The sequence below is a fragment of the Phenylobacterium sp. genome, assembly GCF_030679875.1.
Classification (GTDB): domain Bacteria; phylum Pseudomonadota; class Alphaproteobacteria; order Caulobacterales; family Caulobacteraceae; genus Phenylobacterium.
In genome coordinates this window covers 1-54,555 of record NZ_JAUXSP010000029.1, presented here as the reverse complement: position 1 = coordinate 54,555, position 54,555 = coordinate 1, and the positions used below count along the sequence as shown (strand labels likewise).

Sequence of the window (54,555 nt, the reverse complement as noted above, 5' to 3'; positions counted from 1 at the left end):
TGGCTGAGGCGCCGCCGACCAGCAGCAGCATCTTTGGCCGGACGAGGGAAATGGCCCGCTCCACGAAGGGCGCGCACAGGGCCTGCTCGGACAGCGAGGGGGTGCGATTGCCCGGGGGCCGCCAGAAGACCGTGTTGGTGATGAAGACCCGGTCGGAGAGGCCGGCGGCGGCCAGCATCCGGTCCAGCAACTGGCCGGCGCGGCCCACAAAGGGCTCGCCGCGCGCATCTTCGTCGCCGCCTGGTCCCTCGCCGATAATCATGACCGGGGCGTCCGATGGGCCTCGGCTGAACACCGATCGCGTGGCCGCGCCCTCGAACCGCAGAGGGCAACCTTCGAAACCGGCGATGGCTTCGGCCAGGCTGGTCAGATCCTGCGCCGCGGCGGCCAGCCGCCGGGCCTCGGCCAGGGCGTCGGAGGCAGGTTCACCCGCCGCTGGTGCCGTGCGGAGCGGGGCTGCGACATGTTCCACCCGCCGTGGCGGGGGGCTCAACCCGGCGGCGATACGGTCGGTCGCCTCGTCCTGATAGAGGCAGTCCACGCCGGCGTCGGCCCAGAAGGCCAGCAGGCTATGGGCCAGGATTTCGGGGGCGGGCGGGGTGGACTGGTCCATACTGGTGGGTCGAAATCCTTGAGTTTCGCGGGGTTTGTCCTTGACCGCGTAGGGGCGACCTTCCGATAAGACGGCCAAAGGATCAACGCTGTCGGCGAGGGTGCGGGCCCCTGACCGTCGGATAATGGAGTTCAGAGGGGATCATGAGCGAAGACGTCGAACGCGAAGCCATGGAATACGACGTCGTCATCGTGGGCGCCGGGCCTGCTGGCCTGTCGGCGGCGATTCGTCTGAAGCAGCTCGCCGCCGAGGCCGGCGCCGAGATCAGCGTTGCGGTTCTGGAAAAGGGCTCCGAGGTCGGCGCCCATATCCTGTCTGGCGCGGTCATCGATCCCATCGCTCTGAATGAGCTGATCCCCGACTGGAAAGACCAGGGCGCGCCCCTGGAGACGCCGGTCAAGAAGGACAAGTTCATCTATCTCGGTCCCCAGGGCGAGCTGGACATCACCTGGCTGCCCATGCCGAAGTTCATGCTGAACCATGGCAACTACATCGCCTCCCTGGCGAATGTCGCCCGTTGGCTGGGCCAGCAGGCCGAGGCGCTCGGCGTGGAAATCTATCCCGGCATGGCGGCTTCTGAGGTGCTGTTCGACGAGAACGGCGCGGTCAAGGGCGTGGTCGCCGGCGTCTTCGGCATCGACAAGGACGGGAACAAGGGCCCCGACTATCAGCCTGGCGTCGAGCTGCTGGCCAAATACACCTTCATCGGCGAGGGCGTCCGCGGGTCGCTCGCCAAGCAGCTGATCGATAAGTTCGGTCTGGCCGAGAACAGCGAACCCCAGAAGTTCGGCATTGGCCTGAAGGAGCTGTGGCAGGTTCCCGACGACAAGTTCCAGCCGGGCCTGGTGCAGCACACCCTGGGTTGGCCGCTGGACAACAAGACCGGCGGCGGCAGCTTCATGTACCACTTCGGGGACAACTACGTGGCCATCGGCTTCGTGGTGCACCTGAACTACAAGAACCCCTGGATGTCGCCGTTCGACGAGTTCCAGCGCTTCAAGCAGCATTCGGCCGTGCGCCCGCATCTCGAAGGTGGCAAGCGCATCGCCTATGGCGCCCGCGCCATCACCGAGGGCGGCCTACAGTCGGTGCCCAAGCTGTTCTTCCCGGGCGGCGTCCTGGTCGGCTGCTCGGCGGGCTTTGTGAACGTGCCCCGGATCAAGGGCAGCCATAACGCCATGAAGACCGGCATGCTCGCCGCTGAAGCCGCCTTCGCCGCCATCCAGGGTGGCCGTCAGGGCGACGAACTGGCCGAGTACGAGGCCGCCTACAAGGCCTCCTGGGTCTATAAGGAACTCAAGATCGTCCGCAACGCCAAGCCGATCATCTCCAAGTACGGCACCGCGCTCGGCACCCTGCTGAGCGGTATGGACATGACGATCAGCAACCTGACCGGCGGCTTCTCGGTGTTTGGCACCATGAAGCACGGCAAGACCGACGCGGAGTCCACCGGCCTGGCCAAGGACTACCAGCCGATCGTCTATCCGAAGCCCGACAACGAGATCAGCTTCGACAAGCTGTCCTCGGTCTTCCTGTCAGCCACCAATCACGACGAGAACCAGCCGGCTCACCTGCGGCTCAAGGACCCGTCGATCCCGATTTCGGTGAACCTGCCCAGGTTCGGCGAACCGGCCCGCCTCTATTGCCCCGCTGGGGTCTATGAGGTGCTGTATGATGAGGCTGGTGAGAACCCGAAGTTCCAGATCAACTTCCAGAACTGCGTCCACTGCAAGACCTGCGACATCAAGGATCCGTCGCAGAATATCGTCTGGACGACGCCTCAGGGCGGGGACGGGCCGAACTATCCCAATATGTGAGTCGCCGTCGCGCTTGCGGCGGGGGCCGGAAAAGGAAACCCTGCGGGGATGCGCCTTCGTTCTCTGACCGTGACGGTCCCTGTTCTGCTCCTGGCGGCCTGCGCCAGTCCCTCGGCGCCCGCCGGAGGACTGGAGGCCCGCTCGCCCTATGGCCTGTTCCTGGCCGGTCAGGCTGCTCTGAATGACGGTGAAAGCCGGCAGGCCGCCGACTATTTCGAGCGGGCCACCCTCAGTCGCGACACCCCCAATCTGATCTCCGAGCGCGCCTTCACGGCCGCTGTGCTGAGCGGTGAGATCGAGAAGGCCGCAGCCATCGCGCCGGTCGGGGAGGAGGCGTCCGAGGGCGCAAAGCGCCTTGGGCGGCTGGTTCTGGCGGTGGACGCCCTGGCCTCCGGCAAGGGGGAGGCGGCCTACGAGCTTCTGACCTCCGAAGAGATCGGCTTTCCCCATCGCACGGCGGCGGCCCTACTGACGCCCTGGGCCGCGGCCCAGGCGGGCGACATGGACCTGGCCACCCGGCGTCCTGATGTTCCCGGCGACAAGCTGGTGGAATATTTCGGCATGCTGGGTCAGGCCTACCAGTACGAGCGGGTCCGTCGCTACGATGAGGCGGAGACCGACTTCAAGGCGCTTACTGACGCCCCAGACGCCCCGCCGATGCTGGTCCTGGCGCATGGGGAGTTCCTCGAACGCCGCGGACGCCGGCCCGAAGCCGTGGCGCTCTACGAAAGGGCGCTCGCCACCTACCGGCGCGACACCGCCCTTGGCCTGGCGCGCGACCGTGCGCTGGCGCGCCGGAGCCCGCCATCGGCCCCGACGGTCCGTCAGGGCGCTGCTCAGGCCATACTGACGCCGGCCGCCGCCATGCTGGCCGCCCGCCAGACTCAGTTCGCCCTGGCCTATGTGCGCCTCGCCCTGCGGCTGGACCCCGAGCGGATGGACGCCTGGATGATGGTTGGCGACCTCATGGGCGCAGCCGGTGACGTGCAGGCCGCCCGCGCCGCCTATGACCGCGTGCCGACGGGACACCCCGACTACGTCACCGCCCAGAGCAAGCTGGCCTGGAGCCTGCAAGGCGCAGGTGAGGGCGAGGCCGCCCTGGAGACCGCCCGCAAGGCCGCAGTCGACGGTGATCCCATCGGCCTGCTGACCCTGGCTGACCTGTTGCGAAGCAACGAGCGCTATGATGAGGCGATCGTTCCGCTCAACCAGCTGGTGGAAGCCAGTCCGGAGCCTGACTGGCGGCTGCTGTTCGCCAGAGGCGCGGCGTTTGAGCGGATGGGAGACTGGCCCCGCGCCGAGGCCGACCTGATGGCCGCCCTGGCGCTGAACCCGGAAGAACCGGACATCCTCAACTACCTGGCCTATGGCTGGATCGACCGCGGCGAGCGTCTGGACGAGGCCCTGGCCATGGTCCAGACCGCCGTCGACGCCAACCCGCGTTCCGGGGCGATGATCGACAGTCTGGGCTGGGGCTATTACCGGCTTGGCCAGTACGACAAGGCCGTCGAGGTGCTGGAGGAGGCCGTTGGCCTGGAAGCCGGCGACCCCGAGATCAACAACCATCTCGGCGACGCCTACTGGCAGGTGGGCCGGCGCGACGAAGCCGTCTTCCAGTGGCGGCGGGTTCTGACCCTGGAGCCTGACACCCGGATTCGCGCCGACGCCGAGGCCAAGCTGGCTTCCGGGCTCGGCCCCGGCGCGACCCGGGCGGCGGCGCAGGCGGCCGCTGAGACCGCGCCCAGTCCCGTCGTTCGCTAGGTCCGCGCCATGTTCGGCCAGGCTTTCGCGCCCGCCAAGGTGAACCTGTTCCTGCACGTCGGGGCGCCGGGGGCGGACGGCTATCACCCGCTCTGCTCCCTGATGGTCTTCGCCGATGTGGGTGACCAGGTCTCACTGGCTCCGGCCGAAGCCCTGGATTTCACCCTGACGGGCCCGTTCGCCCGCGATCTGGCCGGAAGTGGCGACAATCTCGTCCAGCGGGCGGCCCAGGCGCTGTTGCATGAGGTGCGCGGCCCAAGGTCGCCGGTCATGCTGGTGCTGGACAAGCAGTTGCCGGTCGCCGCCGGCCTGGGCGGGGGGTCCAGCGACGCCGGCGCAGCGCTGCGGCTCCTGCGGGCGGCCTGGGCGCCCGGCTTGTCTGATGAGGTTTTGCAAGGACTTGCCGCAGAGCTGGGCGCCGATGGCGCGGCTTGCCTTTGGGGCGCCCCCGTCATGGCTGAGGGCCGGGGAGAGCGGCTCAGTCCGTCGCCTGGCCTACCCGTCATGCCGGCAGTGCTCGTCAATCCGCGGGTCGCCGCGTCCACCGGCGCTGTCTACAGCCGGTTCGACGCCCTGGGCGTCTTCGGTGACGTAACCGCGCCGCCCCTGCCGGATCTCTTTGAGTCCGTCGAGGAGGTGGCCGGCTGGCTCAGCCTCATGCGCAATGACCTTGAGGCGGCCGCTGTCGAGCTCGCCCCGGCGATCGGGGACGTTTTGAGCGCCCTGCGCGGCGAGCCTGAGACTCTGTTCGCGCAGATGTCTGGCTCAGGCGCCACCTGCTTCGCCCTCTGCGCCAGCGACATCGAGGCCGAGCAACTGGCCGAGGGCCTTGGGCGGCTGCGCCCGGACTGGTGGGTGCGCCGGTGCCGCCTGGGCGGCCCCTGGCCAGAGACCGCCTGAGACCCTGACCGCCTGAGACCCGTGCATTCGTGCAAGCCTGTCGCGGTCGGCGTCGTCACGCCAGACAGCGCAAACGAAAACGGGGGCCCCGAAGGACCCCCGTTCCGTGATCAGCCTTGAGAGCTGGATCAGCTGTGGACGGATTCCCCGTGTTGCGAGAGGTCCAGTCCTTCGACCTCTTCCTCCTCGGAAACCCGCAGTCCGACGGTGAACTTGCAGATCATGAGAATGACAAAGCTGGCGATGCCCGACCAGGCCACCGTGCCCAGCACGCCGATGAACTGCGTGCCCGCATTGGCCGCGGCGGCGGTTTCTTCGCCAGCGATGACCGCATCGGCGAGGACGCCGGTGAGGATGGCGCCGACGATGCCGGCGATGCCGTGCACGCCGAAGACGTCCAGGCTGTCGTCGTACTTCAGCAGCTTCTTAAGCCAGACCGCGCCCACATAGGCCGCAGCGCCGCCGACGAGGCCGATGATCAAGGCGCCCTGCGGGCTGACGAAGCCAGCCGCGGGGGTGATCGCGACCAGGCCGGCGATGGCGCCGGACGCCATGCCGAGCATGCCGGGCTTCTTGCGCTCGACCCACTCGATGACCAGCCAGGACAGGATCGCGCCAGCGGCGGCGACTTGGGTGTTCAGCATGGCCACGGCGGCAAGGCCGTTGGCGGCCAAGGCGGAACCGGCGTTAAAGCCGAACCAGCCCACCCACAGCATGGCGGCGCCGATCATGGTCAGCACCAGGTTGTGCGGCGCCATGTTGTCGACGCCGTAGCCTTTACGCTTGCCCAGAACGATCGCGCAGACCAGACCGGCGACGCCAGCATTGATGTGCACCACGGTGCCGCCAGCGAAGTCGAGGACGCCCTCGTCGCTCAGGAAGCCGCCGCCCCAGATCCAATGGCAGACCGGCGCATAGACGACCAGCGACCACAGGACCATGAACATCAGCATGGCCGAGAACTTCATGCGCTCGGCGAAAGCGCCGGTGATGAGGGCCGGTGTGATGATGAAGAAGGTCATCTGGAACACCACGAAGAGGTATTCCGGAATGGTCCCTGACACGCCGTCATAGGCCACGCCCGCCAGGAACGCGTTGCTGAGGCCGCCGACGAAGGGCTGCAGCGCGGGGTTGCTGTTCTCGGAGAAGGCCAGTGAATAGCCGACGACCATCCAGAGAACGCTCATCACCGCGGTGATAGCGAAGCTCTGGGCGACAGTGGCGATCACGTTCTTCTTGCGGACCATGCCGCCGTAGAACAGGGCGAGACCCGGAATGGTCATCATCAGGACGAGCGCAGTGGAGGTCAGCATCCAGGCCGTGTCGCCGGCGTCGATGGTGGCGACCTCTTCCTCGACGGCGGCCTCTTCAACCGGCGCGGCTTCAGCGATCGGCGCGGCTTCTTCCGCCGGCGCCTCCATCATGGCTTCGGCCGGTGGTGGCGCCTCTTGGGCCCAGGCCGAGGCGACAGGCGCCCCGACAATTGCGGCGGCGAGCATTAGCCCTGCCAGCCCCTTGAATTTCAACGACATCATTTGGCTATCCCCTTGTCCCGTTCAGTTGCGCCCTTAAAGGGCGGCGGCCCCGGTCTCACCGGTGCGGATACGCACCGCGTCCTCGACGTTGACGACGAAGATCTTCCCGTCGCCGATCTTGCCGGTGGCCGCTGCGGCCTTGATGGCCTCCACGGCCTTGGCGGCGGCGGCGTCATCGACGACCGCCTCCAGCTTGACCTTGGGCACGAAGTTCACCTGGTACTCCGCCCCCCGGTAGATCTCTGTCTGCCCCTTTTGCCGGCCGTAGCCTTTGACTTCAGAGACCGTCAGGCCTTCAACGCCGGCCGAAACGAGCGCTTCGCGCACGTCGTCCAACTTGAAGGGTTTGACGATCGCAATGATCAGTTTCATCCGCTCGCTACCGCACGGGCTTTTACGCCGCGCGTCCCCTTATTGGTTCGAGCCGTCACCAAGCCCCATGGCCCCATTCCGACGGTGTCGGTCGACGGCGACTGTGACGCTATCGGCGGCGAGGGGAGGGGGGGCGGCCGGGGTCGTCGCCGGTTAAGGAAAGCCTTTCAGTGCCGAAAGGATGGGCGCCAGTGGGGGGCGATTGCCCGCAAACTGAGCATCACCGACGGCTGAGGGCGTCGGTTCTGAGCGCCCGAACCGGAAGACCCAGCGTGATCACGAACCCGTGAACGTCGGCAACCGATGGGCCCCCCGCTGCTTAGTTCTCCCGACCGTGACGCCTGCATTGGCTCGCGCCCCACAATCGAGAGGATGACCATGCGTCTGACACGCCTAGTGACCGCAACCGCTATCGCCGCCCTCATGGCCGGCGCCGCGCATGCCCAGGTGGCTGATCCGGCGCCGTCCACGCCCACGGCGGGCCTGCCTTCCGCTCAGGCAGGCGCCGACGCCCGCGCGGGCGCTCAGGTCGCGCCGGCCGGCGATATTGTTGAGACGGTCGAGGCTGCTGGACAGTTCACCACCCTGGTCGCCGCCTTGGAGGCGACCAATCTGGTTCAGCTCCTGAAGACGACGCCGAATCTCACAATCTTCGCGCCCACCGACGCCGCCTTTGCGGCCTTGCCGGCGGGGGAACTCGACCGCTTGATGGCTGACGAAAACCGCGCCGAATTGCAGAAGCTGCTGACCTACCACGTGGTCAATGCGCGCCTGGACGCCAGCAAGATCGAGGGCGCCCAAGGGCCCGTGCCGACCGTCGCCGGTGAGAATCTGCAGGTTAACGACGTGGGTGAGGTCTGGACCGTCGGTCAGGCCCGGGTCACCCAGTCGGACATCAACGCCGACAATGGTGTGATCCATGTGGTGGATAAGGTGCTCATGCCGGGCGACGCCACAGTGGCCGCTGCGGGGGCGGATGCTTCAGCCTCTATACCGTCGCCAGACGCCACAACCCCTGCCGCCCCGGCGACAGGCGCCAGTGTGACCGGAGAGTCCGACGCCCCGACGGGGATCGCTGCGGACACTGCGGCCACCGCGTCCGATGTGCAGATGCAACCCATTCCGGACACCCCGGAAAACCGCGCCGCCTATGGCGCACCCCTCTCGAGCGCCGGCAAGCGCACCGCCGCCGAGAGCAACTGAACCCAAGGCAGGGCGCTGGGGGGACCTGCGGTATGATCAAAACCCAAGGAATCCAGCAATGAACCTCAAGCTTGTTCTTTCCACCTCCGCCGCCGCCCTTCTGATGGCGTCCGCGGTCCAGGCCCAGACTGTCCAGGGCGGTGTGACCGGGGATCTGTCAGGTCAGGCTGCGGGGGCGCTCAGCGGCCCTGCCGACCACACCCGCTCCAGCACGGGACTTCCGTCCGTGGACTCTACCCGGCCCACCGGCGCTGACGCCGGCCGCACCATGACCGGCGGTCAGATGTCGGGCTCGGTCCAATCCGAGGGCGAAGCGGTGAACGCGCCCGGGGCCATGTCGGGCTCCATGCGTGGCTCGGCCCAGGCTGGCGCCACCATGCACAGTGACGGCATGAGCGGCCATGCTGGCGGGAGCGCCACGGCCCACCAGGGCCAGATGGATGGCGAGGCCCGGTCAGCCGGCTCCATGGGGGCCATGGCTTCCAGCACTGCGGGCGGCCAGGTGACGACCAATGGTCCGATCCCCGACACCGAGGAGAACCGGGCCAAGTACGGCGGCCCGCAGTCCCGCGCGGGCAAGGCGAGCGACCCCGGCGGCAACTGATCTTCGTCGCGCGCTTGATGCACAGGTCGGCGGGCCCTATGGTCCGCCGACTTTTTTTGCGCCTGCAAATCAGCCCAGATGTCCTCAGAAAAACCGCTCTCGTTTCAGGGCCTGATCCTGAAACTCCATGACTATTGGAGCCGCCAGGGTTGTGTGATCCTGCAGCCGCACGACGTCGAGGTGGGGGCAGGCACCCTCCACCCGGCGACGGTCCTGCGTGCGCTTGGTCCAAAACCGTGGCGGGCGGCCTATGTGCAGCCCTCCCGCCGCCCGGCGGATGGCCGGTATGGGGAGAACCCCAACCGCCTGCAGCACTATTACCAGTACCAGGTGATCCTGAAGCCGAACCCCGACGATCTGCAGGATCTCTATCTCGGCAGCCTGGAGGCCATTGGCCTCGACACCCGCCTGCACGACATCCGTTTCGTCGAGGACGACTGGGAGAACCCCACCGTGGGCGCCTGGGGCCTGGGCTGGGAGGTCTGGTGCGATGGTATGGAGGTGACCCAGTACACCTACTTCCAGCAGGTAGGGGGCGTGGACGTCTGGCCCGTGGCCGGCGAACTCACCTACGGGTTGGAGCGGCTGGCCATGTATCTGCAGGGCGTCGACCATTTCACGGATCTGGCCTTCAACGATCCGGACGGGCCGGCGCCCATGACCTATGGCGAGGTGTTCCTGGAGAATGAGCGCCAGCAGTCGACGGCCAATTTCGACGGCTATGACGTGGCCACCCTGAAGCGCCAGTTCGAGGACATGGAGACGCAGGTCCCGCGCCTGCTGGCGATGAAGGGCCCGCAAGGCCAGGCCATCGTCCTGCCGGCCTATGACCATGTGCTCAAGGCCAGCCACCTGTTCAACCTGATGGACGCCCGCGGCGCCATCGCGGTGGCCGAGCGCCAGAGCTATATCGGCCGCATCCGCGACCTGACCAAGATGTGCGCCGAGGCCTGGGTGGCCAATGAAGGGGGCAACGCTTAACCCATGCCTCAACTGCTTCTCGAGCTCTTCTCCGAAGAGATCCCTGCGCGCATGCAGGTCCAGGCCGCCCGCGACCTGGAGCGCATGGCGCGCGAGCGCCTGGCCGAGCAGGGCTTCCTGCCGGAGGCGATGACCACGTTCGCTGGCCCGCGCCGCCTGACCCTGGTGATAGAGGGGCTGCCGGAAGCCCAGGCCGACCGAACTGAAGAGCGTAAGGGCCCCCGCGTCGGCTCGCCGGAAAAGGCCATGGAGGGTTTCCTGCGCTCCACCGGCCTGACCCTGGACCAGCTCGTCGATCAGGATGGGGTCTGGTTTGCAAAGATCGAGCGCAAGGGCCGTCCGACGGCTGCGATCATCGCCGAGATGGTCGAGGCCATCGTGCGGAACTTCCCCTGGCCGAAGTCCATGACCTGGGGGCGCGGCACGCTGCGCTGGGTCAGGCCGCTGAAGCGGATCGTCTGTCTGTTCGACGGCGCGGTCGTGCCCTTCACCATCGACGGGATCGAAAGCGGCGATATCACCGAGGGCCATCGCTTCATGGGGACGGCCAAGCCCTTCAGTGTGAAGGACTTCGACACCTACCGCGACAGGCTGGCGGCTCATTTCGTTGTCCTGGAGGCCGAGGAGCGCAAGGCGCGAATCTCAGACGCCGCCCGCACCCTGTGTTTCGCCCGCAATCTGGAGCTGGTGGAGGATGAGGGGCTGCTGAATGAGGTCGCCGGTCTCGCCGAATGGCCGACGCCGGTGCTGGGCGACATGAACCCCGACTTCCTCGACCTGCCGCCCGAGGTGATCCGCACATCGATGCGGACGCACCAGAAGTACTTCGCCGTGCGAGATCCAACGACGGGGCGGCTGGCCCCGCACTTCATCACCGTGGCCAACATCCAGGCCGCCGATGGTGGCGCCGCCATCGCGGCGGGCAACGCCAAGGTGCTCTCGGCGCGGCTCGCCGACGCCCGCTTCTTCTGGGACGAGGACCGCAAGCTGCGGTTGGAGGACCGGCTGGAGAAGCTGAAGGGCGTCACCTTCCACGCCAAGCTCGGCGCCATGTCTGACCGGGTGGGCCGCATTACCGACCTGGCCCGCCGCCTTGCGCCGCTGGTCGGCGCTGATCCGGACGCCGCGGTCCAGGCCGCACGGCTGGCCAAGGCTGATCTCGTCACCGGCATGGTCGGGGAGTTCCCTGAGCTGCAGGGCCTGATGGGCGGCTACTACGCCCGGGCCGAGGGCCTGCCGGCGGACGTCGCCGAGGCCATCGGCGACCACTACAAGCCGCAAGGTCCGGGTGACGCCCTGCCGACGGGGCCCGTCGGCTCCACCCTGGCCCTGGCCGACAAGCTCGACAGCCTGATCGGCTTCTTCGGCATCGATGAGAAGCCTACTGGCTCCCGCGACCCCTATGCCCTGCGTCGTTCGGCCCTTGGGGTGATCCGCATCGTGCTGGAGGGCGGGATACGTCTGCCCCTGCGCGAACTGGTCGGGGACGAGCTGGTGGCCTTCTTCGCCGACCGCCTGAAGGTCCTGCTGCGCGATCAGGGCAGGCGCCACGACCTGGTGGACGCGGTCTTCGCCCTGGGCGACGACGATCTGGTGCGGATCGTCGCCCGGGTCGAGGCCCTGGACGGCTTCCTGACCACCGAGGACGGGTCCAATCTGCTGGCCGGCTATAAGCGGGCGACCAACATTCTGAAGGCCGAGGAAAAGAAGGGCGTCATGCCCACGGGTCCTGCGGTCGCCATGCCAGCCGCGCCAGCCGCAGAGCTGGCCCTCGTCCAGGTCCTGGCTGGGGCGGAGCCGGCTGTGACCAAGGCCCTGGCCGCCGAAGACTTCGTGGCCGCCATGCAGGCCCTGTCTGGTCTGCGCGGCCCTGTGGACGCCTTTTTCGAACAAGTGCTGGTGAATGCTGAAGACGCTGCAGAACGGGACAACCGCCTGCGGCTTCTGAACCAGGTCCGCGACGCCATGGGGCGCGTGGCGGATTTCGGCCAAGTGACGGGATGAGTGGGACGATGACGAGCCTGACCAAGACGCGCTGGGTCTATGCCTTCGGTGGCGGCGCGGCCGACGGGGACTCTTCGATGAAGAACCTGCTGGGGGGCAAGGGCGCCAACCTGGCTGAGATGTCTTCCCTCGGCCTGCCGGTGCCGCCAGGTTTCACCATCACCACCGAGTGCTGCACGCATTACTACGCCAATGAGCAGCGCTATCCCGACGACATGAAGGCCCAGGTCACCGAGGCCCTGGGCCGGGTCGAGGAGCTGACCGGCAAGCGGTTTGGGGATGCGTCCAACCCCCTCCTGGTCTCCGTGCGCTCAGGCGCCCGCGCCTCCATGCCCGGCATGATGGACACGGTGCTGAACCTGGGTCTCAACGACCAGACGGTGGCGGGATTGGCCAAGCTGTCTGGGGACCGGCGGTTCGCCTTCGATTCCTATCGCCGCTTCATTCAGATGTACTCGAACGTGGTGCTCGACCTGGATCACCACATGTTCGAGGAAATCCTCGACGAGCATAAGGAGCGCCTCGACGTCACGGTCGACACCGCCCTGTCCGCCGAGGACTGGGAAAAGGTGGTCGCCGACTACAAGAAGGCTGTCGCCGCCGAACTGGGCGCGGAGTTCCCACAGGATCCGCAGGAACAGCTCTGGGGCGCGGTCGGCGCCGTTTTCGCCAGCTGGATGAACGACCGGGCCAAGTTCTATCGTCGCATGCACGACATCCCCGAGAGCTGGGGCACGGCGGTGAACATCCAGTCGATGGTGTTCGGCAATATGGGCGAGACCTCGGCCACCGGCGTGGCCTTCACCCGCAATCCTTCCACCGGCGAAGCCCGCCTCTATGGCGAGTTCCTGATCAACGCCCAGGGCGAGGACGTGGTGGCCGGCATCCGCACGCCCCAGGCCCTGACCAAGATCGCCCGCGAAGAGATGGGGGACAAGCAGCCCTCCATGGAGGAAGCCCTCCCGGAGGTGTTCGAGCAGTTCAAGGCGGCGGTGAACCGGCTGGAGACTCACTACCGCGACATGCAGGACATCGAGTTCACGGTCGAACAGGGCCGGCTCTACATGCTGCAGACGCGCAACGGCAAACGCACAGCCAAGGCGGCCCTGAAGATCGCCGTCGATCTGGCCGCCCAGGGGGTGATCACCCAGCAGGAGGCGGTCATGCGGGTCGATCCCTCATCCCTGGACCAATTGCTGCATCCGACCATCGATCCGAGCAGCGAGCGGGACGTCATCGCCCGGGGCCTGCCGGCATCGCCCGGCGCGGCCACGGGAAAGGTCGTCTTCGACGCCGACGAGGCCGAGCGTCTGGCCGCCATCCATGAGGCGGTGATCCTGGTCCGGGACGAGACCAGCCCCGAGGACATTCACGGCATGCACGCGGCCAAGGCGATCCTGACCGCCCGCGGCGGCATGACCAGCCATGCCGCGGTGGTCGCCCGTGGCATGGGGCGGCCCTGCGTCTCCGGCGCCGGCGAAGTGCAGATCCATTCCAAGCTGGCCGAGTTCCGGGTGCGCGGAAGGACCTTCAAGGCTGGCGACATCATCACCGTCGACGGCTCCACCGGCGAAGTGCTGGCCGGGGCGGTCAAGATGATCGAGCCCGAGCTCACCGGTGACTTCGCCACCCTGATGGTCTGGGCTGACGCCCTGCGTCGTCTGAAGGTCCGGGCCAACGCCGAGACCCCGCTCGACGCCCGCACCGCGCGGCAGTTCGGGGCCGAGGGCATCGGCCTGTGCCGCACCGAGCACATGTTCTTCGAAGAGGACCGCATCGCCGCCGTGCGCGAGATGATCCTGGCGTCCGACGAAAAGGGACGCCGCACGGCTCTCGCCAAGATCCTGCCGATGCAGCGGGCCGACTTCGTCGAGCTGTTCACCATCATGGAGGGGTTGCCGGTCACCATCCGCCTGCTTGACCCCCCGCTGCACGAGTTCCTGCCCCACACCGAGGAGGACTTGAAGGCGCTCGCCCAGACGGCTGGCCTTGAACTGGCGGTCCTGGAGCGGCGGGTGAAGGAGCTGCACGAGACCAACCCGATGCTGGGTCATCGCGGCTGCCGCCTCGGCGTCTCCTATCCGGAAATCTACGAGATGCAGGTTCGGGCGATCTTCGAGGCCGCCTGTGAGATCGCCGAGACCGGCAAGACCCCGCCATGTCCCGAGATCATGCATCCCCTGGTCGCCAAGGGCGAGGAGATGAAGTTCCTCCGCCTGCTGACCGATCGGGTGGCCAAGCAGGTGCTGGCCGAGCGCAAGCTCGACTTCCCCTATCTGGTGGGCACGATGGTTGAGCTGCCGCGCGCGGCCATCCGGGCGGCCGACCTGGCCGAGAACGCCGAGTTCTTCTCCTTCGGCACCAACGATCTGACTCAGACGACCTTCGGCATCAGTCGTGATGACTCCGGCCGTTTCCTGGCCGCCTATATGGACAAGGGCATCTTCGAAAAAGACCCCTTCGTCAGCCTCGACCAGGAGGGCGTGGGCGACTTGATCCGCATCGCCACCGAGCGCGGTCGCGCCCAGCGACCCGAGATCAAGCTCGGCATCTGCGGCGAGCATGGGGGCGATCCGGCCTCCATCGACTTCTGCGAACGGGTCGGCCTCGACTATGTGAGCTGCTCGCCCTACCGGGTGCCGATCGCCCGCCTGGCGGCCGCCCAGTCGGCCATCGGCGAACGCGAGAAGGACCGCTAGAACGTCAAAAGGCCCCGCCGGATATCAGCCGGCGGGGCCTTTCTCAATCCAACTGCAGCGACGGGGTCAGCGTTTGCGAACGAAGACAGTCCCGGCCGAATAGCCTGCGCCGAATGAGCAGATCAGACCCATCTCGCCCGCCTCGAAGCCGTCATTGGCCTTGTGGAAGGCGATGATCGAGCCGGCCGACGAGGTGTTGGCGTACTCGTCCAGGATGATCACATTCTCCTGCGGTGTCGGGTCGCGGCCCAGCACCTTGCGACCGATCATGTCGTTCATGTTGATATTGGCCTGGTGCAGCCACAGGCGCTTCAGAGTGGTGGCGTCGAGCCCGAGGTCGCCAGCGTGTTCGACGATCATCTCGGAGACCATCGGCACCACCTCGCGGAACACCTTGCGGCCTTCCTGGACGAACAGCTTGTCGCGGGACTCGACGCCCTCGGGCGCGGCGCGGTTCAAAAAGCCGAAATTGTTGCGGATATTGTTGGAGAAGACCGTCTTCAACCGCGTGCCGACGATGTCCCAGCCCTGGCCGGGCGCGGCATCATCCTGAGCCTCGACAATCACGGCGGTGGCCACATCGCCGAAGATGAAGTGGCTGTCGCGATCACAGAAATTCAGGTGGCCGGAGGTGATCTCCGGATTGACCATCAGCACGGCCTTGGCCGACCCCGTGGCGATATAGTCAGCCGCCGTCTTGATGCCGAAGGTGGCCGACGAACAGGCCACATTCATGTCGAAGGCGAACCCCTCGATGCCCAGAGCCTGCTGCACCTCGATGGCCATGGCCGGATAGGCCCGCTGCATGTTGGAGGCCGCACAGATCACCGCTCCGATCTCGCTGGCGGGCTTGCCCCAGGTTTCCAGGGCCTGACGGGCGGCGGCGACGGCGATCTCGGCCAGGACTGAGATCTCTTCATTGGACCGCTCGGGGATCACCGGGCGCATCACATCGGGATCGATCAGTCCGGACTTGTCGATCACATAGCGAGACTTGATGCCTGAGGCCTTCTCGATGAAGGGCTCTGAGGATGGGGTCAGGGCTTCGACCTCGCCCGCGGCGATCGCCTCGGCGTTGCGGGCGTTGAAGCGCTCCACATAGGCGTTGAAGGTCGCCACCAGCTCCGCATTGGTCAGCGTATGGGGTGGGGTGTAGAGGCCGGTGGCGGCGATGACAGCGTGACGCAAGTTGCTTCTCCGATGGCAGCCTCTTCCGGGCTTGCGGCCACTAGATAGCACAGCGCCGGAAAATTGCAGGGGGAGGGGGGTGTGATGAGAAAGCCACATGATGTGGCTGCCCTGCAATCGTCAGCCTGCGAACAAGAAGCCGCCCTGTTTGGCGGCGAACAAGGCCCGGTTCGAGGACACACGTCCTCAAGTCGGAGTACCAACTATGAAGTCTCTCATTACCGCCGCCGCCGCTGTCGCCGTGCTCGCCGCCGTCCCGGCCGCCGTGCAGGCTCAGCCCATCGGCTCGGAAGTCTATGGCTCGGTGGGCTACGCCCAAAGCCGCTCTGACGGCCTCGACCTCGGCGCCATCCAGGGCCGCGCGGGCGTCAAGATCAACGAGTACTTTGGGGTAGAAGGCGAGCTGGCTCTTGGCGTCAAGGACGACAGCTTCCGCGTCGGCGGCGCTGATGTCGACGTCGAGCTTGAGCACAGCGCAGCGATCTACGGCGTCGGCTTCCTGCCGATCAATCCGAACGCCGATCTCTTCGCCCGGGTGGGCTATGGCACCACCGAAGTGAAGGCCTCGGCCGGCGGCGTTTCGGCCAAGGCCGATGGCGAAAGCTGGAACTTCGGGGTTGGCGGCCGCTACTTCATGGATGCGCAGAACGGTGTCCGCGTCGACTACACCCGCCAGGAATTCCAGGACGATGGCGGTGCGGCTGATGTCTGGTCGCTCGGCTACGTCCGGAAGTTCTAAGCCACTCAAAGCCCCTCCAGGGATCTGAGGCGACGGCGCGTCCCGAGAGGGGCGCGCCGTTTTGCTTGACCGCGCCTTCTCCCCGGGGGACCGTGGCTGGGGGGAGGAAAGCGCTGTGGACAAGGCGTTCCTGATACAATTCACCGGCTCCATGGCCGCCGTTGCGGTGCTCGTGGGCTTGGCCGCCTGGGCGCGGATCGGCCGGCCCTCACCGGGGCTCGATGAAGCCCGCGCCCGTGACCTGCTGGCCGAGGACTTTCCAGACTGGCGGGTCGATCAACTCTGGATCGCCCGGGAGGGCCGCGGCGCCCTGGCCAGGTCCGGCGCCTGCGCCCTGGTGCTGATCCAGGTCGGCGATGGCTATGCGGCGCGCCGTCTGTCCTGGTGCCAGGCGTCCTCGGCCATGTTCCGCAATGGATTGCTCGACATCCGCCTGGACGAGATGGCGGCCCCGCGCGCAGTGCTGGCCTTCGACAACTGGCCGCCCAAGGACCTGGCCGCCTGATGGACGATATCGATCCGGTCGGTCTGGCCGTCCCGTTCTTCATCCTCGCGATCGTGCTGGAGTTGCTCCTGGGGCGACTGGGCTGGGTGCGGGCCCGCTACGAGCCCAAGGACACCTTCACCTCCCTGGCCATGGGACTGGGCAGCTCGGTGGCGGGTCTGGCCACGGCGGGGGCCATTTTCGCGGCAAGCCTGTGGGTCTATCAGCACCGCCTGTTCGACATTCCCATGACCGCGGTCTGGGCCTGGGTGCTGATCTTCCTGCTGGAGGACAAGACCTACTACTGGTTCCACCGGCTGTCCCATGAGCGGCGGTTCTGGTGGGCCAGCCACATCAATCATCACACCTCGCAGCACTACAATCTCTCCACCGCCCTGCGTCAGACCTGGACCGGTGGGGTGGCGGGAACCTGGCTGCTGTGGCTGCCCCTGTCGCTGATCGGGTTTCCGCCAGCCATGGTGGCGATCCAGAAGGGGGTCAGCCTCGTCTACCAGTTCTGGATCCATACCGAGGCGATCGGGAAGATGCCGCGATGGTTCGAGGCGGTGTTCAACACCCCATCCCATCACCGGGTCCATCATGCGAGAAATCCTCGCTATCTCGACCGCAACTATGCGGGAATCCTGATCATCTGGGACCGCATGTTCGGAACCTTCCAGGTTGAGCTGGAGACTGAGCCTTGCCGCTATGGGGTCGTGAAGAACCTGGCGACCTTCAACCCGCTGCGGGTCGCCTTTCATGAATGGACCGCCATGGGGCGCGATCTGCTCAAGGCGAGATCCCTGAGGGACTTCGCCCTCTATGTCATCGGCCCCCCTGGCTGGAGCCATGACGGCTCCCGGGAGACCTCTCGGCAGATTCGCGCCCGCTGGGCGGCCGCCCAGGGCAAGGAGTCCGTCAGTCCCGAAGCAAAGGCAGAGACAGCCCCGACACCGGCCGCGCATTCAAACTCTCCCGCCTGAAGCGGAACAGTTCGGCCGGACGCCCCCCGGTGTCGGCGTCGATGCGGCCCAGTCCCTCGACCAGCCCGCTGCGCTCCAGGGCGCGGCGGAAGTTCTGTTTATGCAGCGGGGCGCCTGCGATCGCCTCCACCGCCCGTTGCAGGGCCAGCAGGGTGAAGGCTTCGGGCATCAGTTCGAAGACGACTGGACGGTACTTGATCTTGCCCCGCAGGCGGCTCAGCGCGGTGGCGAGTATCCTTCGGTGGTCCGAGATCATCGGCGCCCCCAGGGCGGCGCGAAGGGCTTCTGACCGCTCGCCTGAGGTCTCACCCCGGTCCCGGGCGGCTTCCGGGGTCAGGCCGGCCCCATAGAGCAGTTCATAGCGTTCGAGGACGCGCTCCTCGTTCCAGGGCGCGCCATCCAGGGCGAAGGCTAGGCGGGCCCGAGCCAGACGGAGGTCCCGTTGCGCCGGCGGCGCACGATCCGACCAGCGCCGCAAGGCGTCCTCGATCAGCACGGCGGCGGCGGGGCGGCCCTGCCGCCAGTCCTCCCACGGAAAGAACCTGGTCCATGGCGCCCAACTGGTGTCCGGCGCCTCGGTGTCCACGGCCTGGGGCGTGAGGGCCAGATAGCCCACCGAAATCACGCGGCTTGGGGGTGCGCCCGGGGCGCTTTCCGCGCCGGCCCCCATGTCGGCCAGGGGGGCGTCTCGGCCCCGGTCACCGAAGGTGTAGAGCTGCTCCACATAGCCCAGGTCAAACCGGGTCTGAGCCGTCACGAAGGCCCGCAGGGCCAACTCGAACGTCCGATGGCCGTCCGGATCAAAGGGACCAAAGGGGAGGCCGGCGGGCTCAGCGGCCAGGTCGCCGGTCAAGCCGCGAGGGCGCACGGTCAGGACCATGGCCTCCGCGTCGCGCACGGCCACCACCACCGCCGACAGGCCGATGACGACAGGGGGCGGGGCGGGGCCGCGGGCCATCAGTGTCGGGCTGCGAAATCGAAGGGCGCGCCCAGGCTGACATATCCATTGCCGCCGATGGCGGCGACCGCGTCCACCATGCGCCCGCCACGGCCCAGCATGTCATCGGCCAGGGCGACGATCCGTCGATTCGGATAGGCGTGCGGGGCGAGGCTGCGCAGGGTCCAGGCGATCTCCGCCTCGTCCGTCTCTGGGCTGCGGGCGCAGGCCAGGGTGAAGGCGCTGGCCGTCGAGCGGCTAACGCCGGCCCAGCAATGCACCACCATGGGCGCGCTCTCATCCCACGAGTGGGCGAAGTCCAACAGCCGGGTGACCAGGTCCGCCTGCGGCGCGGTCATGCCCTCCATGGGATGGGCGATGTCATTTACGCCCAGCTGCAGATGCCGGTCGGGGGCTATGCCCGCTGGCGTCGGGATGAGGGTCGTGGGATCGAGCAGGGTGACCACGTGCGAGGGGCGTCGGGCGGAAATCACCCCGGGCAGGTCGGCCAGGCCGCAGACGATCATCGTCATGTCTGGCTACTCCGTATTGAAGGCTGCGTCGGCCGGGGCGAATCCCGCAGCCTCCGACAGCACATGATAGCGCTGAATATAACGTGCCTGGGCGACGGAGGGGGGCTGTGGCTCAATGTGCAGGTCGTAGCCCGCCGGCGGCGCGCCAAAAAGCTCCACGGCCTCATCGGCGGCGAAGCCCGCCAGCTGGGTGGCCTCAAAATAGGCGCAGGCATGATCGGCCCGCTTGATCAGGGTCTTGACCGAGGCCGGCGACTTGGCCGGAAGCCCGAAGCGGACATGGATCGCGCTCTCCAACCTCGCCTCGAACAGCTTGTAGTCGAGGCCAAGGGCCGACTTGAACGGTGAGATCATGTCTCCGATCACATATTCGGCCGCGTCGTGCAGCAGGGCGGCGAGACGCCAGCGGGGCTCGATATCGGGCTGTAGGTGGGCGACAATCTCCTCCACCACGATGGAGTGCTGGGCGACGGAAAACGCGTGCTCGCCCACGGTCTGTCCGTTCCAGCGCGCCACTCGGGCGAGCCCATGGGCGATATCCTCCACCTCGATGTCCATGGGGGAGGGATCCAGCAGGTCCAGTCGTCGCCCAGACAGCATCCTCTGCCAGGCCCGAGGTTCACGAGGGGTTCGACGCAGCCCTTTCCTCATCACGGCGTTCCTTTCACTGTGCCATGGTCAAGGCGTTCGACCACGGTGAGATTGGCAAAGATCAATGCACGGTTCGAACGGCGCACGCATCATCGGGACCTGAGGAAAAAGGGAAGCAAATGACCTGGGCGAAAATCATGGCGCCGCTGTCTGGCGGCGAGAGCGACCAAGTTGCGCTGGAGGCCGGCGCACTTGTGGCCCAGGCCTTTGGCGCCGAACTGGCCGGCGTCTACACGCCAGCCGATGTCGCTGATGTGATGCCCTGGATGGGCGAGGGCTTTATGGGAGGCGTCCAGGCGACCGCCCTGGAATCCCTCAAGGAGGCTGCGGCCGTCGGCGAGAAGAAGGCGCGCGCCGCCGTCGCCGCGCTGGCCTACGACGCCAAGAGCTTCCTGGCGCTCCAGACGCCGGTATGGGCCAACCTGTCGGCCGAGTGCCGACTGTCGGACGTCGTGATCTTCTCGGACGAACCGGGCCGTGGACGGGGGCCCCTGGCCGAGGCCTTTCAGGAGGTGCTGGCCGACGAGCAGCGACCGGTCATCATCGCCAGGCCCGGCCTCAAGGTGGGCGGTGTCGTGGCCGTGGCCTGGGACGGCGGCAAGGAGGCGTCCCGGGCGGCTCGCCAGTCCGTGCCGCTGTTGCAGAAGGCCAGCAAGGTCGTGATCCTGACAGCGCCCCGGGCGACGACACGGGCCCTCGACCCGGCGCGGCTTCAATCCTACTTCGCCGCCCGCGGCGTCACCGCGGAGTTTGAGATGCTGCCCGACTCCGGCGAGGCGGCCCCCATGTTGCTCTACGCCGCCCAGAAGGCTGGGGCCGATATCCTGGTGGCCGGAGCCTTCGGCCATCCGCGTCTCCAGGAGTTCATCTTCGGCGGCACAACGCGTTCACTGCTGGCGGCGGATTCTCCGTCCCTGTTCCTGTCACACTAAGTACGAGGTCGTTCATGACCCTTTCGCGCATTGTCATGCGGCTCGCCCGCAATCCGGGCACCGAGTTCGCCGGGGGAGACGACCATCGCGGCTACGCCCTGACGGCGCCGCTGACGGCCGATGGCTTTCTCGATGAGGCGGCCTATGCCGAGCAAAAGGCCGAATGTGTTGTCCGCCGCTTCGCCCCCGACGAGCCGGCGGCCGACGGTCGTCTGGCCCGCAAGGGGAGGCACTGGTTCTTCGACTATGACTCCACTGACACCGACGATGACGAGCCGGTGCATCGGCTGGGCGAGCATCGCTTCGCCATCGGTGAATACGTCACCATCACTGACGAGGACGGTCGCCCGCTCACCTATAAGGTGATGGAAGTCGTCGCGGCCTGAGGCGTCGGCGGGGTCGTTCAGACCCCGCCGTTCTCGCGCACCAGTTTCTGGATGTCCTCGAGGATCTCCGCATCTTCATCATTGGTGGCGGACGAAACGATGGCGACGACCAGCGGACCTGATTTTGGGCCGCCAGCTTCCAGACCGACATAGGTGGTTCCGCTCGGCTGTCGACCGCCGGCCAGGATGTAGGTGGCGCGGATACCCCGCCGCTCCCGAGAGAGGGATTCTCCGCGAAGACGCACCTCGCGGTATATCCTGACGGTCGCCCCATCGTCTGAGGCGTCGATATTGAGGGGGCCGATCTTGACCTGCGCGGTGTCCTCCGCCGCGTCGATCTTCAGGCCTGGCAGCGCAATGCTGACCGACTCGCTCTGAGCATTGACCCGTCCTCCGGGGAGGCTGACCTGAACATTGTCGCTGTCGCCCGAAGCGTCGGCCTCGGCCTCGGCGATCGCCCTGGCCGCCAGTTTCGCCGCCTCGGTCGTTTCGGCAGAACCGGTGGCGCCATCTGAGACCGGGACCGCAGCGGCGGCCGGAGGGGACAGGTCGCCAAGCTCGGCTTCCAGCTTGGCCAGCATGGCGCGGGGATCGCCATCCACGGCGACCAGTCGCAGCTCGACATCGGCCCCGTCCCGGGTCCTGTAGCGACAGGACTGGCCGTCATCAGCCTGGCTCAGCCGGGTCAACTGGCCCCTGGACTCGGGACAGTCGAGCCGTCCTTTCATCGCCGCGGATTCAAGCGGCTGGGCGCAGCCGGTCAGGGTGACAAGCGCGCTGGCCGCGCCAGCCAAAAGTAACATCTTCATCCGGAAGCTCCCGTACGCCTTCAAGTTGACGGTGTACGGGAGCGACCGGGAGGTCGAGTGAAATCGCGGTAAGCTTGAGCTACTGGCCGGGGCGCGAGCCGCCGGCGCCTTCACGCCGCGCCAGGAAGGCCAGACGTTCGAACAGGTGGACGTCCTGCTCGTTCTTCAGCAGGGCCCCGTGCAGCGGCGGGATCAACTTGGTGGGGTCGCGTTCCTTCAGCGCCTCGGCGTCGATGTCCTCGACCATCAGCAGCTTCAGCCAGTCGAGAAGCTCCGAGGTCGACGGCTTCTTCTTCAGGCCCGGCACCTTGCGCATGTCGTAGAAGATGCGCAGGGCCTCGGCGACGAGCTTCTGCTTTATCCCGGGATAGTGGACTTCGATGATCTGGTTCATCGTGTCGGCGTCGGGGAAGCGGATGTAGTGGAAGAAGCAGCGGCGCAGAAAGGCGTCGGGCAGTTCCTTCTCGTTGTTGGAGGTGATGATCACGATCGGGCGGATCGCCGCCTTGATCGTCTCATTGGTCTCATAGACGTAGAATTCCATCCGATCGAGCTCCTGCAGGAGGTCGTTGGGGAATTCGATGTCGGCCTTGTCGATCTCGTCGATCAGCAGGACGGGGCGCTTGGGGGCGTCGAACGCCTCCCAGAGCTTGCCCTTCTTGATGTAGTTCTTGACGTCCTTGACCCGCTCGTCGCCCAGCTGGCTGTCGCGCAGGCGGGTGACGGCGTCATACTCGTAGAGCCCCTGGTGGGCCTTGGTGGTCGATTTGATGTGCCAAGTGATCAGCTCGGCGTCGAGCGCCTTGGCGATCTCATAGGCCAGCACGGTCTTGCCGGTGCCGGGTTCACCCTTGATCAGCAAGGGACGTTCCAGCGCGACGGCCGCGTTGACGGCGACCTTCAGATCCTCGGTGGCGACGTAATCGTCTGTGCCTTCGAAACGCTCGGCCATATGAGCTCCCAATATGTGCGGGTCCAAGGACGCCCGCATTCGAACAAATGTTTCAACTGACGCCAACCTAAAGGGCGGCGCGGGACATTCAAGCGGCTTGAGCGATCCTGAGCGGTGAGAACCTATCTGCGCGCCTGATGGCCGACCTCAGGGCTCGATCTGCCGTCTCAGGCGCGGGCCGCCGGGTCGGCGCAGGGCGCTGGCCATGTCTGCGAGCATCGGTCCCCATTCCCCGAGGGCCGGGGCTTTGAAAACCTGCATCTGCGGATACCAGGGGTAGTGGTCGCTCCCCAGGCGTGGCCAGGCGCCCGGCGCCGAGGCGACCCAGGCGTTGGCCCCACAGGCGCCGGCGAGATTCACCGTGGCGTTGGGAAAGCCGATCACAAGATCGAGGGCGCAGGTCAGGGCCGCGATGTCGTCCAGGTCCTGCTTCAGGTCGATCCCGGGCGGGGTCCAGATGTCGACGCCCATCTCCTTCCGGGCCTGTTCCAGCTCTTCGGCGCAGTCGCCGTACTGGAGGTTGATGAAGCTCACCCCAGGAACAGCCAGGACCTCCCGCCAGGCCTCAAAGGCGGAGAAATAACGCCGCCGCGCGCCGTTCATGAGGCCGCTCTTCCAGAGCAGCCCGACCCTGAGCCCGGCGGGCGCCTGGTCCAGCACCTCACGCCAATGGGCGACGCGCTCGGACGTCGGCGTCAGATAGCCGGCCTGGGCTGGAAAGGCCTCGACGGAGGGGCGGAAGCGACGCAGGAGCGAGCCGAGCGGGGCCCAGAGCTCCGGCGGAGCATCCTCAGACAGAAAGGGCGCCACGCGGACAGTGCGGCCGTCGACGGCGTAGGTCGCGTGCGCGCCCACCTCGGCCCGGGGGAAGCTGCGCTGGAACAGGGGGACCAGTCGCGCCTCCACGGCCAGAATCAGGCGCCCCCGAGGGCCCAGCGCGTCGATCACATCGGGGATCAGGTTGGCGAACATCACCTCATCCCCCAGGCCCTGCTCTCCAAAGACAAGCAGCGAGCGTCCGGCCAGATCAGTCTCCGGGCTCCAGGACGACCCAGGGGCCTGGAACTGGGTGGAGTCTGCGAACTGCGGGTCTAGGCGGGCCTCATAGTCCTCCCAGCCCTCCGCAGTGTGACCGAGCTCCATAAGGATGGTCGCCCGTGACAGGCGCATCATCTGCCGTTCGTCCCGGGCGACCGTCGCGGCCAGGGCGATGTCGCAATCGACCAGGGCGCCGTCGGCGTCTCCCAGAGAGAGCCGGACATTGGCCCGGTTGTACTGCGCCTTGGGGAACTGTGGCTGCAGTCGCAGGGCCTCGTCGAAGAAGGTGTGGGCCGCCGCAAGGTCACCCTGCTCAGTGACGATGGTGCCCAGGGTGTTCCAGGGCATGGCGGCCGAGGGATTGGCCTCGATGGCGGGGCGCAGAATTTCGATGGCCTCGTCAGCCCGGTCCTGGTCCCGTACGGCGCAGGCAAGGTTGTTGGCGCCCTCCGGATGGTTGGGCTTGGCGGCCAGGAAGTGTCGGAACAGCTTCTCGGCTTCGGCCTTCATGCCCATTCGAAAGGCGAGGCGGCCAAGGTCATTGGCCACGTCGGCCTGATTGGGCAATAGGGCCAGCGCCGATTCGTAGCAGGTGATGGAACTGACAAAATCGCCGGCCCGCTCCCGCGCGATCGCCAGCAGGTACCAGGCAAAGCCGTTGCGTTCGTCCTGCTCCAGGACCTGTATCGCCAGGCGCGCGCCGGCTTGGTGATCCTCGGCCTCCAGAGCCGCCACGGCTCGGCTCAGCAGTGGCTCAATCGCCAGGGCCTTCAACTCGCCGATAGCCGCATTCAGCCGACGCAGGGCGTCATGGGATCCGGCCGCCCCCATGGCGTCGGCGGCGCGCCCGAGGTTCAGCGGGCTCGCCTGTGCGGCGGACAGCGCAATGGCTGATGCATCGCCAGTCCGGCTTGGGCGCGTCATCCCCGACTCCATTTCCTGGGTGAACCTGTGGATGCTTCGCGTCATTATGGTTACGCCTTGTTTAAGCGCGGCCTTCCGTCGCAGCGCCAGCAAGGGGTCGTTAACAGTCCCCGCCTAGCTTGGGCCTGTCCGCTGCGCCGCTTACCGGCAGCCAGCCAGGGCTCAACGCGTCGGGGCGCGTATTTGGGGGTCGAGCATTGCCGCTCAAGCTATCGCTGAAACCGGGCGAGAAGTTCGTTCTCAACGGCGCTGTCGTTCAGAACGGTGATCGCCGTGGAACCCTGGTGCTCCAGAACAAGGCGTCTGTTCTGCGTGAGAAGGACATCATGCAGCAGGATGAGGTGACCACGCCGGCGCGGCGGGTCTACTTCCCGGTCATGATGATGTATCTCGATGAGGCCGGAGCCGAGCGTTACTACGACGAATTTGTCCGACGCCTTTCGGAGTTCATGAGCGCGGTGCGTAATCCCGCTGTTCTTGCCGAGTGCGTCTCTATATCCAAGCACGCTATGACCCGCGAATACTACAAGGCGCTCATGCTGTGCCGGAAGCTCATCGACTACGAGGACGAGGTGTTCGGTAATGTCCCTAAGAGCCTACCAACAGGCGGCGCAGAGAGCTGAGTCCCCGCGCGAGGCGGAATACCGCCTCTTCGCCCAGGTGACTCGCGCGCTTATTGAAGCGTCGAAGGCCGATCCCTTGGACTTCGGGACCCGCGCCGACGCCTTGGACTGGAACCGGCGCCTGTGGATTGCGCTGGGGGACGACTGCGCCCATTCCGACAATAATCTGCCCGAGGCCCTGCGGGCCTAGATCATCTCGCTCAGCATCTGGGTGCAGAAGCACACCAGCGCGGTGATTCGCAGGGAAGACGACTTCGAGGCCCTGATCGACGTGAACCGCATCATCATGCAGGGGTTGTCACCCTCGGCCGCCGAGGCCGCCTGAGCGCTTGACGACGCAGAGCTGCATTTGAAAGGCCCGGCCCAAAGCCGGGCCTTTTTCGTTGGCCGCTCATTCCTGCCGCCCCGGCAGGTTTGACTCGGCCATTCCTGCCCAGACCCCCGTCGGCGTGGTTTCGGTGGTATGAAAAATCGAAGTAAATCAGTTGTTTACGCGGGCACTTCGTGGGCCCGGCCGTGGCGCGTCAATTGCGATGTCTCACATGAGCCATGAAACGGCTCACCGGCGAAAAATCGCCGGATACCCGACCAGAATGGAAGGACAAGACGATGTCGAACTCGGTCAACACCAATGTCGGCGCCATGGTTGCGCTGCAAAACCTCAACAAGACCAACACGGACCTCGGCACCACCCAGAACCGGATCAACACCGGCCTGAAGGTCGCCAGCGCCAAGGACAACGGGGCCGTCTGGGCCATCGCCCAGAACCAAAGGTCCAACTCCGGCGCGCTGAACGCCGTCAAGGAATCCCTTTCCCGGTCGATTTCGACCGTGGATGTGGCCCTGTCGGCGGGGGAGAGCGTCTCCGATCTGCTTCTGCAGATGAAAGAGAAGTCTCTCGCGGCCTCTGACACCACCTTGGACACGGCCAGCCGTACGGCCCTGAACGATGACTTCAAGGCCCTGCGCGACCAGATCACCAAGGTGGTCACCAACGCCACGTTCAACGGCGCCAACATGATCACGGCCACCACGCCGACCACGGTCGCAGCGCTCGCGAGCGCTGATGGGGTGAACAAGATCACGGTGGCTTCGCAGAGCTTGGCGCTTGGCGGCGCCAATGTGACTCTTGCGGCGACGGCCTCTATCGCGACCCAGACGACGGCTGCGGCCATGATCGCGACGATCAACACCTCGATCGCGAACGTGTCTTCGGCCCTGTCCAAGCTCGGCACCGGTTCCAAGGCGCTGAGCTCGCACCTGGAGTTCGTCGGCAAGCTGCAAGACTCCATCGACGCCGGGGTTGGCAACCTGGTCGATGCGGACCTGGCCAAGGAGAGCGCCAAGCTCCAGTCGCTGCAGACCAAGCAGCAGCTGGGTATTCAGGCCCTGTCCATCGCCAACCAGTCGTCAGGCTCGATCCTGTCGCTGTTCCGTTAACGTCTTGAGGCCGGGCGGCGCACCTGCGCCGCCCGGCAGACTTTTCACCGGGCAGGGCGCGCCCGGCGATTTTTGCCGGGTCATGCTCGGCAGAAATTACCGGGCATCTCGAGCATCGGCAGAATTTGCCGGGCCAAAACGTGCCTAATGCACCTATAACGCAATGATTCCAGAGATTTGAGAGCGAGCATCCCGCCAAGGCGACTTGGCGCGTCCGTTGCTGCCTATAGGTCCGGGCAAAACGCCCACGGCGGTCAAAACGACGGTCGGCTTCCTTAAGAACAAGGACCTAGGCGCATGAATAGCGTTAACACCAACATCGGGGCCATGGTCGCCCTGCAGAACCTCAACAAGACCAGCGGCCAACTCGGCGAAGTTCAGAACCGTATCAATACGGGCCTGAAGGTCGCCAGCGCCAAGGACAACGGCGCCGTCTGGGCCATCGCCCAGAATCAGCGTTCGAACTCCGGCGCCCTGAACTCGGTCAAGGACTCCCTCCAGCGCTCGATCTCGACCGTGGACGTGGCCCTGTCGGCCGGCGAAAGCATCTCCGACACCCTGCTCCAGATGAAGGAAAAGGCCCTTGCCGCTTCCGACACCACCCTGGACACCGCCAGCCGCACGGCCCTGAACGATGACTTCAAGGCCCTGCGCGACCAGCTGACCAAGGTTGTCAACAACGCCGAGTTCAACGGCGCCAACATGATCAAGGCCACGACCCCGACCACGGTCGCGGCCCTGGCTTCGGCCGACGGCGTGAACAAGATCACGGTTGCGGCTCAGAGCCTGGCGCTCGGCGGCGCGAACGTGACGGTGACGGCCACGGCCTCCATCGGCACTCAAACCACCGCCGCGGCCATGATCGCGACGGTGAACACCTCGATCGCCAACGTGTCTTCGGCCCTGTCCAAGCTCGGCACCGGCTCCAAGGCGCTGTCCTCGCACTTCGCCTTCGTCGGCAAGCTGCAGGACACGATCGACGCCGGCGTGGGCAACCTCGTTGACGCTGACCTGGCTAAGGAAAGCGCCCGTCTCCAGTCGCTGCAGACCAAGCAGCAGCTGGGCATTCAGGCCCTGTCCATCGCCAACAGCTCCAGCTCCTCGCTGCTGGGTCTGTTCCGCTAATCCGCTTACCGGCCTCAGGCGCCTGGCGCCTGGGGCCGGCTGTAGCCGGCGGGGGAGGCGACTTCCCCGCCCGCCGCAGTCCTCTAGCAGGGAGGCCGGCGACAGAAAGGTCCCGGCCAAGACAGAATGGACAATAGAGTGGCGGCTGTGGCGGCCACGAACAGAGCCAGCTTTGAGCGGCCCGCGCCTCCGGCGACCAGGGCCAACCCGGAAGTTGCTCGGCGACCCGCCCCAAAGTCTGAACAAGCTGATTTGAGATTGATTATCGAGGAAGACGCCGCAGTCGGCGCCTATGTCTACAAGACCGTCGATCGTCACACCGGCGAGGTGATCTCGCAAATCCCGCGGGAAGAGGTTCTCAAGATGCGCGACCGCCCCGAGTACGAGGTTGGCGACGTGGTGAGCACCGAGATCTGAGCCCCGGTCCGGCCTGCCGGATCCGAATTAGATGAGTCGTTTCAACCGCCTCGGTTCGCCGCGGCGGGCGCCGCCGTTTGCGCGTTAACCATCTAGACACCATGATTCCATAGCTTGCTCCTCGAACAGCAACCCGCGACTCGTCCCACGAGGCGAGGCGGGCGGCGGACGATGAAGGAGGTCCGGGCCATGGCGATCAGTGTTCACACCAACAAATCTGCGTTGGTCGCACTGCAGAATCTGAACCGGACCAACGACGAACTGTCGGGCGTTCAGAACCGCATCAGCACCGGCCTCAAGATCGGCAACGCCAAGGACAACGCCTCGGTCTGGTCCATCGCCCAGGGGCAGCGGGCCGATATCGGCGCCCTCGGGGCCGTTAAAATGAGCCTCAACCGGGCTCAATCCATCTCGGAAGTCTCGATGGCCGCCGGGGAATCTGTGTCCGACCTCCTGGTCCAGCTGAAGGAGAAGGTGGTCTCCGCGATGGACACCTCCCTGGACGCCTCGTCCCGGCAGGCCCTGGACTCAGACTTCAAGTCGATCCTCCGTCAGATCACCCAGGTCGTTGAAAACTCTGAGTTTGACGGCGCCAACATCCTCGACGGCTCGGTTGCCGGTTCGATCCGTTTCCTCGCCAATGCCGACGCCAACGCCTACATCACGCTCTCGACCCAGAACATGTCGCTGGGCGGCACGATCATCACCATGGCGTCGACGGCGTCGATCACGACGGCGACCCTGGCGAGCGGCATTCTGACTCAGCTGGACGCCTCAATCGCCAATGTGAACCAGTCGCTGGGCAGTCTCGGGGCTCAGGCCAAGCAGATCGAAGCGCACAACAAGTTCGTCTCCAAGCTGACCGACGTGCTTTTGTCCGGGGTTGGCAACCTCGTTGACGCAGACCTGGCCAAGGAAAGCGCGCGGCTTCAGGCGCTTCAGGTGCAACAGCAGCTCGGCGCCCAGGCGCTCTCCATCGCCAACGAGGCGCCGCAGGTGATCCTGTCGCTCTTCCGCTAGGTTTGACTTCCGCATTTCAGACGGGGCGTCGACATGGGGCCGGGCCGGTCGGCTGGCTCGGCCCCATCTTTCTTAGTACCGCTTAACGGCCTGTAAGCCCTGCAGGCCTGATCATGTCGACGCGGGCGACTGCCTGCGAGGGGGACCCCTTGATCGGCTTCGATTCCAACCTGCTGGTGAACTACTACCAGTCCAAGTTGACAGGCCTGGGCGGCGCATCGAGCTCTGGCGGCGGCGTCGCAACCAAGTACGCGCCGACGGCGCCCTGGTCGCCGCAGGCGAAGCCGGTCGATTCTTCGGCTCTTCTAAAATCGGCGCTGCAAGGCTCGAAGCTCATCAACGAGGGCGCCGCGACCCTGGACCTGTCGGGGGCCAGCTCCGACTACAAAAAGTTGTTTGCGCTCTATCAGGGCCTAAACACCCTGACCGCGCTGGCCGAAAAGGCCAACACCAAGAACCTCACCAGCTTTGATTCGAATCGAATCCTGCAAGCCTTCACCAAGGGCATGGCCGAGGTGACCAGTTATGTGGACACCGCCAAGTTCGACAAGGTCCGGCTCGGCTTCGCCGAGGTCGCCGATACGGCCCGCGCCTCCATTGGCATCGCCAGGGCCAAGACAGAATACGTGACCGCCCCGCTGGTCACCGGACTGGCGACCAATTCGGTCCCCGGCTTTGAGGGCGATGTGCGCTTTGACATCGCGATTAAGCAGGTCAACTCCAACCTGACGGTGCAGATTGACCTGGCTGAGATGGGGGCTCAGTCGAGAACCCTTCCCAATGTGATCAATCACATCAACGCCAAGCTGGAGGCTGCCGGGGTCACCACGCGATTCGCCCAGGAGCGGATCCCGGGCGCTGAGCGCTCCTATCAGTCTGGCGGGAAGACCATCAAGCTGGCCCCCGCGCCTGATCAGTGGGCCATGAAGATCAAGACCGACATCACCGAGAAGGTCACCTTCCAGGCGGTGGCGACGGCGCCGGCGGTCTACCTGGCTCAGAAGGTTGGCGATCCGGATCCTGACGGCAAGGCCGACACCAAAGACGCCGTCTTCGTCAATCAGCTCCTGAAGTTCCAGACCGAGACCGGCGCTGTCGCCGCCCCGCTTCAAGGCGCGGGCGAGGCCAACTGGGTTGAGGGACGGGTCTTCTCCAAACCCCTTGAAGGCGCGATTGAAACTGTAAGAGCCACACAGGTGGCGCCTGACGGCTCTGTCTATGTTCTGGCCGATATCACCGGCGAGGCCGGGGGCCAGTCGATCAAGGGCGCCCGCGATGTCGCCCTGATGAAGTACGATTCCGCAGGCAAGCTGCTCTATACCCGCGTTGTGGGCGCGTCTGAGGACGCCAAGGGCCTGGCCCTGGCGGTGTCTGCAGACGGCAAGGTCGCAGTGGCCGGTTCGGTGACAGGCGGCTTGAACGGGGCCGTCGATGGCCCCCTGAACTCAAGCGCTTCGGCGGCCCTCGCCGACAAGAGCGACAGCTTCGTCACCGTGTTCAACGACAAGGGCGAAGAGCTTTGGACCGCCCGGCGCGGCGCCCGTCTCGAGGACGAGGCCAGCCAGATCGCCTTCGGCGCCGACGGCAATGTCTATGTCGCCGGCCGCTCCAAATCGACCATGCCCGGCGCAACCTCGATCGGCGGCTGGGATTCCTACGTGGAAGGCTTCGGCGTCAACACCAAGGGTGAGCCCGTGGCCCTGTTCACCCAAGCCTTTGGCACAGCTGCTGACGACCGGCCGGCCGGTCTGGTGGTGGATGGGGACGCCTTGGTGACCGCCAGCATCGAAGACGGTCGGGCCGTGGTCCGTCGCTTTGATATTTCCGGCGGGGCGCCGGTCCAGACCGCGATGCGCGATCTCGGGGATCTGCAGGGCGGCTCCATCACAGGCCTCGCCCTGGATGGCGGTCAACTGGTGATCGCCGGCTCGACGCGCAACACCGCCCTCGACGCTGGCGCAGTGACCCGCGCCCACGCCGGCGGCGTCGACGCCTTCGCCGCGCAGATTTCCGCTGACCTGACGAGCACCCCATCGGATGCGGTCGCCTATTATGGCGGGGCAGGGGACGATCAGGCCGCCGGCCTCGCCGTCTCGAACGGCCAGGTATGGATTACCGGCCAGGCCGGCGGCGCGCTGCCTGACTTGACCGCCAAGGGAACCGTCGATGGCTTCCTGGCCCGGCTGGATATCGCCGCCGGCGCTGTCGCATGGTCCCAGCAGTTCACCGGCAAGGACGGGCACGCCGTGCCCGGCTCTATCGCCATAGCCCAGCAGGGCGCCAGCGTGCTTGACCGCCTGGGCCTGCCCACCGGCGAGCTGAGCTTTAGCAGTTCATCGAAACTGACCGCCGTCAGCGCTCTGCGGGCCGGGGATCAGTTCAACATCAGCGCCAATGGCGGACGCCCGAAGGCGATCACCATTGCGGTCGATGAAACCCTGGAAAGTCTGATGCTGAAAATCCGTCGGGAGACGGGATTTCAGGTCAAGGTCGAGACGACGGTGACCGATGGCGTTCGCCGCCTGCAGATCAAGCCCCTGAACAATCGGTCGGTGATCGAACTGACGCCCGGCAAGGACGGGCAAGACGCCCTGTCCGTGCTCGGCCTGAAGGAAGGCGTCGTCCGCGCCAGCAAGGTCGAGGACGGTAAGACAGTAGCTGCTGACGGCAAGGCCGACTTCTATGGTCTGGGGCTACATTCCGGGATCAATCTGAGCACCCCCGAGCAGGTCCGGCACGCCGTATCTGAGCTGACTCAGGCGCAGGGCGTCATCCGCCGCATCTATACAGACCTGCGCGACGCTGCGACGCCCAAGAGCGTGCTCGCGCAGCGGGCGGCCGCTTCTACGGGGCAGGCGCCGGCCTATATGACCGCCCGCATCGCGAACTATCAGGCCGCCCTGGACCGTCTGACCGGCGGCGGTTGATCTCCCGTTCTTGAAACCGTTGCGGGGGCGGTCTAGAGCCAGCCTCTGATCGCGCAGGCGCGCCTGCACGTGGCCAAGGACTGATTTTGTCGGCGCGCTTTCGCCGCCGATGTGGTCTTTGGGAGGAACCCCCGCTTGCGAGGCTCTATGGATTTCCTGAACGACCGTCGCATCGTGCTGTCCCTCATCGGGGGCGCGCTAGCTCTGCTGGCGGGCATGGGCATCGCCGTCGGCCTGCTGGCCCGTGGCGGAGATGAACCGGCTCAGGCGCCACCGGCTTCGAAGGCCGGTCTGGTGGTCGAAACTACAGATATGGACGACGGACGTCTTGACCCGGCCAGGCCGCTGCGCTGCTTCGTCAGCGGGCAGTTTGTTGGCGAGGTCACACTGACCGAATGCGCCCAGCGCAATGGCGTGGCGACCGGGGCGCTGGATGTTGGGGTCGATGAGACCGGCGCCCTGGCCGCGGCCGACACCGCCGGCACCGTGCTGACACCGCTGCCGCCGCCGGTAGAGACAGCCACCCCGGCCGCCGCGAGCCCTGGCGACGCAAGCCCGCCCGCGAGCCTGCCTGGGCCCGTCGGCCAAGCTGCGCCTGCTGGCGCCTGCTGGCGCTACACGGACGCCGAGTGGCGCCGCCTGCCCGGTGACCTGACCTTGAACGCCTGTGTCCAGACCCTGTTCGGCGGCCGCTGCGAAGCGCCGGGAGCGGCCACATACGGACGCTGGATGCAGCAGACCCTGCGCTTGGTGCCGGGGCGGGTGGAGGTCTCGGCCGACAACCGCCGCTTCCGAACTCTGGCCGACCAGGGCCCGAACTGCGCCGTCGCGCCGGTCGGTTGAGGCTTCGCCCTCGCCGCGTTCCAGGTGTAGGATTTGACCATGTTGAGAACTGTCATCCTATTGGGCGCCTGCGCCCTCGCGCTTGGCGCCTGTCAGAAGCGGACCGTTCCCCCAGGGGATCGCGGGATTTGCTATCAGGTGGTTCGCACCCCTGAGGGCACGCTGAAGTACAATAAGATCCCCGGAACTCAGCCGGATCTGGAGCACTGCGCCGCGGCCCTGGAGGCCATTCGGATTCGGTTCCTGCAGATGGGGGGCTCCACCCGGACGCTGGCGGGCGCCTATCAGGGGAATTTCATCTTCGTCCAGAGCCAGGGCATTTTCACCTCTCGCTCCTGGGAGCAGAATCGCTATCTGGCCCTGGTCCGCACGGGCGATGGGCGTCTGGCGATCCCCGGGGCCATGCCTCAGGCGCCAGCGCCATAAGAACGTATGTGGAACATTGGCGTTGATCGCGCCGTCGTGCGGGGTTAGCCTTGGTGCTCGCCGCGATTTAAATTTTCTGGAACTTCAAGGACATCGACATGGCGGGCAGCGTCAACAAGGTCATTCTGGTCGGCAATCTGGGCGCTGACCCGGAAATCCGGGCCCTGTCGTCCGGCGACCGGGTGGCCAATCTTCGCATCGCGACCTCGGAAACCTGGCGGGACAGGTCGTCCGGCGAGCGTAAAGAGCGGACCGAGTGGCACCGGGTGGTGATCTTCAACGAGAACCTGGTGAAGGTGGCCGAGAGCTATCTGCGCAAGGGCTCCAAAGTCTATATTGAGGGCGCCATCCAGACCCGCAAATGGACCGACCAGAGCGGGGTGGAAAAGTACTCCACCGAAATCGTTCTGCAGAAGTTCCGTGGCGAACTGACCATGCTCGACGGCCGTGGCGGCGATGGGGATGAGGGCGGTGGCTCCGGCTCTGGCGGCGGCTTCGCCTCCAGCGGTCCCCGCAGCCAGCCCTCTGGCCCGCGAGAGGACTTCTCCGCTGACCTGGACGACGAGATCCCCTTCTAGGGAGTCGCAACCACAAGATTGTCGAAGGATGGCCGGTCCCTCGCGGGGCCGGCCGTTTCTATGTGCGCAGGCTCGGCGGCGACGCCATAGTCAAGCCTACGCAGCCCTACCTAGGGGGAGGGCCCGAATTTCGAACGGTCCCTATGGGGCCTATCAACATCCTCAGTGAAATCTCGCCCTGGCGACAGGGCCCGTAGCTTGAGGATCCGCCCGATGACCGCCCCCCTTGTCGACCTCTCTGTGCACCATGCGCCCAAGGGCGTGTCTGACGCCGTCGCCCTCGGCTTCACCAAAATGCTGCGCTTCACCGCCGACACCTTCTTCGCCAAGCGCTATGGCCACAGGGCGGTGGTGCTGGAGACGGTCGCCGCTGTGCCCGGCATGGTGGGCGCCACCATAAACCACCTGACCTGCCTGCGCCGCATGTGCGACGACAAGGGCTGGATCAAGACCCTGATGGACGAAGCCGAGAACGAGCGGATGCACCTGATGACCTTCATCGAGGTCGCCAAGCCTACGGCCTTCGAGCGGTTCGTCATCGTCGCCGTTCAATGGGTCTTCTATCTGTTCTTCTTCGCTCTCTATCTCGTCTCCTCGAAGACCGCCCATCGGGTGGTCGGCTATTTCGAGGAAGAGGCGGTGATCAGCTACACCAACTATCTCGCCGAGCTCGACGAGGGCCGCTCGCCCAACGTCCCGGCGCCCGAGATCGCCAAGCGCTACTGGAACCTGCCGGACGACGCCATGCTGCGTGACGTGGTGCTGGTTGTCCGCGCCGACGAGGCCCACCACCGCGACGTCAACCACAGCTTCGCCAACGAGATCGCTGGCCTGCCCACTGGCGAAATCGCCCCATGTCCGCCGCATGTGGAACTGCAGCCAGCCTGGAAGTCGGCGGCCTGAATGTGGGTCTCTGATCAGCGCAACAAAAGAGGGACGGAGCGCAAGGCTCCGTCCCTCTGACGTTTTGGTTCGTGCAGAGCGAAAGCTTAGTCGGCGGCGTCCTTGGGCGGGCACACGTCGCTGATCCGCCGGGCCTGAGTGCTGGCCCGGCCTGATACCGGAATGCCGGCGAAGGTGGTGGCGATATTGGCGGTCAGGTTGAAGGTGGTCGGGGTGAAAGCGCCTTCGCCAGAGACCGCGACCTGCCGGCCCTTCTTGCTGACGCAGGTCCCTTTCAGAAGGATCTTGCCGCCAGCAAAGGACCGCGTGGGATAGGTGCAGGTATAGTGTCGATTGCTCGGCCCCATCATGAACTTCTCCACGTCAGCCGGCGTCAGGCACCGCTTCTCCACATCCGTGGTGCGAATGGGTGAGAGCATGCGGTTGGTGCTCTCCCAGTAGCCGGGCAGAATGGACTCAGCCGCAGTCGCAGGGCCAGCAATGGCCAAGAGGGCGAGGGCGAGGGGGGCAAGGCGTGTCATCGTCATGTCCTGGTCTATCTAGGGCGCGTGACTAACGCCTTCAACCTGAACCAATCCTGTCATCGGGGGAGGGGGCGGGAGCCGCCCGTGCGCGCACGCTCAGCGCGGGGTGGTAAAGTTGGCGCATCGGCCCGGGGATGCTAACACCTCAGTTCCCACTTTGTGTCCGATTCTGACGGCTTTTCCCTGCTTTGACAGACGATCTCCATAACCCACCGGAAACTGGCCGGCGCGGGGGTATCGCCCCTATCGCCATCGAAGACGAGCTAAAGCGCTCGTATCTCGATTACGCCATGAGCGTCATTGTCAGCCGGGCTCTGCCCGACGCCCGTGACGGACTGAAGCCGGTTCACCGCCGCATCCTCTTCTCCATGAGCGAGCAGGGCCACACCCCTGACCGCAGCTATGTGAAGTCGGCCCGGGTGGTCGGTGACGTCATGGGTAAATATCACCCGCATGGCGACTCGGCGATCTACATGACCCTGGTGAGGTTGGCGCAGCCCTTCTCCATGGGGCTGCTACTGATCGATGGTCAGGGCAATTTCGGCTCGGTGGACAATGATCCGCCGGCCGCCATGCGCTACACCGAGTGCCGCCTGACGAAGGCGTCCATGGCCGTCCTGGCTGACCTCGACAAGAACACGGTCGATTTCAAGCCGAACTACGACGGCTCCGAGCACGAGCCGGCGGTTCTGCCGTCGCGTATCCCTAATCTGCTGGTGAATGGCGCCGGCGGCATCGCCGTGGGCATGGCGACCAACATCCCGCCGCACAATCTGGGTGAGGTCATCGACGCCTGCCTGGCCTATGTCGATAATCCCGACATCGGTATCGAGGAACTGGCCGACATTGTGCCGGGGCCTGACTTCCCCACCGGCGGCGAGATCATGGGCCGCGCGGCCTCGCGCCAGGCCATGCTGACGGGCCGCGCCTCGGTGGTCACCCGCGGCAAGGCCGCCGTCGAGGAGATCCGCAAGGATCGTGAGGCGATCATCATCACCGCCTTGCCCTATCAGGTGAACAAGGCTGGCCTGGTCGAACGGATCGCCGAACTGGTCCGCGACAAGCGCATCGAAGGCGTCGCCGACCTCCGCGACGAAAGCGACCGCGACGGCATGCGCGTCGTGGTGGAGATCAAGCGCGACGCCTCGGCCGAGGTGCTGCTGAACCAGCTCTACCGTTTCACGCCGCTGCAGTCCTCGTTCGCGGTGAACATTCTGGCCCTGGACCGGGGCCGTCCGCGGGAGATGAATCTCCGCGACCTGATCGTGGCCTTCATCGAGTTCCGCGAAGAGGTCGTGGTTCGCCGCACCAAGTTCGAGCTGTCCAAGGCCCGTGATCGGGGCCACGTCCTGGTCGGCCTGGCTATCGCCGTGGCCAATATCGACGAGGTGATCCACATCATCCGCTCGTCCAAGGACCCGGCCGAGGCGCGTGAGCGCCTGACCGACCGGGCCTGGCCGGCGGGCGACATGATGCCCCTGGTCGACCTGATCGCCGATCCGCGTACGGTGCTGCTGGAAGGCTATCAGATCCGCCTGACGGAAGAGCAGTCCCGGGCGATCCTGGCGCTGACCCTGTCGCGGCTCACGGGGCTGGGCCGTGATGAGATCTTCGGCGAGGCCGGCGAATTGGCCGGTTCCATCAAGGGCTATCTTGAGATCCTCGCCTCCCGCGAGCGGGTCATGGGCATTGTCCGTGACGAACTGATCGAAGTGAAGACCGCATTCGCCGTTCCCCGCAGGACCGAGATCCTCGAGGGCGGCGGGGACATGGACGATGAGGACCTCATCGCCCGCGAGGACATGGTCATCGCCGTCACCCATTCCGGCTATGTGAAGCGCACGCCGCTGGCCACCTACAGGACCCAGCATCGGGGCGGCAAGGGTCGCTCGGGCATGTCCATGAAGGAAGAGGACGTGGTCACCCGCGTCTTCTCGGCCAACACCCATACCCCCGTCCTGTTCTTCTCCTCAGGCGGCAAGGTTTACAAGCTGAAGGTCTGGCGCCTGCCGGTCGGCGCGCCGAACTCCCGCGGCAAGGCCTTCGTCAATCTGCTGCCCATCGAGCCCGGCGAGGCCATCACCTCGATCCTGCCGCTGCCGGAGGATGAGGCCAGCTGGGATCAGTACGACGTCATGTTCGCCACGCGCTCGGGCAATGTCCGTCGCAACAAGCTGTCGGACTTCGTGCAGATCAACCGCAACGGCAAGATCGCCATGAAGCTGGACGAGGGCGACGCCATTATCGGCGTGGCCGTCTGTCAGGCTGACCAGGACGTCCTGCTGACGACCTCCACCGGCCGCTGCATCCGCTTCTCGGTGGAAGATGTCCGCGTCTTCGCCAGCCGTGACTCCACCGGCGTGCGCGGCGTGCGTCTGGCCGAGGCCGACACGGTCATCTCCATGGCCATCCTGCGCTCAGTGGACGCCACGCCGGCTGAGCGGGCGGCCTATCTGAAACACGCCACCGCCACCCGGGCGGCGGAATCGGGCGAGGCCGAAGAGCTTACGGCGCCTGAGGCCGAAGACGACGAGGCCGATGCGGCTGATCAGGCCCTGTCCCTGGAGCGGATCGCCGCCCTGGGCGCAGCCGAGGAGTTCATCCTCACCGTCTCCTCCGAGGGCTTTGGCAAGCGCAGCTCGGCCTATGATTTCCGCCGCACCGGTCGTGGCGGCCAGGGCTTGATCGCCCAGGACCTCACCAAGCGTGGCGGCAAGCTCACAGCCTCCTTCCCGGTGGAGGAGGGCGACGAGATCCTGCTGGTCACCGACCAGGGGCAGTTGATCCGAACCCCGGTCGCCCAGGTCCGTATCGCTGGGCGCAACACCCAGGGGGTCACCATCTTCCGCACCGCCGCCGATGAGCACGTGGTCTCGGTGGAGCGGTTGATAGAGGGCTCTGATGGTCCGGTCTCCGAGGCCGATGAGGGCGAGGGCGACGGCCCTGAGACGGCCAGCGACGATTAGGTCTTGCATTCGCCAGGCCGGGCGGCGAAAGCCGAGCGAACAAGAACACGGGGAAGCGTCGTATGACCCGCATCGGGCTCTATCCGGGCACGTTCGATCCGATCACCAATGGCCATTCCGACATTATGGGTCGGGCGGTGAAGCTGGTGGACAAGCTGGTGATCGGCGTGGCCGTCAACGCCGGCAAGGGGCCGATGTTCTCCCTCGAAGAGCGGGTGGAGATCATCAAGGCCGAGACCGCGCCGCTGGCCAAATCGATCGAGATTGATGTCCAGCCCTATGAGGGCCTGACGCTGCAGTTCGCCCGCCAGATCGGCGCCACCATGATCATCCGCGGTCTCCGCGCTGTGGCGGACTTCGAATACGAATTCCAGATGACGGCCATGAACCAGCAGCTCGATCGCGAGATTGAGACGGTGTTCCTGATGGCCGATCCCCGCCACCAGGCGATCGCCTCGCGTCTCGTCAAGGAGATCGCCACGCTGGGCGGCGAAGTGGGCAAGTTCGTCAGCCCGCGGGTCAAGGAGGCCCTGCTGGCTAAGGTCCGCGCCTGATCGACATTCGCCTTCATCTGGCTGGTGGTCGAGGCCTTGGCCCGTTACGAGTGCTCTTATGATCCGCACCCCCCTGATCGTCGCCCTCGCGCTCGCGCTCGCGACGGCGGCCACGCCGGCCTTGGCCCAGCGCTCCGCCTCATCGCCTGGACCTGCCGTCCTGGGCGCGCCCGCCCCCCAGGACTGGCGCACCCCAGATCCCGACAACATCATGGTGATCGACACCAACAAGGGGCGGATCTTCGTCGAGCTCGCCCCAGCTTTGGCGCCGACCCATGTTGAGCGGATCAGGGCCCTGACCCGTCAGGGTCTCTATGACGGGCGCAGCTTCTTCCGGGTCATCGATGTGTTCATGGCCCAGACCGGCGATCCCCTGGACACTGGCGTCGGGGGCTCCGACCTGCCGGACATGACCGCGGAATTCACCTTCAGACGCGGCTCGGCCGATCCCTTCGTGCCGGTGGCTGACGCGGGCGCCAGCCAGACTGGCTTTGTCGGCGTCGTGCCGGTCATGACCCAGAGCCCGATGCTGATGGCCATGACCGCCGATGGGAAGATCACCGGCTGGCCGCTATTCTGCCCGGGCGTGGCGGGCATGGCCCGGGGGTCAGAAGAGAACTCCGCCAACAGCCAGTTTTTCCTGATGCGCCAGGCCTATCCCTCCCTCGAAAAGCGCTACACGGCCTTCGGCCGCGTGGTGGCAGGTCTTGAGGTGGTGCGCTCGATCAAGGTGGGAGAGCCTGTGAGCGCGCCCCAGGACCAGATGACCCGGGTGCGCATGCTGGCTGATATTCCGACGGCCGAACGTCCGGCCTTGCGCGTTGTCGATACGGCGGGCTCCTGGTTCGCCGCCCAGGTGGCGCAGATGCGCGCCGAAGACGGGGCCGATTTCTCGGCCTGCAATCTCAAAATCCCTTCCGAGGTAAAGTGATGGATTCCGAAAACACCCTGATCATGACGCTGGACGCCGGTCCGGTGACCATTCGCCTGCGTCCCGACCTGGCGCCGGGCCACGTGGCCCGTATCAAGGAACTGGCCCGCGAAGGCTTCTATGACGGCGTGGTCTTCCACCGTGTGATCCCGGGCTTCATGGCCCAGGGCGGCGACCCGACCGGCACAGGCTCGGGCGGTTCCGACAAGCCAAACCTCAAGGCCGAGTTCACCGCCGAGCCCCATGTGCGCGGCGTCTGCTCCATGGCCCGCACCGCCGTGCCGGATTCGGCCAACAGCCAGTTCTTCATCTGCTTCGACGACGCTCGCTTCCTGGACGGCCAGTATACCGTCTGGGGCGAGGTTGCCGAAGGCATGGAACACATCGACGCCCTGCCCAAGGGCGAGCCCCCGCGCAGCCCGGGCAAGATCGTCTCGGTGAAGGTCGCCGCCGACGCGTGAGGCCTTGGCTCCCCCGGCCGACGCTCAGTCGGCTGGGGTGAGCGCGAGGGTCACGATGACGGGGAAGTGGTCCGAACCCAGTGACGGCCCCCGCTCCACGCTCACCGTCTTCCAGTCCGACCCGGCATAGACGTGGTCGATGGCCAGGAAGGGCAGGGGCATGTGGATGTTCCATCGCGAGAAGGCCATGGCCGGCCAGGTCAGCATCGACCGGTTGCGCCGCGTGACGCCAAGGGCCTCGTCCTGGCGGCGCAGGGTGAAGGACCAGGGCGTCGAGTTGAAATCCCCTGCAATGATCAGCCTGTCGCGATCATAGAGTTCCGCCATCCGGACCAGACGCAGACTCTGCTGCTGCTGGGGCCCTGCGGGAATCGGCCATGTGTAATGGGCCCCAATTACGGTGAAATCCCCCCCTGGGGCGGCAAAAGTGGCCCGTGTGGCGGGGAAATAGGACCCTTCCTCCACCCTCGGCAGGCCGCCGGAGACCGGCGCGACCTTGCTGTAGATAATCACCTCGCAGCGATCATCGGGGTCGCAGGTCCGGTGGTAGTCCCCCCGAGCCTCCAGGGCCCGCTGGAACCGACGGCTGGATTCCTCAACGACGATGATGTCGGGGTCCTGTGAGACCAGCCAGTCGGCGGTCTCGTTCATGGTCTGGTTTCGACCGCTCCAGCTGTTCATCTGGATGATCTTCAGCCGGGCGACCTCGGCCTGCGCCTCATCGGTCGACGGCGTAGGCCGCAAGGTCTCTGGCAGGATCAGCACGCCAGCCAACACAATCGCCAGAGCGGCTGAGCCCAGGGTGAAGCGCCGCAGGCGGGTGGCCGGCGTCAAGGCGGCGAGCACGGCGGCGATGATCGCCACGACGATGAACACCACCGTGAAGTGGGTGGCGATGTCGAGACGGTCGCTGAATCGCCCTCCCTGGGCGGCCAGCATGACCAGGGCTGCCCCCACCGCCAGCGCGACGGCGATATCCTCCAGGATCCGGGTGATGACGACTCGAAAGAGGCCCATGTCACGGCTCTAGCATGAGCCTGAGCTTGACGCGCGGGGTCTCGCATGGCCTGAGGCGGGTCACATGAAGACCGCCGATTTCGACTTCGACCTGCCCGACAGCGCTATCGCCCTGCGGCCCGCCCAACCCCGGGATTCGGCGCGGATGCTGCGGGTGACGCCGGGCCAGCCTCTGGCCGACCTTCGGGTGAGCGATCTTCCCGGCGAGCTCCGGCCCGGCGACATTCTGGTTCTGAACGACACCCGGGTGATCCCCGCCCGGCTCAGCGGCCGGCGCACCCGGGGCGAGAGCGTCGTCGCGGTCGAGGCCACGCTGCACAAGCGGGTTTCGCCCTCTCGCTGGAGCGCATTCATGCGTCCGGGCAAGCGCCTGGCCCCTGGCGACCGGATCAGCTTCGGCGAGTCCGAGGACCGCGCCTGCCTGCTCGGCGCCCTGGACGCCACCGTGGTCGAGAAGGGCGAGGGCGGCGAGATCCTGCTGGCCTTTGATCTAGCCGGTCCGGCCCTGGACGAGGCGATCAAGGCCCGTGGCGCCATGCCGCTGCCGCCCTATATCGCCGCCAAGCGGGCTGAGGACGCCCAGGACCAGACCGACTATCAGACCATCTATGCCCAGGCCGACGGCTCGGTGGCCGCGCCGACAGCGGGCCTGCACTTTACCGCCGAACTCATGGCGAGGCTTGAGGCGGCCGGCGTCGAGACCTGCTTCGTCACCCTGCATGTGGGGGCAGGCACCTTCCTGCCGGTCAAGGTGGACGACATCGAAGGTCACCGGATGCACGCCGAGTTCGGCGAGGTGAGCCCCGAGGCCGCCGAACGCCTCAACCGCGCCCACGCCGCAGGCGGCCGCATCATCTGCGTGGGCACCACCTCCCTGCGGCTGGTGGAAAGCGCGACGGGCGAGGACGGCGTAGTGCGCCCCTTCGCCAACGACACCGCCATCTTCATCACCCCGGGCTACCGGTTCCGGGCGGCCGACGGGCTGATGACCAACTTCCATCTGCCGCGCTCGACCCTGTTCATGCTGGTCAGCGCCTTCGCCGGCCTGGAGATGATGCGCGAGGCCTATGCGCACGCCATCGCTGACGGCTACCGCTTCTATTCCTATGGCGACGCCAGCCTGCTCTGGAGGGCCGACTGATGGCCGCCTTTCCCTTCGAGATCGCCGCCACCGACGGCGCCGCCCGCACCGGGGTGCTGAAGACCGCCCGGGGCGACATCCGCACGCCGGCCTTCATGCCGGTGGGCACGGCCGCGACGGTCAAGGCGCTGACGGTGGATCAGGTGGCGTCCACCGGCGCCGATATCATCCTGGGCAACACCTATCACCTGATGCTGCGCCCCGGCGCCGAGCGGGTGTCGCGCCTGGGCGGCCTGCACCGCTTCATGCGGTGGGAGAAGCCGATCCTGACGGATTCCGGCGGCTTTCAGGTCATGTCCCTGTCCAACATCGCCAAGGTGACGGAGGAGGCCGTGACCTTCGCCAGCCATATCGACGGTTCGCGCCATGTGCTGTCGCCCGAGCGCTCCGTGGAGATCCAGGCGGACCTGTTGGGCTCCGACATCGTCATGCAGCTGGACGAATGCGTCGCCTGGCCGGCGGAGGCGTCCCGGGCGGCCGAGGCCCTGCGCCTGTCGGCCCGCTGGGGCGCTCGCTGCAAGGCGGCGTTCGGCGAGCGGGAACATCAGGCCCTGTTCGGCATCCAGCAGGGCTCGACCATAGAAGCCCTGCGCCGGGAGTCCGCCGAGCGCCTGGTGGAGATCGGCTTCGACGGCTACGCCATCGGCGGCCTTGCGGTCGGCGAAGGCCATGAGGCCATGTGCGAGGTGCTGGACTATGCGCCGGGCCTGCTGCCGGCTGACCGACCGCGCTATCTGATGGGGGTGGGTAAGCCTATCGACCTGGTGGAGGCCGTGGCCCGGGGCGTGGACATGTTCGACTGCGTCCTGCCGACGCGTTCGGGCCGCCATGGCCAGGCCTGGACCTGGAACGGGCCCATCAACCTGAAGAACGCCCGGTTCGCCGAGGATGACACCCCCCTGGACGAGGCCTCGTCCTGCCCGGCCAGCCGGGACTATTCCAAGGCCTATCTCCACCACCTGGTGAAGGCCGAGGAGATCCTCGGTCAGGTCCTGCTGTCCTGGCACAATATCGCCCACTTCCAGGCCCTGACGGCCGCCATGCGCGCAGCCATCGCCGAGGGGCGGTTCGAAGCCTTCCGCCGCGACTTCCGCAGCGCTCAGCGCACAGGATAGCGGGGCTTCAGCTCCTGCTGGATCACCTCGGGCTTGTCGCGCCCGTGGTTGGGCGTGGCCGGCGGATTGCAGCCGCGGGCCTCGCCCAGGCCCTTCAGATAGGCGCGACGGACGCCGCCGGCGATGATCGCGTCGCGGACCAGATTGTCGTGCTGTTCGGCGCCGGTCAGCTTGCGGACCCAGCCCCGGAACGGGATCACGTCCTGGGTGAACCCAGCCACGGCGCCAAAGGCCGTGGTGCGGCCCTGAGCCATCAGGTCGTCGCCATCGACCGCCGTCTCGTCGAGATCGGCTCCCAGCGCCTGGTTGAGCGGGGTCACCAAGGCGATGAGTTGCGCGCAGGTGGCGGGGTTGGGCCGCTGGTAGGGATCGGCCTGGGCCTCCAGCAGGATCGCCGGGATCTTGGTCCGCAGCAGGTTGACGTCTCGCAAGGGCGCCGACACCGCGCCCTCGAAGCTTTCCCGGGTGGCCTGAGACGAGGTTTGAACCTGCGGTGAGCCATCGGCGCGGGTGGTGGTGCAGCCGGCGAGCGCCAGGGCGAGAACGACGAGGGTGGGGGAAAACGCAAGGCGGATCATAGACCGACCTTATCCCTGGTCGATCCGTTGAGGAAACACCCAAGCCTCACTTGCCCGAGTCGAACCTGCGCCCTATGGTCCGCCCCCTTCGACCCGGCGCCCGCTCCGCGCCATGTCGTGGGCCGGTAGCTCAGTGGTAGAGCATTCGACTTTTAATCGAATGGTCGTGGGTTCGACCCCCACCCGGCCTACCAATCCTTTCAGTCACTTAGCGGTGGCTGCGGGTTGGGCGTCAGACTCCAGAGTCGGATGACCGTCAGACTCCTGTTCGCGGTTCGCCCCGATCAGGCCCCGTTTGCGCTGGGCGTTCCAGGCGACCTGGTTGTCGCGGGGCAGGTACTTGCGCAGGATCTGCTCCACTGAAAACGGGCTGTGGCCGGTTACGGCTGCGATTTCCGGGACGGTGCAACCGGCCCGTGCCTGCTGGACGACGCAGGAATGGCGCAGGGCGCGGAGTTGTAGTTCTGACCGGGTGCGGATGGCGGCGAAGACGTGGCCCAGGCGCTGTTCGGCCCAGGGCTTGCCGGTGGCGGCGTCGGTGAAGAGATACAGGCTGTCGGCCGGCGCGACGGTGTTGAGCAGGCCCCGCAAGTCGTCGCTGACGGGCACGGCCACATAGCTGCGGGTCTTGGACTGCCAGAAGCGGAACAGGCCCTGGCGGGCGTCGTATTCGCCGCCCCGGCGGAACAGGCGCAGGTCGGTGACCCGCTGGCCGATTTCCCAGTTGGTAAGGATCATAGCGGCGATCGAGGGCTGGCCGGCCATGGCGCAGGCCCAGGCCTCACGCCGGGCGTCCTCCCATTCCCAGATGGTCAGCTGGCTTTCCGGCGCGGCCATCTTGATCCGCTCGGCCGGATTATCGGTGCGCCAGCCGAGCGCGATGGCGTGATCCAGCAGCATCTTCAGGACGATCTTGACGTGCCGGCGCGTGGTCGGCCGATCATCGTATAGGGCCAGAAAGGCCTCGATCGCGTCGCGGGGCAGGCCCGCGACCGGGCGGTGGCCATTGGCGGCCGACCAGTCGAAGATCAGGCTGGCATGGTAGGCGTAGCCCTGCTGGGTGCGCGGCTTCTTCGCCTTGAAGCCCTGGCTGGTCTGCCACTCGCGGATCAGGCGGGGGAAGTCGCGGCCGGTGGCCTCGGGCGCCGGCCCGCCAATCCTGGCCTGCTGCAGGCGGACATAGAGGGCCTGGGCGTCGTCGCGGATCCGCGCCACCTCGCCCAGGTCAGACAGGTCACCGGTGCGGGCGCCGTTGATCGGCAGGGGAATCGCCGCCGACCAGCCGGAGGGCCGCAGCCGGACGGGGACCTCCATCAGGACGCGATAGGTCCCGTCCTTGCGCCGGCGCAGGGTGACGTATCTTCCGAGCTCGAGCGCGACGGATGGCATCGGGGTCAGCGGTCCAGGTTTCATGGGTCGGCGCATCCTTGACCAAACCGAGGGCTTTGAGAACGGCGTCCCTGTCGAACATGGTCGATCGGCCGAGCTGGACGGGCGCGGCCGGAAGCCAGGCGGGGTCTTCGCGCCGCTTGCGCCACAGGCTGGTGACGCTGCAGCCGGCCAGGGCGCAGACCTGGCGGGTGGTCATACGGGCCGGCAGGGCGTCGAGATCGCGGGCAGTCATTCGCCCCTGCCCCTAGCCGCAATGATCTCAGCCGCGCCGCGCAGGATGGCGCTGGGGGTTGGGAAGTCGCGGGTTGAGACGATTTCCCCGGTCGTCGGGTGGAAGTCGACAAAGGTCCACCAAACCTGCTCGCGCAGGGTCTCCCACGCGGTCTCCTCGCTCCATTCGGGCTGCTCGCCGCCGTCCATGGCCCCGACCATGATCGTGCCCTTGCGCGGCTCGATGGGTGGCTGGATGATGAGCGGGTGACCGGCGCGCGTGGTCCGCTTGAGCGGCATGCCCTTGGGCGTGGAGTAGCGGTTATGGGGCGTATAGTTGGGGTGGCAGGTGCTCCGATCCCAATGCTTGCGATCCGTGATCAGCCACGACAGGTGGCCCTCTCCCTTGGCGCAGGGGAATTGTTCCCGCCGGTCGCCGAGCAGGGGCAGGAGCGTCGCGGCCCGCTTGGACAGCTTCTTGAGGGTGCGCAGGTTCATGCCGGCGTGGCCCCCATGGCCCCGCCCTCCAGGCGCGCCTTGAGGGCGCCCGAGAGGGCGTCTTCGTTCCCGCGCCCGCGCTCAATCAGGGCGCCCAGCGGCTCGCCCATGACCGCCTCAACGGTGGCTTGGCTGACGCACTTGTCCTTCGTGATGACCCCTTCGGCGTCGTAGTAGTCGATGATGAAGTCGCTGTCGGGGACGGCCGGGAGCTTATCGAACTCGCGGTCCTGCTCAGCCAGGTCATCGAACTTGGCGGCGCCGATGATGATCATGCGGTTGTCGCGATGATCGGCGTAGGCGATCTCCAGGCGGTGCGCGCTCATGGCGTCACCAGGGGATCGAGGCCGCGGGCGGCGCGCCACTCGGTGACCGACCCGTCGCCGTCCAGGACCACGCGGGCGGCCATGACGGCGGTCTGGACGGCTTCCTTGCGGACGTTGGCGGTGGGTTCGTCCAGGATGGCCTTGGCCAGCTCGCCGAATTCCTCGGCCAGGGCGATGGTCATGATCCGGTCGCCGGGGAACTTGGCCCGGGCGCGGATCAACTCGGCCCGGACTTCGGCCAGAAAGGCGTCGACGGCTGCGTCGCCGCCGGCCTCGACGGTTGACGGCTTGAGGCCGTAGCGATTGCCGGGCTCAAATCGCCCGTTGTTCGCCAAGGCGGTTAGGAAGCTGGCCAGGGCGCCCTCGTAGGCCGCGCGGACGCGGGGGTAATCGTCGTCCACTACAGCGGTCATTCCGCATCTGCGGAGCTGGGCTGCGAGATGCTCGGCCGCCGCAAACTCGGACGTCTGGGCCATCAATTTGTCGGACATGGTCAGCTCTCTTCCTGGCGCAGGGCGCGTTCGAGGGTCTGGCGGGGGAAGTCGCCGAGGTAGGCCCAGCCCAGCGTGGTGGTGCGCTCGCCTATGGGGTCGATCAGGCTGATGCGGACGCCGGGGACGGCGTCTTCGCGCAGGGCCAGGTGGGCGGACTGGTTGAACAGCTGGATGGCCTGGCCCTGGCGGCGGCGGTGGATGGCGCGGGCCAGCTCGCCGAGGGTGGCGTAGGCGAAGGGCTTGGCCGGGGGCGGGGCTGTGACCAGGGCGAAGCGGACGTCGGCCGGCAGGCTCGGCCGGCAGGCGTGGGCGCGGGCCAGGGTCGCCGTGGTCGGGGTGATGCGGCGGGCGGCGATCATCGGGCCGGCTCCACCTTCGCCCGGGCGGCCAGCTTCAGCTCCTCGACCTTCTCATCGATGTAGGACTCGGCCCAGCCGATCTCGGGATCAAAGCCGATGGCGATCTCGTCGAGCAGGTCGAGGACGTGCGCGGGCAGCGCGGCTCGGCGCGCCCTGTTCAGGTTGATCCATTCCGCCTGGCCCGACCCGCTGACCGCCCATGAGGTGACGCCTTGCTGGCGGATCATGGCCCGGGTTCGCGCCGTCAGGGCGGCGGCCAGGTTGTCCCACGTGGCGCCGGGGATCGCCGTCGAGAGCGGGTCGCCGTCCGGGTCGGCCAGATCCTCATTGATTTCGTCGAAGCGGTCGGCCAGCTCGCTGCCGCTCCACAGTTCGACGCGGGGCTCGTCCTGATAGGCCTGCATGATGTGGACGCCTTCGGCGTCACCGTCGGCGAAGGCGTCCATGATCGCGTCATGGCGGCTGTCGAACGGCCCGCAATAGCGCTCCTCGTCCTTCGACCACCACCAGGGCCAGTCACTTGGCGGGGTCTTGGGGGGCTGATCAGTCATTGCATGTGCATCCAGAGCAGGGCGCCCACGGCGAAGGCCGTTAGCGGGATGAGGGCGCCGAGGGCGAGGTCGACCAGGGCGGTTGAAGGGGGCTTGCGGGGTGGCTGGCCGGTCAGCAGGGCCTCGCGGATCTCGGCCAGCAGGTCGTCGACGCCGTCCTGGGCGGGGTCGCCTTCGAAGCCGGCGATGAAGGTCTCGGCCTTGGCCAGGGCGCGGCGGAAGGCGTAGGCGCGGCGGACCTCGGCCTTCCAGAGTTCGAGGAAGACGTCGGATTCGGGCGGGGTGAGGGGCTTGACGCTGGCGGCCGCGGCGGTGCGGGGGAAGGGCTCCATAGGTCACGCCTCCTCGGTTTCGAGGGCGCCGGCGTCTTCGTCGGCCGGCTCGGCCTGGCCCAGGCCGTCCTCGCGGATGCCCTGGGCGATGGCCATGGCGCCGACCTCTTCCCAGTCGTGGGCGGGGTCGCCGTATTGGATGGACTCGGCGGCGAGGTAGGCGGCGAGGCCGCGCTCGGCCATCAGGTTGGCTTCGGTTCCGTCGAGATCGTCGATGTCGTCGAGCAGGCAGCCGGCGATCAGCTCGACGAAGTCCTTGCGGGGGATGGCGGGCCCGTCGCCGGCCGGCTTGGGATGGTTGGGGGTGTAGAGGCCGGCGGCGGCGTTGATGGCGAGCGCCAGCAGGGTGTTGCGGCCTAGGATCAGCGGTGGCGGGGCTTGGCCCCATCCGCTGCGGACCAGCTGGCGGCCGGCGGCGTCGACGACGTCGCCATTGGGGGCGACCGTGACGGGAAGGGCGATTTCGAAGGCGGCGAAGGCGTCGGCATAGCCGCTGTCCAGGGGCGGCAAGTCGCGCTCGCGATGCTTGACCAGGATGGACTGGACCGTCTGACTGGCTTGCTCCTGCCGTTCTGCGGCTTCGCGTTCGGCCTGCTCGCGGGCCGCCATCGCCGCCGCGCGCTCGGCCTTGGCCTGATCGACCTTTGCCTGAATAGCGGGATCGACTTCGAAAGGGCCATTCAGCCATGGGGTGGCGTACTGGCCCGGCTCGAAGGCCAGGGGAAACTCGACGCCGGCGGCGGCGCGGGCCTGCGCCAGATAGGTCTGACGCGGGCCTTCTTTCTCAAGGTCGGGACCGAACTTGAGGGCCAGCTGCTTCCCGCCGCCCCAGCTGTAGACGTTCGCCCGCAAGCGGCCGGTTTCGAAGCCCGTGTCAAAGATCGCGTGCGGGCCGTGGACCATATAGCCCCAGGCGTCGACCAGCGCCGTCCAGTCAGGATCGTCGGCGATCGCCGCGCCGACCTCGGCGCTCGCCCAGAGATTGTCCGCTGTCCTGGCCGAGCAATCGGCCAGTTCCAACAGGATCAGCCATTGGCGGGGCGTCAGGTCGTCGCGCAGCTTGGGCTGGTTCTCCAGCCAGGTCTTCGCCTGTTCCGGCGTCATCTTACCCGTGGTCAGGGCCTTGGCCTTGTCGGCCGGCAGGTCGGGCAGGACGGCGGCGATGGCGCGGGCCTTCTCGATCGTCACCTCGCCGGCGTTGACCTGGTCCTGGACGGTGTCGGGAAGGCCGAGCAGCTGCAGGCGCTGCTGGACGAAGCGCTGGGTGAAGCCGATTTCCTTGGCGATCTCGGCGGTGCCCTGGCCGGTGACCTCCATCAGGTCCTTGAGCGCCTGGGCCTCGTCGATGGGGCGGAGGTCCTTGCGTTGCAGGTTCTCGACGAGCGCGATGCGGCGGTGGGCGGCGTCGTCGATCTCGACGACCTTGCAGGGGATGGGCTGGTCCCAGCGGCCGGCCGCGATCAGCAGGCGCAGGGCGCGCCAGCGGCGTTCGCCGGCCACCAGGCGGTGGGCCGTGTCGCCCTCGGCGATCGGGCGGACCACCAGGTTCTCCAGCAGGCCGTCCTGGGCGATGGATTCCGCCAGCTCGGCCAGCTCGGCCTCGTCGAAGTGTTTGCGGGGGTTCAGGCCGTCCGGGACGATCAGCTGGTGGGGGATCAGGGCGAAGCCGGGAGGCATGTTGGCGGGCGCGCCATCAGCATCGATGCGATCGGCGCGGTCCAAAGCGGCGACGGCTGTCGTGCCGGCGGGCGTCAGGGCGGCAAGGGAGAGGCCGGGGTCGGGGCCGATCAGGCCGGCGGCCTCCAGGGCCTTGAGCGACTTGGTGAGGTTGCTGCGGTCGCGGCCCAGCTCGTCGGCCAGTTCGGCGACCGTGGCGTAGGTTGAATCCCGCAGACTGCGCAGGACCTCGGCGTTCTGAAGGATCAGGGGCGTCAGGACGGGTTGGGCCATGGGTCAGGCTCCGGTGAAGTGTTTGAAGGCGGCCAGCGCCAGGGCGCCGAGGGCGACGACGGCGAGGACGGAGGCCAGTTCGGCCAGGTCGGCGAAGGCGGGGTGGATCAGGCGGCCCTTGGGGCGGCGGCGCCGATTTCCGAAAAAGGGTGGGCTCATGCGGCCCTCCCTTGGCGTCCGGGGTGCGGCGGGCGGCGTTGCGCTTCGACCAGCCGGCGGGCGGCGGCGGCGAGGCCCTGGCGGGCCTGGGGGGCGGTGAGGCCATAGGCGACCAGGGCCAGGACCTGGGGTTCGTCGAAGCCGCGGGCGGGGCCGCGGATTTCGATGTCGTCATGGTCGTCCGGGGGGCCTGCGCCCTGGTGAACGGTGAGGCGGCCGGGGTGGACGCTCAGGCGCGCGGCGATCTCGGCCATGGCGCGGTCCAGGGGCGCGGACCAGAGGACCAGCCAGCGGGCGCGGTCATCCAGGGCCAGGCCTTCGACGCCCGGGGCCATGGGGGTCAGGGCGAGCGAGCAGGAGACCTTGGGGGTCTGCGCGTCCATGGTCAGGCCCCGAACAGGACGGCGGCGAAAACGAGGCCCAGCGCAAAGGCGGCGCAGGACCAGTCGCGGACGGCGTTGCGCCTCAGGCGGTCCTGGTCGGCGATCAGGGCGCGGAGACGAACGGCGTTCGCCTCGCGCTCTGCGGCCAGGTCGCGGGAGAGGGTGAGGGCGGCGCGGGCGGCGGCCTGGCCTTCGGCGTGCAGCTCGGCCTTGGCGTTCTCCAGGGCCGTCAGGGTGGCGCGGATCTCCGGCAGCTCGGCGTCCATGACGGCCCGGCGCATGGCGGCGGGACTGTCAAAACGCAGGGCTTTGCCGTCGTGGAAAACCACCACGGAGTCGTCCGTGGGGTGCGCGAGGCGAAGCGGCGGGGCGGGGAAGGGCAGAACGACCGACATGGGCGAATGTCCCGCCCCGCGCCGATCACCAAGGAAGCTCTGCGATCACCATGATCGGGCGGGCCGGTGCGGGGCGAGCAAGAGTTCGCACACAGCGAACCTAGCCGCAACAGAAATGTTCGCCAGCGGCGAACCTGTGGTTGCGCGCGCCCGGTAACCGGCTGAGGGCGTGTTGGTCGGTGGGCCCTAGCTGTCGGCTTCGAGCTCTTTGATCCGAGCCTCGATCTGATCCGCCCGCTGGTAGATCTCGGTGAGATCGGTCAGCAGATGCCGGCTCTCGTCCTTGCCCGCGAAGGTCCCCAGGTACTTGGCCGTGGCCGCGTTGAAGTGGAGACGCGCGATCGTTTTGCGATTGTTGTCGTCCAGCAGGATGGCGCAGTAGGACTTGGCGTCGCGCATGACGATGCGCTTGGGGTTCACCAAGCGCGAGGCGATGGCCTGGACGATATGGAAACCCGACACCTCGTCGTCTGTCGTATGCACCTCGCCGTGATCGGCGGTCGGAGCTGCAGCCGCTGCCTCGTCGGGAACGGCAGACGCATTGAGGGCTGACGAAAGGCGTTCGTTGACGATATCGCGAACAAGGGCGGAGATCGCCCCGGGAAGCAGCCGCCCAATGTTGTCGCGAATCTGAGGGGTGATCCGGCCTTCATAGACACGCCCGGCCATCAGCTTGATGAAGTCGTCTGAGGGTGTGGCGAACTCAGTCTCCAGCTCCTTCCGGAGCAGCGATTGAAGCTTCAGGGCGCCAGCTTCCTGGACGATCTTCTCAACGTCAAAGCTGGCCTTGGAAAACTTCTCCAGGGTCCGGATGTCCGTCGGACGCAAGGCGTCCATGCTGAAGGTGAAGAATGGCCGGTCGTCCATCTTGTTCGGCGCTTCGACGTCCGAATAGAACTGGAAAACCACGCCGTTCGTCAGGATCGCCAAGCGGGCATCAGTCACCGAAAAATACCGGAAAAGCTGGCCCGCGTGGTTGATGTTCAGGGGGGCGTTGGCCGGCTTGCACTCGATCAGGATCTTGATCTTTGATCCTTCGCAGATTGCGTAGTCGACCTTCTCACCCTTCTTCGTCCCCACGTCGGCAGTATATTCTGGGACAACCTCCGATGGGTTGAACACGTCATACCCAAGGGCCTGGATGAAGGGCATGACCAGTGCGGTCTTCGCGGCCTCCTCAGTCAGCAGCACCTCGCGGTGTTCGAGCGTCCGCTTTTGCAGTTCTGCCAGTCGTGTCGCCAAGTCCATGCTGCGCCCCCAGCCTTAGAGATCGTCAAACAGTGTGATCCTGACCCGCCCGATGATGGTCCACTCTTCGTCCGTTCTAGGAAAAATGGGGTCGTGGGCTGGGTTCGTGCTCTCCGGGACCAGCCGTAGCGGCTCGGTGTCGAAGCGCTTGTAGGTCGTCTCGCCGCGGCGGCTGAAAATGTAGCGCCGGCCCTTTATCGGTTCGCGCTCAGCCCTGTTCACGATGATCAGGGATCCGTGTGGCGAGAAGCGATCCATCGAGTCGCCGTTGACCCGGGTTGCAAAGTAGTCGCCCGGGGGCAGGCCGCTGATCTCGATGGTCTCGCTCTCAGCCGGGATTTGGGTCTCGGGATCAATCAGCGAACCGGCGGCCACCCACGAGATAATCGGCGCCACGAGAGGGCGTCGCTCAGCGGTGAGCAGATCGCCGGGCTGCAATTGAAGGGCCGCGGCCAGGCTCTCAAGCTTCCGTCCAGGAGGGATGGGGCGTTTGCCGCGCTCGAGGTCGCTCACATAGCCCTTGGAGGTCTCAGCCTCGGCCGCCAGCCGCTCCTGTGACCACCCCTTCCGCAGGCGAGCTGCCTTTAGGTTCGCGCCGAAGCTGTGGTCGTCATGGATCATGTTCGCAGAGTGCGAGACTGGGCCGGGGTTGTCGTCACGCTGCCAGCGAACAAATCGGTTGGCAGAAAGTTCGCTGTGTGCGAACCATGCCCCCATGTCGAATCCCACGCCTGAAGTCTGCGACCTGCGACCGACTGAATTGGTGGCGAAGCTGGGCATGAGCCGGAGCTACGCGTCGGAACTGGTCAAGAGGAAGAAAACCCCATCGCTCGAGATGGCCGCACGCATTGAGCGCGAGTTCGGCGTTCCGCTGTCCGCCTGGATCCCTGGGAAAGCGGGAGACGGTGCGGAGGATGTGGCGGGCCAGGACATGGGCGGAGAAGGCGCCTGTCCTGCGGCCGCGTCACCCGGAAAGATTGTGGAGGTTTCCGGTGAAGCCTGACCAGAAGCGCCGTTGGCACGCCATGCACGCCCGCCGCCTGATCGCCGCCTGCGGGGGGCTGGATGAGAGCGCCGGGGTCTGCCGGGTGCAGAAGTCCCAGCTGTCGGACTACCAGTCGCCGCACGTCGAGGCCTTCATGCCGGCCGACGTCATGGCCGACCTGGAGGCCTATGCCGGGGAGCCGATCTATAGCCGCGCCCTGGTGGGCGAGCTGCCGGAGGCGGCGCCCGTCTGTCTGACCGAAGAGGTCTGTGACGTGGTGGAGAGCGCCGCCGACCTGCAGCGCCAGGTGCGCCGGGCGCTGGCCGACGGATCGATCACGCCGGCGGAGCGGGAGGCGTTGCAACGGTCCCATGCCGACCTGCTGGCGGAGCTGGCCCAGGTGGGCGCCGAGCTGGCGCGGGGGGCGTGATGGACCGCACCCGAGGCGTGTCTTTCAGCTCACTAGGCGAACGTCGTTCGTGGTGGCTGGGCTTCGTGGGGCAGGCCTGCGTCTACGCCGCATCTCGCCGGGCGAACCCGGAGCAGCCGGCCGACCGGATGGAGCGGGCGATGTTCGCCCACGCGCTTTCGGTGGCTAAGGGCACGGGGCTTCCGTTGTCCTATGCGAGCGCCCAGGCC

At 66.7% G+C, this 54,555-nt stretch carries 58 protein-coding genes, 1 tRNA gene and 1 pseudogene (1 of these 60 only partly in view); 34 read left to right on the top strand and 26 right to left on the bottom strand.

The window, feature by feature from the left end:
• Positions 1–613: the 5' portion of a uracil-DNA glycosylase gene (locus Q8K84_RS16265; RefSeq protein WP_305283771.1), read on the bottom strand. The gene continues 206 nt to the left of window position 1, outside the view; only the first 613 of its 819 coding nucleotides appear in the window; it begins with the start codon at positions 611–613; its stop codon lies beyond the left edge, outside the window.
• Positions 614–756: 143 nt separating this feature from the next.
• Here Q8K84_RS16265 and Q8K84_RS16260 point away from each other — a divergent pair, with 143 nt between their 5' ends.
• From Q8K84_RS16260 to Q8K84_RS16250, 3 genes are read left to right on the top strand one after another with little or no spacing between them, the layout of a single operon-like run.
• Positions 757–2,430, top strand: a complete 1,674-nt coding sequence (locus Q8K84_RS16260) for an electron transfer flavoprotein-ubiquinone oxidoreductase (protein WP_305283770.1) — start codon at positions 757–759, stop codon at positions 2,428–2,430.
• 48 nt (positions 2,431–2,478) lie between these two features.
• Positions 2,479–4,191, top strand: a complete 1,713-nt coding sequence (locus Q8K84_RS16255) for a tetratricopeptide repeat protein (protein ID WP_305283769.1) — start codon at positions 2,479–2,481, stop codon at positions 4,189–4,191.
• A gap of 9 nt (positions 4,192–4,200) precedes the next feature.
• Complete coding sequence (locus tag Q8K84_RS16250; protein WP_305283768.1) at positions 4,201–5,091, top strand: 4-(cytidine 5'-diphospho)-2-C-methyl-D-erythritol kinase; 891 nt, start codon at positions 4,201–4,203, stop codon at positions 5,089–5,091.
• Between the two features lie 128 nt (positions 5,092–5,219).
• Here the strand turns inward: Q8K84_RS16250 and Q8K84_RS16245 are convergent, their stop codons facing one another.
• Both Q8K84_RS16245 and Q8K84_RS16240 read right to left on the bottom strand, forming a co-directional pair.
• Positions 5,220–6,623 carry an ammonium transporter gene (locus Q8K84_RS16245; protein WP_305283913.1) on the bottom strand — a complete coding sequence of 468 codons (1,404 nt, stop codon included), beginning with the start codon at positions 6,621–6,623 and terminating at the stop codon, positions 5,220–5,222.
• 36 nt (positions 6,624–6,659) lie between these two features.
• Positions 6,660–6,998 (bottom strand): P-II family nitrogen regulator, encoded by a 339-nt coding sequence (locus Q8K84_RS16240; protein WP_293317793.1) that lies wholly within the window; start codon positions 6,996–6,998, stop codon positions 6,660–6,662.
• A 378-nt stretch (positions 6,999–7,376) separates the two neighbouring features.
• Here Q8K84_RS16240 and Q8K84_RS16235 point away from each other — a divergent pair, with 378 nt between their 5' ends.
• The 5 genes from Q8K84_RS16235 to ppdK all read left to right on the top strand — a co-directional run bounded on the left by Q8K84_RS16235 (position 7,377) and on the right by ppdK (position 14,489).
• On the top strand, positions 7,377–8,201 hold the full coding sequence (locus Q8K84_RS16235) for a fasciclin domain-containing protein (protein WP_305283765.1): 825 nt from the start codon (positions 7,377–7,379) through the stop codon (positions 8,199–8,201).
• Positions 8,202–8,259: 58 nt separating this feature from the next.
• Positions 8,260–8,805 carry a hypothetical protein gene (locus tag Q8K84_RS16230; RefSeq protein WP_305283763.1) on the top strand — a complete coding sequence of 182 codons (546 nt, stop codon included), beginning with the start codon at positions 8,260–8,262 and terminating at the stop codon, positions 8,803–8,805.
• 78 nt (positions 8,806–8,883) lie between these two features.
• A complete protein-coding gene (locus tag Q8K84_RS16225) occupies positions 8,884–9,786 on the top strand; it encodes a glycine--tRNA ligase subunit alpha (RefSeq protein ID WP_300576041.1) in 903 nt (300 codons plus the stop codon).
• A gap of 3 nt (positions 9,787–9,789) precedes the next feature.
• On the top strand, positions 9,790–11,790 hold the full coding sequence (glyS, locus tag Q8K84_RS16220; RefSeq protein ID WP_305283759.1) for a glycine--tRNA ligase subunit beta: 2,001 nt from the start codon (positions 9,790–9,792) through the stop codon (positions 11,788–11,790).
• Positions 11,791–11,798: 8 nt separating this feature from the next.
• Positions 11,799–14,489 (top strand): pyruvate, phosphate dikinase, encoded by a 2,691-nt coding sequence (gene ppdK, locus Q8K84_RS16215; protein WP_305283758.1) that lies wholly within the window; start codon positions 11,799–11,801, stop codon positions 14,487–14,489.
• A 66-nt stretch (positions 14,490–14,555) separates the two neighbouring features.
• Here ppdK and Q8K84_RS16210 read toward each other — a convergent pair whose 3' ends face one another.
• A complete protein-coding gene (locus Q8K84_RS16210; protein WP_305283756.1) occupies positions 14,556–15,677 on the bottom strand; it encodes a beta-ketoacyl-ACP synthase III in 1,122 nt (373 codons plus the stop codon).
• 205 nt (positions 15,678–15,882) lie between these two features.
• Between Q8K84_RS16210 and Q8K84_RS16205 the strand changes: the two genes are divergently transcribed.
• The 3 genes from Q8K84_RS16205 to Q8K84_RS16195 all read left to right on the top strand — a co-directional run bounded on the left by Q8K84_RS16205 (position 15,883) and on the right by Q8K84_RS16195 (position 17,883).
• Entirely contained in the window at positions 15,883–16,416 is a 534-nt protein-coding gene (locus Q8K84_RS16205) for a porin family protein (protein WP_305283755.1), read from the top strand.
• Positions 16,417–16,531: 115 nt separating this feature from the next.
• Positions 16,532–16,921 (top strand): hypothetical protein, encoded by a 390-nt coding sequence (locus Q8K84_RS16200; protein WP_305283754.1) that lies wholly within the window; start codon positions 16,532–16,534, stop codon positions 16,919–16,921.
• Positions 16,921–17,883, top strand: coding sequence for a sterol desaturase family protein (locus Q8K84_RS16195; protein WP_305283752.1), 963 nt, complete (start codon positions 16,921–16,923; stop codon positions 17,881–17,883). The genes Q8K84_RS16200 and Q8K84_RS16195 overlap by 1 nt, the downstream gene beginning before the upstream one ends.
• On the opposite strand, the gene Q8K84_RS16190 is transcribed toward Q8K84_RS16195, so the two are convergent.
• Genes Q8K84_RS16190 through Q8K84_RS16180 form a run of 3 tightly spaced genes read right to left on the bottom strand, consistent with a single transcriptional unit; the run spans position 17,819 to position 19,953 of the window.
• On the bottom strand, positions 17,819–18,841 hold the full coding sequence (locus tag Q8K84_RS16190; protein ID WP_305283751.1) for an NAD regulator: 1,023 nt from the start codon (positions 18,839–18,841) through the stop codon (positions 17,819–17,821). The genes Q8K84_RS16195 and Q8K84_RS16190 overlap by 65 nt on opposite strands.
• Positions 18,841–19,353, bottom strand: coding sequence for a tyrosine phosphatase family protein (locus tag Q8K84_RS16185; protein WP_305283750.1), 513 nt, complete (start codon positions 19,351–19,353; stop codon positions 18,841–18,843). The genes Q8K84_RS16190 and Q8K84_RS16185 overlap by 1 nt, the downstream gene beginning before the upstream one ends.
• Positions 19,354–19,359: 6 nt before the next feature.
• On the bottom strand, positions 19,360–19,953 hold the full coding sequence (locus Q8K84_RS16180; RefSeq protein ID WP_370867883.1) for a YfbR-like 5'-deoxynucleotidase: 594 nt from the start codon (positions 19,951–19,953) through the stop codon (positions 19,360–19,362).
• A gap of 170 nt (positions 19,954–20,123) precedes the next feature.
• Here Q8K84_RS16180 and Q8K84_RS16175 point away from each other — a divergent pair, with 170 nt between their 5' ends.
• Complete coding sequence (locus Q8K84_RS16175) at positions 20,124–20,936, top strand: universal stress protein (protein WP_305283747.1); 813 nt, start codon at positions 20,124–20,126, stop codon at positions 20,934–20,936.
• 14 nt (positions 20,937–20,950) lie between these two features.
• A complete protein-coding gene (locus Q8K84_RS16170) occupies positions 20,951–21,322 on the top strand; it encodes a hypothetical protein (RefSeq protein WP_305283746.1) in 372 nt (123 codons plus the stop codon).
• A gap of 17 nt (positions 21,323–21,339) precedes the next feature.
• On the opposite strand, the gene Q8K84_RS16165 is transcribed toward Q8K84_RS16170, so the two are convergent.
• The 3 genes from Q8K84_RS16165 to Q8K84_RS16155 all read right to left on the bottom strand — a co-directional run bounded on the left by Q8K84_RS16165 (position 21,340) and on the right by Q8K84_RS16155 (position 25,045).
• Positions 21,340–22,131, bottom strand: a complete 792-nt coding sequence (locus Q8K84_RS16165) for a hypothetical protein (protein ID WP_305283744.1) — start codon at positions 22,129–22,131, stop codon at positions 21,340–21,342.
• Positions 22,132–22,210: 79 nt separating this feature from the next.
• The gene (locus Q8K84_RS16160) at positions 22,211–23,083 is read right to left on the bottom strand and encodes a MoxR family ATPase (RefSeq protein WP_305283743.1); all 873 of its coding nucleotides are present in this window, start codon (positions 23,081–23,083) and stop codon (positions 22,211–22,213) included.
• Positions 23,084–23,230: 147 nt separating this feature from the next.
• Positions 23,231–25,045: a tetratricopeptide repeat protein gene (locus Q8K84_RS16155; protein WP_305283741.1), complete on the bottom strand. Its 1,815-nt coding sequence runs from the start codon at positions 25,043–25,045 to the stop codon at positions 23,231–23,233.
• A 197-nt stretch (positions 25,046–25,242) separates the two neighbouring features.
• Between Q8K84_RS16155 and flbT the strand changes: the two genes are divergently transcribed.
• The 11 genes and pseudogenes from flbT (at position 25,243) to Q8K84_RS16100 (ending at position 35,347) form a co-directional block, all read left to right on the top strand.
• Positions 25,243–25,668 (top strand): flagellar biosynthesis repressor FlbT, encoded by a 426-nt coding sequence (flbT, locus tag Q8K84_RS16150; protein WP_305283912.1) that lies wholly within the window; start codon positions 25,243–25,245, stop codon positions 25,666–25,668.
• Positions 25,628–25,993, top strand: a pseudogene (flaF, locus tag Q8K84_RS16145) (flagellar biosynthesis regulator FlaF). The gene flbT and the pseudogene flaF overlap by 41 nt, the downstream one beginning before the upstream one ends.
• 284 nt (positions 25,994–26,277) lie before the next feature.
• Positions 26,278–27,108 (top strand): flagellin, encoded by an 831-nt coding sequence (locus Q8K84_RS16140; protein ID WP_305283739.1) that lies wholly within the window; start codon positions 26,278–26,280, stop codon positions 27,106–27,108.
• Between the two features lie 297 nt (positions 27,109–27,405).
• Positions 27,406–28,233 (top strand): flagellin, encoded by an 828-nt coding sequence (locus Q8K84_RS16135; RefSeq protein WP_305283738.1) that lies wholly within the window; start codon positions 27,406–27,408, stop codon positions 28,231–28,233.
• Positions 28,234–28,485: 252 nt separating this feature from the next.
• The gene (locus Q8K84_RS16130; RefSeq protein WP_305283737.1) at positions 28,486–28,650 is read left to right on the top strand and encodes a flagellar protein FlaG; all 165 of its coding nucleotides are present in this window, start codon (positions 28,486–28,488) and stop codon (positions 28,648–28,650) included.
• A 189-nt stretch (positions 28,651–28,839) separates the two neighbouring features.
• On the top strand, positions 28,840–29,670 hold the full coding sequence (locus Q8K84_RS16125) for a flagellin (protein WP_305283736.1): 831 nt from the start codon (positions 28,840–28,842) through the stop codon (positions 29,668–29,670).
• A 149-nt stretch (positions 29,671–29,819) separates the two neighbouring features.
• Positions 29,820–32,597 (top strand): hypothetical protein, encoded by a 2,778-nt coding sequence (locus tag Q8K84_RS16120; protein WP_305283734.1) that lies wholly within the window; start codon positions 29,820–29,822, stop codon positions 32,595–32,597.
• A gap of 147 nt (positions 32,598–32,744) precedes the next feature.
• Positions 32,745–33,440, top strand: a complete 696-nt coding sequence (locus tag Q8K84_RS16115; protein WP_305283733.1) for a hypothetical protein — start codon at positions 32,745–32,747, stop codon at positions 33,438–33,440.
• Between the two features lie 39 nt (positions 33,441–33,479).
• Complete coding sequence (locus Q8K84_RS16110; protein ID WP_305283731.1) at positions 33,480–33,866, top strand: hypothetical protein; 387 nt, start codon at positions 33,480–33,482, stop codon at positions 33,864–33,866.
• Between the two features lie 98 nt (positions 33,867–33,964).
• The gene (ssb, locus tag Q8K84_RS16105) at positions 33,965–34,444 is read left to right on the top strand and encodes a single-stranded DNA-binding protein (RefSeq protein WP_305283730.1); all 480 of its coding nucleotides are present in this window, start codon (positions 33,965–33,967) and stop codon (positions 34,442–34,444) included.
• 213 nt (positions 34,445–34,657) lie between these two features.
• Positions 34,658–35,347, top strand: coding sequence for an alternative oxidase (locus Q8K84_RS16100; protein ID WP_305283729.1), 690 nt, complete (start codon positions 34,658–34,660; stop codon positions 35,345–35,347).
• Between the two features lie 86 nt (positions 35,348–35,433).
• Here Q8K84_RS16100 and Q8K84_RS16095 read toward each other — a convergent pair whose 3' ends face one another.
• Entirely contained in the window at positions 35,434–35,868 is a 435-nt protein-coding gene (locus Q8K84_RS16095) for a DUF3617 family protein (RefSeq protein ID WP_305283727.1), read from the bottom strand.
• A 191-nt stretch (positions 35,869–36,059) separates the two neighbouring features.
• On the opposite strand from Q8K84_RS16095, the gene gyrA reads away from it, so the two are divergent.
• The 4 genes from gyrA to Q8K84_RS16075 all read left to right on the top strand — a co-directional run bounded on the left by gyrA (position 36,060) and on the right by Q8K84_RS16075 (position 40,783).
• Positions 36,060–38,837, top strand: a complete 2,778-nt coding sequence (gene gyrA, locus Q8K84_RS16090) for a DNA gyrase subunit A (protein ID WP_305283726.1) — start codon at positions 36,060–36,062, stop codon at positions 38,835–38,837.
• A 62-nt stretch (positions 38,838–38,899) separates the two neighbouring features.
• The gene (coaD, locus tag Q8K84_RS16085) at positions 38,900–39,391 is read left to right on the top strand and encodes a pantetheine-phosphate adenylyltransferase (protein WP_305283725.1); all 492 of its coding nucleotides are present in this window, start codon (positions 38,900–38,902) and stop codon (positions 39,389–39,391) included.
• Positions 39,392–39,449: 58 nt separating this feature from the next.
• Complete coding sequence (locus tag Q8K84_RS16080) at positions 39,450–40,322, top strand: peptidylprolyl isomerase (protein WP_305283724.1); 873 nt, start codon at positions 39,450–39,452, stop codon at positions 40,320–40,322.
• The gene (locus Q8K84_RS16075; protein ID WP_305283723.1) at positions 40,322–40,783 is read left to right on the top strand and encodes a peptidylprolyl isomerase; all 462 of its coding nucleotides are present in this window, start codon (positions 40,322–40,324) and stop codon (positions 40,781–40,783) included. Before Q8K84_RS16080 ends, Q8K84_RS16075 begins: the two co-directional genes overlap by 1 nt.
• A gap of 24 nt (positions 40,784–40,807) precedes the next feature.
• Here the strand turns inward: Q8K84_RS16075 and Q8K84_RS16070 are convergent, their stop codons facing one another.
• The gene (locus Q8K84_RS16070; RefSeq protein WP_305283722.1) at positions 40,808–41,800 is read right to left on the bottom strand and encodes an endonuclease/exonuclease/phosphatase family protein; all 993 of its coding nucleotides are present in this window, start codon (positions 41,798–41,800) and stop codon (positions 40,808–40,810) included.
• 64 nt (positions 41,801–41,864) lie between these two features.
• Between Q8K84_RS16070 and queA the strand changes: the two genes are divergently transcribed.
• The gene (gene queA, locus Q8K84_RS16065) at positions 41,865–42,941 is read left to right on the top strand and encodes a tRNA preQ1(34) S-adenosylmethionine ribosyltransferase-isomerase QueA (RefSeq protein WP_305283720.1); all 1,077 of its coding nucleotides are present in this window, start codon (positions 41,865–41,867) and stop codon (positions 42,939–42,941) included.
• Positions 42,941–44,056 (top strand): tRNA guanosine(34) transglycosylase Tgt, encoded by a 1,116-nt coding sequence (gene tgt / locus Q8K84_RS16060; protein WP_305283719.1) that lies wholly within the window; start codon positions 42,941–42,943, stop codon positions 44,054–44,056. The genes queA and tgt overlap by 1 nt, the downstream gene beginning before the upstream one ends.
• Here the strand turns inward: tgt and Q8K84_RS16055 are convergent.
• Positions 44,041–44,634 carry a hypothetical protein gene (locus Q8K84_RS16055; RefSeq protein WP_305283717.1) on the bottom strand — a complete coding sequence of 198 codons (594 nt, stop codon included), beginning with the start codon at positions 44,632–44,634 and terminating at the stop codon, positions 44,041–44,043. The genes tgt and Q8K84_RS16055 overlap by 16 nt on opposite strands.
• 119 nt (positions 44,635–44,753) lie before the next feature.
• Here Q8K84_RS16055 and Q8K84_RS16050 point away from each other — a divergent pair.
• Positions 44,754–44,828 (top strand) — tRNA-Lys (locus tag Q8K84_RS16050).
• A 10-nt stretch (positions 44,829–44,838) separates the two neighbouring features.
• Here the strand turns inward: Q8K84_RS16050 and Q8K84_RS16045 are convergent.
• The 13 genes from Q8K84_RS16045 to Q8K84_RS15985 form a co-directional block, all read right to left on the bottom strand.
• On the bottom strand, positions 44,839–46,047 hold the full coding sequence (locus tag Q8K84_RS16045) for a hypothetical protein (protein ID WP_305283716.1): 1,209 nt from the start codon (positions 46,045–46,047) through the stop codon (positions 44,839–44,841).
• Between the two features lie 207 nt (positions 46,048–46,254).
• A complete protein-coding gene (locus Q8K84_RS16040) occupies positions 46,255–46,734 on the bottom strand; it encodes a hypothetical protein (protein ID WP_305283715.1) in 480 nt (159 codons plus the stop codon).
• Positions 46,731–47,060, bottom strand: coding sequence for a hypothetical protein (locus Q8K84_RS16035; protein WP_305283714.1), 330 nt, complete (start codon positions 47,058–47,060; stop codon positions 46,731–46,733). Before Q8K84_RS16035 ends, Q8K84_RS16040 begins: the two co-directional genes overlap by 4 nt.
• On the bottom strand, positions 47,057–47,551 hold the full coding sequence (locus tag Q8K84_RS16030; RefSeq protein WP_305283712.1) for a hypothetical protein: 495 nt from the start codon (positions 47,549–47,551) through the stop codon (positions 47,057–47,059). The genes Q8K84_RS16035 and Q8K84_RS16030 overlap by 4 nt, the downstream gene beginning before the upstream one ends.
• Positions 47,552–47,553: 2 nt before the next feature.
• Complete coding sequence (locus Q8K84_RS16025; protein ID WP_305283711.1) at positions 47,554–47,913, bottom strand: hypothetical protein; 360 nt, start codon at positions 47,911–47,913, stop codon at positions 47,554–47,556.
• Positions 47,910–48,464: a hypothetical protein gene (locus Q8K84_RS16020; protein ID WP_305283709.1), complete on the bottom strand. Its 555-nt coding sequence runs from the start codon at positions 48,462–48,464 to the stop codon at positions 47,910–47,912. Before Q8K84_RS16020 ends, Q8K84_RS16025 begins: the two co-directional genes overlap by 4 nt.
• Positions 48,461–48,796, bottom strand: a complete 336-nt coding sequence (locus Q8K84_RS16015) for a hypothetical protein (protein WP_305283708.1) — start codon at positions 48,794–48,796, stop codon at positions 48,461–48,463. Before Q8K84_RS16015 ends, Q8K84_RS16020 begins: the two co-directional genes overlap by 4 nt.
• 3 nt (positions 48,797–48,799) lie before the next feature.
• The gene (locus Q8K84_RS16010; RefSeq protein ID WP_305283707.1) at positions 48,800–50,746 is read right to left on the bottom strand and encodes a ParB/RepB/Spo0J family partition protein; all 1,947 of its coding nucleotides are present in this window, start codon (positions 50,744–50,746) and stop codon (positions 48,800–48,802) included.
• 3 nt (positions 50,747–50,749) lie between these two features.
• Positions 50,750–50,905, bottom strand: coding sequence for a hypothetical protein (locus Q8K84_RS16005; RefSeq protein WP_305283706.1), 156 nt, complete (start codon positions 50,903–50,905; stop codon positions 50,750–50,752).
• Positions 50,902–51,288 (bottom strand): hypothetical protein, encoded by a 387-nt coding sequence (locus Q8K84_RS16000; RefSeq protein ID WP_305283704.1) that lies wholly within the window; start codon positions 51,286–51,288, stop codon positions 50,902–50,904. Before Q8K84_RS16000 ends, Q8K84_RS16005 begins: the two co-directional genes overlap by 4 nt.
• 2 nt (positions 51,289–51,290) lie before the next feature.
• Positions 51,291–51,683 (bottom strand): hypothetical protein, encoded by a 393-nt coding sequence (locus tag Q8K84_RS15995; protein WP_305283703.1) that lies wholly within the window; start codon positions 51,681–51,683, stop codon positions 51,291–51,293.
• Positions 51,684–51,869: 186 nt separating this feature from the next.
• Positions 51,870–52,931 (bottom strand): type I restriction enzyme HsdR N-terminal domain-containing protein, encoded by a 1,062-nt coding sequence (locus Q8K84_RS15990; protein ID WP_305283701.1) that lies wholly within the window; start codon positions 52,929–52,931, stop codon positions 51,870–51,872.
• Positions 52,932–52,946: 15 nt separating this feature from the next.
• On the bottom strand, positions 52,947–53,660 hold the full coding sequence (locus tag Q8K84_RS15985) for an XRE family transcriptional regulator (RefSeq protein ID WP_305283700.1): 714 nt from the start codon (positions 53,658–53,660) through the stop codon (positions 52,947–52,949).
• On the opposite strand from Q8K84_RS15985, the gene Q8K84_RS15980 reads away from it, so the two are divergent.
• The 3 genes from Q8K84_RS15980 to Q8K84_RS15970 form a co-directional block, all read left to right on the top strand.
• Positions 53,647–53,934, top strand: coding sequence for a helix-turn-helix transcriptional regulator (locus Q8K84_RS15980; protein ID WP_305283699.1), 288 nt, complete (start codon positions 53,647–53,649; stop codon positions 53,932–53,934). The two genes, Q8K84_RS15985 and Q8K84_RS15980, sit on opposite strands and share 14 nt — an antisense overlap.
• On the top strand, positions 53,924–54,346 hold the full coding sequence (locus tag Q8K84_RS15975; protein ID WP_305283698.1) for a phage regulatory CII family protein: 423 nt from the start codon (positions 53,924–53,926) through the stop codon (positions 54,344–54,346). Before Q8K84_RS15980 ends, Q8K84_RS15975 begins: the two co-directional genes overlap by 11 nt.
• A partial coding sequence (locus Q8K84_RS15970; RefSeq protein ID WP_305283697.1) for a hypothetical protein occupies positions 54,346–54,555 on the top strand: 210 nt, incomplete at its 3' end. The genes Q8K84_RS15975 and Q8K84_RS15970, both read left to right, overlap by 1 nt.

Coding starts and splice junctions, on each gene's coding strand:
- Q8K84_RS16190 (WP_305283751.1), bottom strand. CDS start 18,841: ATGGCCCGCGGCCCCGCCCCGCCCCCTGTCGTCATCGGCCTGTCGGCG.
- Q8K84_RS16170 (WP_305283746.1), top strand. CDS start 20,951: ATGACCCTTTCGCGCATTGTCATGCGGCTCGCCCGCAATCCGGGCACC.
- Q8K84_RS16125 (WP_305283736.1), top strand. CDS start 28,840: ATGGCGATCAGTGTTCACACCAACAAATCTGCGTTGGTCGCACTGCAG.
- Q8K84_RS16195 (WP_305283752.1), top strand. CDS start 16,921: ATGGACGATATCGATCCGGTCGGTCTGGCCGTCCCGTTCTTCATCCTC.
- Q8K84_RS16115 (WP_305283733.1), top strand. CDS start 32,745: ATGGATTTCCTGAACGACCGTCGCATCGTGCTGTCCCTCATCGGGGGC.
- tgt (WP_305283719.1), top strand. CDS start 42,941: ATGGCCGCCTTTCCCTTCGAGATCGCCGCCACCGACGGCGCCGCCCGC.
- ppdK (WP_305283758.1), top strand. CDS start 11,799: ATGACGAGCCTGACCAAGACGCGCTGGGTCTATGCCTTCGGTGGCGGC.
- Q8K84_RS16230 (WP_305283763.1), top strand. CDS start 8,260: ATGAACCTCAAGCTTGTTCTTTCCACCTCCGCCGCCGCCCTTCTGATG.
- Q8K84_RS16175 (WP_305283747.1), top strand. CDS start 20,124: ATGACCTGGGCGAAAATCATGGCGCCGCTGTCTGGCGGCGAGAGCGAC.
- Q8K84_RS16180 (WP_370867883.1), bottom strand. CDS start 19,953: ATGCTGTCTGGGCGACGACTGGACCTGCTGGATCCCTCCCCCATGGAC.
- Q8K84_RS16095 (WP_305283727.1), bottom strand. CDS start 35,868: ATGACACGCCTTGCCCCCCTCGCCCTCGCCCTCTTGGCCATTGCTGGC.
- Q8K84_RS16005 (WP_305283706.1), bottom strand. CDS start 50,905: ATGAGCCCACCCTTTTTCGGAAATCGGCGCCGCCGCCCCAAGGGCCGC.
- Q8K84_RS16070 (WP_305283722.1), bottom strand. CDS start 41,800: ATGGGCCTCTTTCGAGTCGTCATCACCCGGATCCTGGAGGATATCGCC.
- Q8K84_RS16080 (WP_305283724.1), top strand. CDS start 39,450: ATGATCCGCACCCCCCTGATCGTCGCCCTCGCGCTCGCGCTCGCGACG.
- coaD (WP_305283725.1), top strand. CDS start 38,900: ATGACCCGCATCGGGCTCTATCCGGGCACGTTCGATCCGATCACCAAT.
- Q8K84_RS16155 (WP_305283741.1), bottom strand. CDS start 25,045: ATGACGCGCCCAAGCCGGACTGGCGATGCATCAGCCATTGCGCTGTCC.
- Q8K84_RS16020 (WP_305283709.1), bottom strand. CDS start 48,464: ATGACTGATCAGCCCCCCAAGACCCCGCCAAGTGACTGGCCCTGGTGG.
- glyS (WP_305283759.1), top strand. CDS start 9,790: ATGCCTCAACTGCTTCTCGAGCTCTTCTCCGAAGAGATCCCTGCGCGC.
- Q8K84_RS16165 (WP_305283744.1), bottom strand. CDS start 22,131: ATGAAGATGTTACTTTTGGCTGGCGCGGCCAGCGCGCTTGTCACCCTG.
- ssb (WP_305283730.1), top strand. CDS start 33,965: ATGGCGGGCAGCGTCAACAAGGTCATTCTGGTCGGCAATCTGGGCGCT.
- Q8K84_RS16110 (WP_305283731.1), top strand. CDS start 33,480: ATGTTGAGAACTGTCATCCTATTGGGCGCCTGCGCCCTCGCGCTTGGC.
- Q8K84_RS16135 (WP_305283738.1), top strand. CDS start 27,406: ATGAATAGCGTTAACACCAACATCGGGGCCATGGTCGCCCTGCAGAAC.
- queA (WP_305283720.1), top strand. CDS start 41,865: ATGAAGACCGCCGATTTCGACTTCGACCTGCCCGACAGCGCTATCGCC.
- Q8K84_RS16185 (WP_305283750.1), bottom strand. CDS start 19,353: ATGACGATGATCGTCTGCGGCCTGGCCGACCTGCCCGGGGTGATTTCC.
- Q8K84_RS16075 (WP_305283723.1), top strand. CDS start 40,322: ATGGATTCCGAAAACACCCTGATCATGACGCTGGACGCCGGTCCGGTG.
- Q8K84_RS16045 (WP_305283716.1), bottom strand. CDS start 46,047: ATGAAACCTGGACCGCTGACCCCGATGCCATCCGTCGCGCTCGAGCTC.
- Q8K84_RS16040 (WP_305283715.1), bottom strand. CDS start 46,734: ATGAACCTGCGCACCCTCAAGAAGCTGTCCAAGCGGGCCGCGACGCTC.
- Q8K84_RS16015 (WP_305283708.1), bottom strand. CDS start 48,796: ATGGAGCCCTTCCCCCGCACCGCCGCGGCCGCCAGCGTCAAGCCCCTC.
- Q8K84_RS16255 (WP_305283769.1), top strand. CDS start 2,479: ATGCGCCTTCGTTCTCTGACCGTGACGGTCCCTGTTCTGCTCCTGGCG.
- Q8K84_RS15995 (WP_305283703.1), bottom strand. CDS start 51,683: ATGTCGGTCGTTCTGCCCTTCCCCGCCCCGCCGCTTCGCCTCGCGCAC.
- Q8K84_RS16055 (WP_305283717.1), bottom strand. CDS start 44,634: ATGATCCGCCTTGCGTTTTCCCCCACCCTCGTCGTTCTCGCCCTGGCG.
- Q8K84_RS16030 (WP_305283712.1), bottom strand. CDS start 47,551: ATGTCCGACAAATTGATGGCCCAGACGTCCGAGTTTGCGGCGGCCGAG.
- Q8K84_RS16010 (WP_305283707.1), bottom strand. CDS start 50,746: ATGGCCCAACCCGTCCTGACGCCCCTGATCCTTCAGAACGCCGAGGTC.
- Q8K84_RS16225 (WP_300576041.1), top strand. CDS start 8,884: ATGTCCTCAGAAAAACCGCTCTCGTTTCAGGGCCTGATCCTGAAACTC.
- Q8K84_RS16235 (WP_305283765.1), top strand. CDS start 7,377: ATGCGTCTGACACGCCTAGTGACCGCAACCGCTATCGCCGCCCTCATG.
- Q8K84_RS16245 (WP_305283913.1), bottom strand. CDS start 6,623: ATGTCGTTGAAATTCAAGGGGCTGGCAGGGCTAATGCTCGCCGCCGCA.
- Q8K84_RS16260 (WP_305283770.1), top strand. CDS start 757: ATGAGCGAAGACGTCGAACGCGAAGCCATGGAATACGACGTCGTCATC.
- Q8K84_RS16250 (WP_305283768.1), top strand. CDS start 4,201: ATGTTCGGCCAGGCTTTCGCGCCCGCCAAGGTGAACCTGTTCCTGCAC.
- Q8K84_RS16160 (WP_305283743.1), bottom strand. CDS start 23,083: ATGGCCGAGCGTTTCGAAGGCACAGACGATTACGTCGCCACCGAGGAT.
- Q8K84_RS16205 (WP_305283755.1), top strand. CDS start 15,883: ATGAAGTCTCTCATTACCGCCGCCGCCGCTGTCGCCGTGCTCGCCGCC.
- Q8K84_RS16035 (WP_305283714.1), bottom strand. CDS start 47,060: ATGAGCGCGCACCGCCTGGAGATCGCCTACGCCGATCATCGCGACAAC.
- Q8K84_RS16140 (WP_305283739.1), top strand. CDS start 26,278: ATGTCGAACTCGGTCAACACCAATGTCGGCGCCATGGTTGCGCTGCAA.
- Q8K84_RS16100 (WP_305283729.1), top strand. CDS start 34,658: ATGACCGCCCCCCTTGTCGACCTCTCTGTGCACCATGCGCCCAAGGGC.
- Q8K84_RS16000 (WP_305283704.1), bottom strand. CDS start 51,288: ATGGACGCGCAGACCCCCAAGGTCTCCTGCTCGCTCGCCCTGACCCCC.
- Q8K84_RS16240 (WP_293317793.1), bottom strand. CDS start 6,998: ATGAAACTGATCATTGCGATCGTCAAACCCTTCAAGTTGGACGACGTG.
- Q8K84_RS15980 (WP_305283699.1), top strand. CDS start 53,647: ATGTCGAATCCCACGCCTGAAGTCTGCGACCTGCGACCGACTGAATTG.
- Q8K84_RS15990 (WP_305283701.1), bottom strand. CDS start 52,931: ATGGACTTGGCGACACGACTGGCAGAACTGCAAAAGCGGACGCTCGAA.
- Q8K84_RS16025 (WP_305283711.1), bottom strand. CDS start 47,913: ATGATCGCCGCCCGCCGCATCACCCCGACCACGGCGACCCTGGCCCGC.